A 55,683-nucleotide genomic window follows, 5' to 3' on the forward strand; every position below is an offset into this window, starting at 1 on the left:
CCCCCGCCGCGGGGACCGGAGGAAATCCAGAGCGCTGGTTGAAAGCTAGTTAGCTCCGCTATGTGATTCACCATATTTCACGCGAGGAATTACGAATTGGGAACCTGCGAACCTCGGCCACAGAACAGTACCCCGAATTCGGGAAGTGGAAGTTCGGCGTGCGGAGGTACCGAAGCCGAACGGCCCCTCGGGCCGGGCGGCGGAACCGACCAGGGAGATCAGCCACGCTTGGTGATGTTTGTCCGTCACGGCCGGCACCACCCGAGACGCAGCTCCGCTGATGCCGCCTACGGTCCGCGCCTGGGAGGGAGATCCGCACGCGAAGCCGCCTCAGCCCAAGAGGAGAAGCCCAGGGGCGCAGGAAGCCGACTGGCGGCCCGGAAGGTTGGGTGACCACCGCCGGAGGGTCGGTGGCGAAGAGGCGGGCTGGGAGATGGCTGGGGGCCTTCGCGGGTGCTGTGGCGATATGGACAGGGTGACGGTCGGGGTGGGGTGCACCATGGCGGTGCGCACTGCCGACTGGGAGCGGTTGGTGCCGTCGGTAGCGGGGTGCCCCGACGCGCGCGCGAGGCCCTGGTACGGCCTCGCGCGCGCGTGCGTCTTAGGGAAAAGAGGGCCATCGCAGAAAACAGGCTCTGACCTGGGGCTTTACGAAAGCGTATGTGTTGGCGCTGACACATTGACCTGCAGAAATGTGTTCGTGGTGCCACATCGACACCCGTATTTGCCAACCTTGCTTGTACAAGTGCGCAACTCTGCTGGTGGGCGTGGGTTCTCAGGGAACACGGGCCGAATGCGTTGTGTCGGCGTCGACACCAAAGCGCCACGCCAGCGTGTACAAATCTGCCAACTGAGCTTGAACAACTGGTAGTGTCCGGCACGACCCCCAAGATCGAGGACAGGACCACCGTCGATGCCCCGCCAGCCCAAGCGCCCCACCACCGGCCGCAGCAAGGGCCGGATCACCGCCGTCCCGCCCGGCGGTGACAGCGCCTTCCGCGAGACCCTGTCCTCCAGGCTGGGCAAGGACATCAAGCCGCCGACCCGCAAGCGGCCCGTGCAGCAGATGGACGTAAGCGTCCGGTACACCTACCGCGCGCCCCATGACATGTACGGGCGCTCCGGCTACAGCGTGGTTTCCAACGACTTCCTCGCCGACGTCCTGGCCGTGCTCATTGCCCAGCACGGCATGTCACCGATCCAGTCCGCGGTCCTGCTGTGGTGCATCGGCCGGCAGCGCGAGGGCTGGCTGCGCGCCACGCACAAGAAGATCGCTGAGAAGCTGGGCGTAGAGCGGTCGAACGTGACCCGGGCCATCGGCCGCCTGGAGGACTGGCACATGATCCAGCGCGTGGACACTGGGCTGATCTTCGTGAACCCAATGCTCGGATTCGAGGGCAACGGAGACCGGCAGCGCGAGATCCTGGACGCACTGCGCGACGAGGACGGGAAGCTGCCCGAAGAGGTCTTCCCGGCCCTGAACGCCCCGCGGCCCCCGCGCAGCGTGCAGCTGGAGCTCGGTGTCGAAGACGGGGAAGATGAAGTGGTCAACGAGGAGGGGCGGGCATGCTGATCCAGGCGAGCGCCGGTTTCGGAATGCTGTACCGGCTGGACCTCACCAAAGCCGCTATGGAGCTGCTGAGCGCCCTCATCGAGCGCCAGGAGCCCGGCGGCGAGGTGAACGCCTCCCAGGCCGAGCTGGGGGCCCGCGTGGGCCTGTCGCGGAACTCCGCGAACACCGCGATGTCGTTGCTGGAAAGCCGGCACTTGGTACTGCGGCCCAAGGACCGCAAGTACCGGACCTACTACCTCCACCCCTACATCGCCTCCTACGCCTCTCAAGACGAGCTGGAAGAAGCCATCGAAGACGCTGCCGAGCGCATCGAGTCCGGCGAACTGCCCGACATCACCGCCCCGCTGTACGAGACCGCGCCACCCAAGCGGCAGAGCCAGCCGCTGCGGGCTGTCCGCGCCGCCGGGTAGCACCGCCGTCATCACCCCCAGGTGATGACCACCCGTGAAATGTGCCCCTGCCACACAGGAAAGTGCGGCAGGGGCACATCGGTCTGCCCGACCGGCGAGCAGCAGGCATAGGCAGCCGCTGGGACAGGCCCACGGTCCTTGCGCTGTTCCGGGAGCAACAGGACGTCGGCTACAGGCCGGGGCCGGCCTGCTGCACGAGCAGCACCCGTGTGCCGCCTGGCCCATGCAAATGCTGTGCTGCACCCACGACACCTACCCTGCTGTCCCCGGCAGCCACCACCAGGACCACAAGCAGCAACGGCTACAGGACGGTGCCGTGCAGCGCGCGGCGGTCGCCGGACATCGCGTAGCGGCGGGCCGCGAGGGCCGACTCGAGGTCCTCGCCGATCGCCGCGCACAGCTGCGCCAGGACGACAGCCGCGGCCGTTTCGGATGGGTACGCGGGGGCGGCTTCGGTCAGCAGCTCCCCGATCGCGTGCGCGCTGGCGGCGACTTCGTCGCCGACGCGGCGCAGCGCGGCGATCGCGGGATCCGCCGACGGATCGCCAGGCGGCGGGGGTGGGACGGACGTTGCGGACGCGCTGCCGCCGGTCGGCGCGGCCCCAGACCCAGGACCCAGGTCGATGCCGGAACGCCCCTTCACCTGGGAAAACGGGTATCCCAGGACCCAGAGACCCAGGGCATACCGGACATTGCGCCGGGTCTGGGTCGAACCTGGGTCCGGTCTGGAGCGCGGCACTGAACCAGCAGAACAAACGGCGGGCCCCCGTGCCAGCAGCCGTGGCGAGCCGAGCAGCCGGTAGCACCAGGTGAACCGGGTTGTTCTGGTTCTCCAGAACAACCCGCGGCTCGGTGCAGCGAGTAGCAGCGGCGCCCGCTGCTACTGCGAGGCTGGCCTTGCTGCACGAGCAGCACCCGCGTGCCGACTGGACCGTGCGAATGCTGCGCTGCTTCCGGAGCCACCATGCAGCGGCCGGGCAGCACGACAAGGAGCACCACCAGCAGCAGGAGGGCAGCGGGCTGCTGCTACACCTCGATGAAGGCGACGACGACCACGGTCTTGAGGGCCGTCACCCAGTACACGAGCCGGACCCGTTCGACGTCGTCGACGTACTGGCGCAGCCGCGGGCCGCTGCTGTCGCCGGGGAGCGGTTCGCCGGCCTCGGGGTCGACGGAGATGACGACCAGGGCGCGGTCCAGGGCGTGCAGCTCGGCTTCGCTGGTGATGGCGTCCAGCTGCTTGGCGGCGGAGTCGGAGAACGCGATGCGGGCGCGGCGCGGGCCGTGCGGTGCGGGCATCAGGCGACGGCCGGGCGCTGGGCGGCGAGCCGGGCGAGGTGGGCCTCGCGCAGTTCCTCCCACGGCGTGCAGTCCTCCACCGCGGGCAGGCCGTTGGCGGCGATGTCCTCCAGGACGGCGGCGAGCTGGTCGGCGCTCTCGCGGGTCCGGGCCGCGTACGCGCGCAGTCCGTCGGCGGCGTCGGGCTCCAGCTGCTGCCGGGCGGCGGGGGCCGGCTGTTCGCTCATCGAGGGCCTCCAGGGCGCGAACGGGCGTGTGTCACCACGGTATCGGCCGCACGGCGGCCGTGGGACCGCTCCGCTCACTCGGGCACGGAGGGGGCGGCTGCGGCTCCTTCGACCTTGGCGCACCAGGGTTCGCCGGCGCACTTGCCTCCGAAGCCGGGATCGGCGCAGGTGCATTCCGGCTCGCGCTCCGTGACCTGCGTGATGCGGTAGAGGCCCGGGGTCATCTTGGCGATGCGCAGCTTCTGGACCTGCTCTGTGGCTTCTTGGATCGAGGTGGCGTGGGTGGTGTAGATCAGGGTGGTGGCGCCGGGGTGGGACGGGTCGGTGCACCGTGCCACGACCTGGTAGGTGTGCTTCGTCATCGCTCCTGCCGGGCTTTCAGGCGGGCAGGCCGGGGAGGACCTGGCCGTCGGTGATCTGGGCGCGGGCGGTCAGGGCGTGGCCGTCGCAGACCACGTAGCGGTCGTCGTTGTCGGCCTGGACGGTGTGGGTGGCCGGCTCGGTGCAGGCCGCGTCCAGCCGGTCGTACGGCCAGACGTTGAAGCACGTGAAGTCCGTGCACCAGGAGTCGAAGCCCTCGGTGGCTCGCGCGCGGGACTTGAGGGTGCCGCCGTGCTCGGGGCACACGCCCCACGGCACGGTGCAGCGGCTCGGGTCGACGGCGGTGCTCTGCAGGGCCTGGGCGTAGAGCGCGGCGGTGGTGCTGTCGGTGGTCATCCCGAGGATTCTTCCGCACTCGCCGGCCCGCCCGGGACCGATTCCGGCGGTTACGTTCCGTACGTATCACGCCCATTCGACAGCATGATCAGCACTGTCACGCTCCGCCCTTCGGAGGGCGCCTGGGTAGCCTTCGTAGAATCAAAAGGCGAGCAAACATGGGCATATCGCAGCGAGCGTGACACTTCGTGCGGCGCATGACTGAGGGAACATGACGTTCCGTCAGCGTGACACCGGTTCCGGCCCTGCGGCGGGTCGGCCGGGAGTGGGGCCAGCCTGCTTCTGCCAGGCCGCAAGCCACGTCCTGAGCTCGTCCTCGGTGTAGCGGACCGTCTGTCCGTCCAGCTCGCCCTCGGGGACTGGGACGCCGCGCTCGGGAGAGCGCCTGCGCATGTACGTACGGGCCGTCGGCGCCTTCCACGGCAGGATCTTCTTCTCCCACGCCTCGTCCAGCGAGTAGCGGGGCGACGGCGGATAGCCGAAGGCATCGTTCGCGGACGGCGGCTGACGGATCACCGGCGGCGCGTCCACGGTCCGCTTCGGCAGCGAGGCCGGGCGCCCGGGCGGGACGACGGGGCTCTGCCCGCACACGTGCGGCCGCTCCGGCGCGACCAGCGGTTCCATCGCGGCCAGGATCCGGCGCAGCGGTGGGCCCGGGGCGCCAGCTGCGAGCGCCTGCGCCGCCAGTTCGGCTACATGGGATCCAGCGGTGCGCAGGCTCGCCACCTTGCGGTTCCGCACCGCCACCGCGTCGGCGAGCTCCTTGAGCAGCTGTGTCCATTCCACGCCCGGCACAACGCTGCCCGGCCGTCGGCGGTCACTCCCCGTGAGATTCCTGGGGACGAGGCAGTGCGCCACGCCCCCAGACGCAACGCGCAACACGGGGGCCGTCAGCAGGAATAGTTGCGGTGTTTTCCGAGGTCAGAGCTGCAACGCACGGGGCGTGTTGCAGGGCGTGTTGCACTTCTGGGGGTGGTGCGTTGCGGGTCGTGTTGCACCGGGAGCGTCACTATTGGTCATACCTGCCCCGCTTCCCGCCCGGTGCGCTGCCCTGCCGAGTAGGCGCGGGCGAGCAGCGCGTTGAACGTGAGGGCGGCCTGGGGGTCCGCGTACGGCAGGCGTTCGACCGCGTGCTGTTCGTCCTCGCGCAGTCCCTCCAAGAGGCCGGTGGCGGTGAGCGTGCGCAGCAGGGCGTGGCGGACGGCGTCCGGGGCGAGGGCGGCCCGGCGGGCGTCCTCGCGCTCGTCTTCCTGGCGGCGCTGTTCGGCGGCGAGCTGCTCCTGGCGCTCGCGCTCGGTTTCGGCGGCGAGCTCGTCCTGGACGTACGCGTCGGCGTCCGGGTCGTACACCATCGTGGTGTCGGCGAGCAGCTGCTCGATGCGCGCCCACTCCGCGAGCTCGGCCGGGCCCCGCTCGTCCCCAGCGAGGTCCTCGTGGCGGGAGTCGAGCCGCGCGTCGAAGCGGGCCTCCTCGAGCGCGGCCAGGACCTCGGGGTGCGTCATGCCCCGGGCACGCCGACGGACCGAGCCTCGGCCCACCTTCGCCCGGTCGACCGGCTTCCGGGGAGCAGCACCGGGTGAGGGGACACGGCGCGGTCGCCGGGGCGCGGGGGTGCTCATCTATGCCTCGCATTCACTATTGAAAAAGGGAGTGGCTCGCCGTCAGATTGCTGCACGACGGGCCGCCCCCAGGTTTATAGCAGGCCACGAATTGCGCGTGTTCAGAACGAGAGTATTGATGTGGCCGACGTGAGTGAAAGTCGACTCTCGGGCCATGGCCGAGGCTGTCGAATTCGGTGAAATATGCCTCCTGTCAGAGGAATCAATTCGCCTGAACCCGCGCTGGGACCGGCGCGGGACGGCACTTGCACCCCCGGGATCGCGCCGTTGAACCGTACGGACAGCACCGTAACCGCCGCCACCTACTTCAACTCCTTCTCCTCGCCTGGGGCCAGGGCGGCCCGTGTTGCCCGGGCCAGCGAGCTGAGCTGTTCGACGACGCACACGGCGCCGTCGAACGGATGACCACGGTAAGCACGGCGAGGCGCTGTCCACCCTCACACCGTCGGGCCGCGGAGGCGGTCCGCAGCTCCCGCTCAGTCGTCGTACGGCGTCCGCGGGGGAGGCGTCATGCGTGCGTGCAGCAGCGTGTGACGCGCAATCTCGGCCGGACCGGGCTTCGCCTGCTTCTCGAGCAGGGTGGTCAGGCCGCGCGGGGCCTTCCAGTGCTCGCGGAGATCGACGGCAGCTCCGAGGTCGTCCAGGAGCGTGTTGATGACGGTGGCGGCTTCGCTGGGTTTGTCGCCCCAGCCGTCGCCCCACCACAGGTGCTCGTTCGGGGTGCAGGGGGCGGGGTGGACCTGGCCGTCGCTGGTCTTGACCCACACGGTGCCGTCCAGGACGACCGAGGCGAGCTCGGCGCCGGTTGAGGGCAGGGCCAGCGGCGCGTAGAACCGCAGGCCGGGGGTGTCGCCCGTGGTGGTCCGCAGGACCGGCATGTCGGTCAGGGGGTCGATGAAGAAGGCGTCGACCGGGCGGTCGTCGGCGAGGGCTGCGTGGGCGGCGGTCGGGTCGCACAGCGTGAGCCGGCGGGCCCACTGCTCGGCGATCCTGCCGGGACGCAGGGCGACCTTGGTGAGCACGCCGAAGGGCAGCAGCCGAGGGTCGTACGCGAGGACGAGCTCCAGGGCGGCGACGGCGTCCGGGTGGCTGCTGGCGGCGATCGTCTTCCAGCCGGCCGCGAGGACCGGGCGGTCGTCGATGGTGGGCAGGGGGTGCGTGCTGGTGTCGGGCCGGGCGCCGATGACGATGTGCGTGGAATGCCGGCCGAAGATCTCGATGTCGTGCTCGGCGTCGCGCACGCGGTCGTTGCGGATGTCGTTGGCCATGTCCGTCAGCGCGGCCTGCGCGGTGGCGTCGAAGACGCCGTTCGCCGCGGCCCGGCGCAGGGTTCGCTCCCTGGTGCTGGCCGGGACCTCCGCGACGAGGGCCGGGGCGCCGGGCCGCCACTGGCGGATGAGCTGGGCGGAGCGCAGCAGGCCGGGCCACCAGGGCAGGTCCTGTCCGGCGAGCTCGGCGACGACGCCCCACTGGGCTTCGTACTCGATCGCCGGGTGGGCGGTGTCGGCGGCGACGAGCGCGGGCCCGCTGAAGCCCACGTCCCCGTACAGGGCGCAGACGGTGGTCACGCCGTCCGGGTTGCCGCGCTGCGCCAGGTCGGCGGCGACGGCGGAGGCGGCCTGGTCCTTGCTGGTGTGCACGAGGCGGATCGTCCCCAGGGCCGTCTGCCAGTCCAGCGCCGGTCCCCTCACGGTGTCCTGGTATCCGGCCCATTTGCCCGGCGGGAGGTCGTCCGGGAGCGGGCGCAGCAGCGCCGCGCCGCGGTGCTCGAATTCCGGGGTCTTTGCGGTCCAGCGGTAGACCTCGGTGCCGTCCCAGGTCTCTTCGTCCTTCGCCACGAACGGGCCCGGGTCGCTCTCGGGCGTGGGGAAGTCGTCGTACTTCCTGGTGATCCGCCATAAGCCGAAGGCCGTGACGCCGAGCAGGTTCTGGACCTCCGTCTTGGACAGGTAGGTGGTGGTAACGCTCATTCAGGTGTGCTCCCTTGTATCTCGTGTGATGTGTGCGTGCTCAGTGGGCCCGCGCGGCCAGCAGCTGGGCGCGGGTGTAGGTCGTGGTTTCTTCCGGGGCCGTGCTGACCAGCTCCATCAGCCCCTTGGGCGGTTCGGGGGCGTGGTGGTCGACGGCGGGCGCGGTGATGTCGTCGAGGAGGCGGTCCAGTAGCTGGGCGAGGGTGATGGCTCCGCCGCCGCTGTAGCCGTAGTTGATGCCGTTGTCGGACAGCTGCGGGGCCAGCCACAGGCCGCCGTCTCCGGTCCGCACCCATACGACCTCGCCGCTGAAGGTGACCGACTCCAGCCGTGCGTCGGTGGGGATGCGCTGCGGCACGGAGGTGACGATGTTGTCCGGGTATTCCTCGTCGCCGTCGATGCCCTTGCGGAAGACGGCGGGCAGGTCGGTGGCCGGGTCGTAGAGCAGCTGCGCGTCGTCGTCGGCCTCGTCCAGGAGCCCCTTGTCGAGCACGGTGGGCTGCCGGCCGGACGGCGCCTCGGTGAGCCGGGCCGCCCATTCCGCGGCGGTCGCGCACTGGGCGGGCCGCACTTCCACGAACGCGCCGGTGGGCCAGTCCTCCCCCGAGTCCCACCGCTGGACCAGGTCCGCGACCCGGTAGGCCAGCACATCGCGGCGTTCGGTGATCTCCAGCCATCCGGCCCGGCGCACGACCTCGGGCAGGTCCTCGATGTCGCCGTCCACGTCGGCGCGCGGCCGTGGGACGGCGCCGAGGGTGAGCCAGTGACAGTCGCTGCGCTCGTGGCCGTCAATGTCCTCAGCGATGTGCTCGAGGTAGCGCACCGCCGCGTGGTGGGCCTGCCGGCGGATCGTGCGGGCCAGATGCACGGCGACCTGGGCGACCGGGGAGCCGTCCGGTTCATCGACGGCGAGCAGCGCCAGGTCCGCGGCAGGCAGTTCCACGTCATCGGCCGGGACCAGGGCCGGCGCCGCGCCGGGGCGCCAGGCCACGATGGCGTCGCGGTCGCGCAGCGCGGTGTGGAACCAGGGCGCCTTGGTGCCGAACAGCGCGGCCAGCTGCCGGAAGGTGGGGTGATACGACTTGGAGCGCCCGCCGCCGGGCAGGAAGTCGAGCGCGGTCAGTCGCGGCCCGTTGTCCCAGTACGCCTCGCCGATGACGACGGCCGCCACACGCTGGTCCAGGTCCTTGCCGTACCGCCGGTACAGCTCGCTCGACAGGGACCGTACGTTGCCGTTGCCGCTGGTCAGCGAGTAGCCCAGCAGGACGGTGCCGTACGCGGTGCGCCAGGTGAGGACGGCGTAGTCCCCGATGACCTCGCCGCCGTCGAACTCCGTCCGCTCCCCGCTCCCGCCCGCCGGCCGGGTCAGCAGCGGCTCGTACGCCGGTCCGTCCCCTGCCGCGTCCGCGTCCTTGCGCCGGTTGAATAACGCCACGCTTTCCTCCTCAAGACGAGTCACGCCCCGCCCGGGCACCTTCGGCCCGGACCGTGCCCCGGGCCTGACACTGCCCGGCTCCCCAGTGCATCACGCGGCACTGACATCCGAGGCGCCGTACAGACCTCCAACTCGCCGACTCTGGCGGCGGGTTGCGCCCGAGCTGGCCGCACAGGTTCCGGGCGCGCCCCGACTGCAGGGTGGCGAGAACCCCGCCCACCGCGCCCTTGCCCGCTCCGCATGAGCCCGGAGGGCGCAGCGACGCCGAGCCTGCGTTACGTAGACGGAAAGAGCGTCTACGGTCTGTGCGTCTGCTACCGTCACCCGGTAGAGGTGATCACACCATGACTGACGATCCCGAGCGGGACTACGGGCAGCAGATGCTCGAAGAGCTGCTGAGCGAGGTGCAGCGTGCGCTCAGCGCCACGGACCCGCTCACCCGGGCGCAGATCCTCGCCCAGCAGGTTCAGCCGTACGCGGGCTGGGCCTTGCGCTGGGCGGTCGCCGACGCGCAGAAGAACGGGGCTTCCTGGCCCTCGATCGGGCTGGCCGTCGGCCAGCAGCACACCACGATCTACCGCCAGTTCCAGGGAGGAGGGCCGCTCGTCACGGTCCGCCCGCATCACACGTCCGGGACCCGCAACGACGACTACCAGGACGCGCTCCGCCAGGCCGCGAAGCGCGTGACGGGGGAAGCCTTCCCCACCCAAGAGCTTCAGCGCTCCCCGCTCGGGCAGTTGTACGGACCAATCCAGGCGATGGCCGAGACGTTGCGGGTGGTGGACTCCGCCGAACCGCTGCTGCGGCAGGTCGACCACCTGCTGGGCGCCGTGGCGACGCTGGAGTCAGCCGGCTACCCGTCACGCGATATCGGCACGCAGGAGAAGGCGGTTTGGGCCGCGCTTGTCGACCTGCGCACGGCCTACGAGCGGGACAAGCCGTTCATTGAGGCGGCCGAGGAGGTCGCACGGATGGCCCGGGGCGACGGGTGACGGTGAAGGACCTCCATGCTCGAGGAGCAGCCGTGACCGTCCGGGAGTACCGGTGAGAGAAAGCGGGAACGCACCGGTCGTGCTGTCCGAGGACCAGCACCAGGAGATCCTCACCGCGGCCATCCTGCCCGCCTGGACGCAGGGCGCCGTCTGCCAGGTACGCCCGGTCGCCGTGTTCGTCGCGGGCCAGCCCGGCAGCGGCAAGACGGTGCTGGCTGACCTCCTCCACGCGACCCTCGACCGGCGTGGAGGAGCAGTACGGATCGGCCGCGATCTGTACAAGGCTGCTCACCAGCACTACGCCGGGTTCCTGGCCGAGGACGTAAGGACCGCGGGCGTACGGGTCCGGCCGGACACCCGCCGCTGGCAGCAGGAGGTCGAGGCCCACGCCAGGGCCCACCGCTTCGACGTGGTGGTCGAGACCGCGCTCGCCGACCCGCAGGAGTTCCGCACGGCGGCGGCCGCCTACCGGCAGGCCGGCTCCCGGATCGAGGTCGTGGCCCTGGCCGTCCCGGAGGCGGTCAGTCAGCTCGGCATCCTCGACCGCTACCTGCGCCACGCCGAGGCTGGCACCGCCCGCTTCGTCTCCTGGGAGAACCACGACCAATGCGCCGCCGGCATGCTCCGCACTCTGGCCGCCATCGAGGCCGAGCAGCTGGCCGACCGGGTCGTCGTAGTCCGGCGCGGCGCCGAGGCGCTGTACGACAACGAGCTCGACGCCACCGGGACATGGCGCTTCCCGCCGACGGCGCACAAGGCGGTGGCCGCCGAGCGCTCCCGGCCGTGGAACGCGGCACAGACCGGCCACTTCCGACGAGAGCTTGCCGCGGCCGACCGGCGCGCCCACGACGTACGGCTGCCGACGGACTGGGGGCTGGCGGTACAGCGCGATGCCGAGCGCGCCGCCGCCTGGGCCGAGCCAGTCCGGCGCACCGCCCAGCCGCGCACCGAGTCGCCGGGCCTCGACTACCACCGGCTCGCCGCCCACGAGCACGCCTGGATCTTCGACGAGCTGATCGTTCCCTCGCACCTCGTCGGCATCACCCCCCAGGAGCGCCCGGCCGTCGTGTACGTGATGGGGCAGCCGGGCGTGGAGATGATGGACGCGATCCGCCTCGTCCACCGTGCGCTGCCGGGCCGGACGACGTGGCTCACGCCGGAGACCTTCACCTCCGCCCACCCCGACTACTTCCAGCTGATGGAACAGGAGCCGCGGGCGGCCGAGGAACGGATCCGCGCGGACTGCGGTGCCTGGCAGGTCAAGGCCGAGGCATACGTGCGCCGACGGCGCGGCAACCTGATCGTGGCCGTCACCCCGGGCAGCGCCGAGGAGTTCCTGACCAGTGCGGCCTCCTTCCGCCAGGCCGGCTACCGCATCGAGCTGGTGGCGCTCGCGATGCGGCCCGCGGACAGCCGGCAGGGCAGCGCCGCCGGATACGCCCGGATGATCCGCAGCGGCCCGGCCACCTTCACCAGCGTCGTGCGCCACGACCAGTGCCTCGCCGCGCTCCTGGCCGCCGTCCAGGCCGCAGAGCAGGAACAGGAAGCGGTGCTCGACTCGGTGGTCGTCCTACGGCAGGACCGCAGCGCCGTCTACCGCAACCACCGCGGCAACGACGGCCGTTGGATCCGCCGGGCCGGAGCCGCGCACGCCCTGGTCCTCGAACAGCAGCGGCCCTACACCCTCCCCGAAGCCATGCGGTTCCTGAGCGTGCAGCGGTGGCTGCGGGCGGCCCTGCCGCAGTACCGCGACGAGCTGCTGGAAACCGAGGAGCTCGCGCGTCCCCTGCTGCCGGCGCAGCTGCAGCGGCGCCGGCTCGAGGGCTCGGCGCCGCCGGCCGCGCTGCCGCTCCCGGCACAGCGCAGGGCCGGGAGCGCGGATCACGACGTGGTCAGCTTCTTCAGGCGCGCCTCGTAGTCCGCCGCGATCCGGCCGATCTCCTCCACGTCGGCGTCGGCCAGCCGGTCCAGGTCGGCCACGCACCCTCGACGCGACTCCTGCAGCTGCTGAAGCCGTTCGAGGTCCGGAGACGGCAACCGCTGCTCGGCCAGAATCTGCTGGGCGTACCAGGCGATCACCCGGGTGACCATCTTCATCGCCACGTGCGAGGTGACATCCGGACCGCTGCCGGGAGCCACACCGTCCGGGGAGCCTGCGGAGGAGGCAGGGTCGTGCACGGGAAAACCGCCTTGGGGTTGGAGCAAAGGATCATTGTCGGCGCCGGGGAACCGGTCCGGCAAGACGGACGATAGGCCCCTGCCCACAGGTTCGGGGACGATGCCGGGGTCGTGGCCAAGAACAGGCGCCGACCGCGTCGAACCCGGCTCCGGGCCCTGCCACCGGCGCCGGGGAGAGCGTAGGTTGACGCCCAGGTGATCATTCCTGGGGGGAATTTCATGGCAGGCCGGGACCTTCGCGCGCTGTTCAGCACCAACGACCACACGCTGGCCGCGGCCGAAGCGTTCACCAACCGCCAGCTGCAGTGGCAGACGGTCGGCGCCGCGCTCGCCGAGCACCTCGAGCACATCAGCGACACCGGCTTCGATGTCCAGGACCTGGAGGCGCCGCGCGACAACGTGGTGAACCTGTACGGCATCGGCGGCATCGGCAAGACCACCTTCTCCCGCGTGCTGGAAGCAGCCCTCACCAGCAGCGAGAACCGCCCCGCCCAGTGGGGCGAACTCGCTCTCCCCCACACCCGGCTCCTCCCGGTACGCATCGACCTCGCCCGCTCGGGCGGCACCGACTTCGAACGCATCATCCTCAGCATCCGGCTCGCCCTGGCCGGGCTCGGACGCCCGCTGCCGGCCTTCGACATCGCCCTGCGCCGCTACTGGGACGCCACCCACCCCGGCGAACCGCTGGACGAATACCTGCGCCGGGGACGACTCGCCAAACTCGCCAAGGGCCTGCCGCAGCAGATGCAGTCCGCGCTCGGCGAAGTCGCCGGCGCCCTGGCCCTGCCCGGCCTCGTCGGCGCGGCCGCGGGCCAGGTCACCACCACCCTGGTGAGGGCACTGCGCGAGCGGCGGCAGACGGTCAAGGCCCTGGCCGGCTGCCACCGCCTGGCCGACCTCCTCGAAGCCGACCCCGACATCGACACCCTCTCCTACTACGCGCACCTGCTGGCCTGGGAGCTCTCGCAGCTGCCGAAGAAGAAGCAGGTCGTGCCGGTCATCCTGCTCGACACCTTCGAGGACATCGCCGACCCGCGCCGCGACTTCGAACGCCTCATCCAGCGCCTGGTGTGGCTGATGCCCACCGCCCTCTTCGTCATCACCGGACGCAACCGCCTCCCCTGGGGCGACGCGGCCCTGAACGGCCAGCTCGACTACACCGGCCCCACCAGCTGGCCCGGCCTCGCCGACCATGCCGCCGCGCGTACCGCCACGGGCAGCGGCGGCCGCCGCCAGCTGCTGATCGGCGACTTCTCCCCCGAGGACTGCGGCACCTACCTCGCCCGCCGGCTCACCCGCGACGACGAGCCCCTGATCAGCGAGGACATTCGGGATGTCATCACCCGCAGCTCGCACGGGCTGCCGCTCCACCTCGACCTGGCCGTCATGCGCTTCCTGGAGATCCGCCGCACCCGCACCCCCGAGCCCGGCGACTTCACCCACCCCTTCCCCGCGCTCGTCGCCCGCACCCTCAGCGACCTGCCCTCCGAGGAACGGCACGTCGCCCGCGCGGTGTCCCTGCTCGACGCCTTCGACGAGACCCTGGCCGCCCGCGCCGCCGGCCTCCCCCACCAGGCCCCGGTGCGGCGCCTGCTGGAGCGGCCCTTCGTCCGCGAGGACGCCTTCGCTCTGTGGCCGTTCCACCTGCACGGCGTCATCCGCGCCGCCATCCGCAGCGCCGACGACCAGACCGACGACCGCTGGACGCCCACCGACTGGCAGCAGGCCGCCCAGCGCGCCCTGACCGCCCTGGGCGAACAATGGACCAGCCAGCCCGGCCCCGGCCGGGCCCTGCTCGTCGCCTGCCTGCGCCAGGGCCTGCGCCTCGCCCGGGACCACCACCTCGACCTGGGCTGGCTCACCGAGGCCGCCTGGGCGTACGTCGCCGATTTCGTCTGGGAGCCCGTCGCCCCGCCCGCCGCGGACGAGCCGACCGACGCGGGGATCCAGACGGCAGCCGACGCCCTCGTCGAGCTGCTCAGCGCGCTCGCCCGCCGCCAGCGCGAACACCGCGCCCGCACCGCCGAGCGCCTCACCGCGGTTCTCGAAACCGGCCTGCTGCCCGGCGACCTGACCGAGATGGCCCTGTACTACCGCGCCAAGGCCGACCGCGACCTCGGGCACACGGCCGCCTCCCGCGACGGGATGCAGCGCGTCGCCGAGGCCGGCGGACGCCTCGCCCCCGACGCCCGCCGCGGCCTCGTCCACCTCGCCCGCATGGCCGGCGACTTCCCCACCGCCCTCGATGCCGCCCAGGCTCTGGGCGAGGAAGGGCGTCAGCACCGGGTCCTCGGCGACATCTGGTGGCCCCAGGGCGACCTGCCACGCGCGGCCGCCGCCTACGAAGCCGCCCGCGCCCAAGCCGAGGAGCACTCCCTCGCCGGCGAGCGCGCCATCGCCCAAGCCCAGCGCGCCTTCGTCGCCGCCTTCACCGACCCGGCGCAGGCCGACGACGAAATCACCCTCGCACGCCAGCTCCTGGACGGCCTCGACCTGCGCGCCACCGCCCTCACCATCGAGATCGCCGCCCTCCTGCGCGACGCCGGCACCACCGGCGTGGAAGACCGGGCCCAGGTGCTGCGCACCGAGATCGACATCGCCGGGCTCCCCACGGTCCAGACCACCCTGGAGCTCGCCCTCGCCTTCCACCACGCCGTCCTGGACGCACACGACGACCTGGCCGCCACCCTCTCCCGACTCGGTGACCTGACCCGCAACGGCGATTACGCCTACTACAACGAGCTCATCCACTTCATGGCCGGCCTGCCTTTGCCAGGCCCCGCCGCCACTCGGTGGATCAGCGGCGAGCAGGCTGTTCGCGACCGCTGGCACCGCCTCGTCCATGATCGCCGGAGTCACCTCAGCCGGTAGCTCCCCCACGGCTGTGATGCGCGCCTAGTCACTTCTGGATGACGCGGCCGTTCTTGCCGCGACGGCGGTCGTGCAGCTTGTCCAGGACGTCGGCGAGGACGGACATGGTCTCGGGCTCGGCATGCGCGATCTGGTCCGTGACGGCGAGAGCCTGCAATGTGGGGGCCAGCTGGTTCAGCAGTGTGAGTGCGTCGGGCAGCGAGGCGGCGTAGACGATCTGTGTCTGCCCGGCCCCCTCCAGATCGAACAGGAACGAGGGCTCCTCGGGACGTGCCCACACCGTCAGCGTCAGCGGGACCATGTACACCTCGCCCGCCCCCGTCCATACGGTGTACCCGGCGGCCTTGACTGCTTCGCTGTAGTCGCGGTGCTCGTCCTCTCGCTCCGCGACTGGGTCCTGAGCAAGGCTCCACTGGCCCGCCTTGAGAACCCACGCCTGATCATGCCGCTTGGCCTCGTGTGCCGGGATGTCGCTCACCTATGCCCCCCTCTGATGGTCTGTGTCCCTCAGTTCTAGCGGCACGTCCCCACGGCGTACTGAACAACGGCTGATCTCATATGCGCGACGGACGGCCGGATCAACGGCCCTGACACGCGCGGCGGCCCCCAGCCAAGGCATCTGGTTGGGGGCCGCCGGGCGCTTCAGAGCGAAGCTGGATCGTCCGGCGGGTTAGCCGGCGTCGGGGCGCTGCCCCACGAGCTGGGTGAGCAGCTCGACGATCTGCGCCTGATTACGGTCGATCTTCTCGTTGAGGTCGCGCACCTGGCCAGCGAGCTCGCCGACCTTCTCGTCCAGCTTCTCGTCGAGCTTGCCGAGCTTCTCGTCGAGATTGCTGACCTTCTGGTCGAGGTTGCCCACCTGGAGCCGCACGGCGGTCAGGTCGCTCTTGACGATCCCGAACTCGCGCTCCGTCGTCTCCTGCGCCTGCTCGTAGCGGCGGGTGAGAGCGGCGATCTCGCTTTGGGCGATGGGGTCCTCGGCCACGCGGGGCACTCCTGCCAGATCATGAAAAGCGGTGGTCATCAGGCCCCCACGATATCGCGCCCGGACGGGGCCGTACCTCCGTCCGGGCGACCCGGGCCCGGGCCCGACAGGGCCGACGGCAGCCCGGACCGTCGCCGTCAGGAAGCCGTACACCCCGACGTTGGGGCGTGCGTGCCGGCGCTGTTCGACGACGTCGAGACGGCGGGCGTAGTCCGTGTGCGCGCCGACCACCATCGTGGGCTGCGTGCGGCGTGAGCACCAAGCTCGCACAGGGCGATCGGCCAAGGGGCTAGCTGATCGTTGTTCCGTGGCCCCTGGAACCTACCGGTCGGTGATCTTCGGGTGACCGGTGGCGGCGCGGTCGATCCAGACCGTGCGGCGCTCCAGGTCGAGCAGGTACCAGATGCGCCCGCCGGCGGTGACCTCGATCTGCCAGCGGTCCATGGCCTCGCCGCGGTGCGTGCCCCGGGCGAGCTCACCCTTGAGCCGGTGGTGGCGTCCGGTGCGGGTGGCCGGAGCCGGGTCGGTGCGCATCAGCAGCCAGGCGGCGCGGGTGTTGCCCGGGGCCTGGGTGCCCAGCTGCTCCCACCCTTTTGCGGCGTCGCCGTTGGCGAAGCGGACGTCCCACTCGTCCTCGGCCGGCGGTGGGGCGGCGCGGTCTCCGCGCTTTGGGCTCACGCAGCGGCCCCCGGCTCGGGCACGGGGCCGAGGTCCTCGCCGGAGTCGGTGGTCAGCGCGGCGTACAGCTCGGGGTCGGCGTGCACCTCGGCGGTGTGCCGCCACTCGGTGATCAGCTGGGCGACAGCGGCGGTGTTGTCCAGCTCGACCGCTGCTTGCAGGGCCTCGACCAGCTCGACGGAGAACTCTCGCACATCGTGCGCGGGCAGGTAGCGCACCCACGGGAACGTCGCCGGCAGCACGTCCAGGACCAGAGTGCGGCCCTGGGAGGTGCGCATCATCTCCACGAACAGGCGGCTGGCCGCGCCCATGACCTCCTGGTCCTGCTCGGCGCGCGCGGCCGTGGTCAGCACCAGGTCCTCGTCGTCCCGCCGCCGGAGCAGTATCCGCCGCGTGCCGCGCAGGGCGGCCAGTGTCACCTTGGGCTTGTTGAGCAGCTCCGACAGGTTCATTTCCAGCACGCTCATGACTTGAAGTTTAGTTGACAAGTCTGGTCCGTGCAGGCGATCACCGGCAGGACCAGACCCGTCCGTCCGGGTGAATCACGCGCAGCCCGTCGAAGCGGCGTCGGGCTTACGCGGCCTGGGCCGTACCCCGTTCGGACGGCCTCGGCCCACGGACAGAAGGGCCGGGTACGGTCGCGGCGCCGCACCCGGCCGGACACCGTCGGCCTACCGCAGCTCGTTGTCCTCCAGATACGCGCACCCCTCGGGCCGTCCTGCCAGCGCTCCGAGGGCGGCCGTGATGAGAACCGAGGGCTCGTGCTGGCCGTCGGCCATCACGTGGTCCGGTGCCCACCACCGGATGTCCAGGACCTCGTCCTCCTGTCGGCGAATACCGCGGAACTGGTCGGCAGGGACGTTCATGGCGAACACGAAGTGCAGCGAGTCCCGCGTGCGCTGCAGCGGTCCGAACCAGGTGCCCGGACGACTTCCCCGACTCCCGGGGCTCGGCGCGGGCGGGGTCGTACGAGCCCCGGGACAGCCTTGGAGCCAGGGCCGGCCGAGTCTCCTGCGTGCCGTCGCGACGCACGATGGCGACGTCCGAGGCCGGTGGCCGGTCGTACGACGCGAGCTCCGGCGCGGCAACGTACGACTGTCCCTTGGGGCCCGGCCACTGGCGATGCTTCGACATACCCGGCAGCGTAACCACCGGCCCGGACGGGCGGCAGGGCACAAACTTCCCATGCCTCCAGCGTGGTTGATCAGGGCACCGGCTCACGCCACCTCTCCCGTCACCTGTCGAGAGCCAGGTGCCGAGGGCGCGGTCGCCCCAGCTCGTTCGGCGCGGGCACGGCGCAGCGCGGCAGCCTCGGTCGCCGCGGCCTGGCGGCGGCGCTGAAGGCGAACCTGCTCGATCGGGGCCGGCGCGTCGTCCGCGACGACGTCGGGCTCGGGGAAAGCCCAGCGGGACAGCTCCCGCATCGCGGCGGTCTGCCGCTCCACCGCGTCCGCGATGGCCGGGTCCACCCGGGAGGTCCGGGCCGCCTGGCGGTGCGCCTCGATCGCGCGGCGGTATCCCTCCGGCGGGGGACGGCGCTCCACCGGCGCGTCGGGCGCGGTCGACTGCGGGGCCGAGTCGGCGGCCGCCGTAGTGGGGCCAGCCTTCATGGGCGCGGGCGCCAGGACGTGCAGGGCGCGGACGTTCGCCTCCGGCACCGTCTCGTTGGCCGCCGCGATCAGCTTCGGCGCGCTCCAGCGCAGCTTCGTGCCGACGGCCGGAGCCTCGGGGACGACGTCCAGGCGTCCGGTGTCCGCGTCGAACTTCACGGCCTGGACGCGGCCGGCGAGCTCGGGCACGGCCGCGGCGAGGAAGGTGTCGAACCGGGCGAGGACGCTGCCGCCGGCGGCCGGGGCGACCATGCCGCGCTCGGTCATCATCAGGCCGATCGCCGCGCCGAGCCCGAGCGGCTCACGCCCGTCGCGCCGTACGACCGTGCCAGTGCGCCGCTTTGCCCTCTCCTTCCGGCCGGCACTGTTCTTCCTCGCCGCCTCCCGGGCCGCGACCAGGGCCTGGCGCGCCAGGTCGACGCCTGATACCTCACCGCCGCTCACGCCCGCCCCCAGGTGGAGTCGCCGAGGTCCAGGTGCCCGAGCCGGGAGCGGTGGTGCGCCTGGTCAACCAGCTGGTTGCTGAACAGGCGCCTGGCCGACGGCTCGCCGTAGCGGTCGATGTGGTCGAACACCACCTGGTGGTCCTTGAGCGCCCGTACCCGCCAGTTGCGGACCTGCTCGGGGGTGAGGTCCTCGAGGACGAGCTCCTGGTCGTCGACGTCGGCAGGCTCCGGCTGCGGAACGGGGACGATGGCGGCCAGGCGTGGCGTAGGCAGCACGACGGGAGCCGTCGGCGCGGCCGGGACGTCGTCGGCCGGCTGGGCAGCTGCGGCTTCGGCGCGATGGGCCCTGGCGGCGGCCTGCTGCTGGCGGACCTGTGCCCACCGGTGCTCGCGGATCCACGCCTGAGTGGTCACCGTCTCGTGCAGCTGCCGGTCGGCAGCCGCCCGGCGCTCTGCCTCGGAGGCGCCGGGCATTGCGGCGTCGACGGCGGCCGCGATCGTGTGGCGCTGGGCGCGGCGGTCAGCCTGCCGGTCCTCGCAGCGCGGGCAGTCCTGGCCGGAGTCGAGCAGGATCCGGTCATCGCACCGAGCGTCGCCGCACTGCTGGCGCTGGGGCAGAGCCCGGGCCAGCAGCCATCCCACCGGGTCGGTGATCGGGCCACGAGCGCGCAGCTGCTCGTCCAGGCGCCGCACGAGTCGGTCCGCGAGGGCCTGCGGGGCGTCCGTACGGCCCGCAAAGCCCTCCACCCGCTTGAGCTCGCTGCGGGCGGCGACCTCCACCAGGCGGCGGGCGGCCGGACGCTCCAGCCGCGCCCACACCAGGTCGACCGGGGCCAGAGCGACCCGCAGCTCCTCCGGCGGCAGAGGCACCCTCCCCCGCTGCTGCCTGCCCTGACCCGCGTCGTCCACGACCCGCACCGGAGCACCGGCCACCGGTCCGCGGCCGCCGTTCTTGCCTTCGCCGATCGGGGACTTCTCCCGCTGTTCCCCGCGAAGCGGGCCGTCCTCGCGCACGTACGCGCGGTCCGGCAGATCACCAGACTCACCACGGCCTTCGCCGGAAAAGCCACTAGAGAGCTGCAGGGGAACGACGGAAGTAGCCAGGTGAGGGTGGTCAGTGTGAAGGGCTGCCGCAACGTCGGGCTCTGCAACAGCAGCCTCATCCGTCACCGGCAGGCCGTTGACCTGGGGTTCCGTCTCCGTCTCCGGCGTCTCAACAGGCCCTGCCGCAACGTCGGGGTCTGAAAACTCGGGCTCCAGGGCCTCCGCGCGGTCCTCCTGGACGTCGTCGGCGACCGTACGGCCGTGTGCGGCGGCGACCGCCGGCACCATCAGCCGCGACCGGGCCGCCAGCCCCGAGCCCGTCCGCAGACGCACCCGGAGCACCAGCTCTCGGTCCTCCAGGCGCTCCAGCACCCGCTCCCCTGCGGACGCCGTGCAGCCCAGCAGCCGGGCCACCGTCGCCGCGGCCCGGCCGCGCTTGGTGTCCACCGTGCCGCCGCACTGCCGCACCCGTCCGGTCTCCCGCGCCTCCAGCACCAGTAGCAGCAGCGCCAGCCGGTCCGTCGCCGCGCCGCGACCGGTACGCATACCGATCAGTCCGGCCGGGGTGACCGAGCCGTCCCGGTGCGTCCAGCCCGGCGCCATCACGGCCTGCATCAGCCGCCACAAGGTGGCGTACTCCTTCTTCGCGAGGTTCAGCGGGTGCCCGGCCACGTCCTGCGCCGCCCACAGAGGCAGCACCTTGCACTTGAGGCCGTCGTCCTGGCCGTAGTCGCCCTCTGCCGTCTCCACGGAGACCACGCCCGAGCGACGCAGCACCGGCACCACGTTGGAGGCCGTGTACGACGCGGACAGCCCGAGCCACCGGCCCAGCTCGGAGGTACGGATCTCCACCACACCGGTCTCCGACGGCGTCCGCGACGCCAGCACCAGCACCGCCAGCCGCACCGCGTCCGGTGCACCATCCAGGCCGTCCAGGTCCAGCAGCGTGCGCACCGCGCCTCCCAGACGGGCGCGGGCGTCCCGACCGAGCGACAGCGGATGGCCCGCCGCCCGCTCCGGGACCGGCCCGGCCGGGACGAACGACTCCGTACGGGGGCGCGTGAACGCGGCGGGCGGTGTCGTCATGGTGCTCATCGGCCCACCGTTCCGACAGGAGCGGTGGGCACCATCAGAGCCGAAGCCGTCTGCATCGTCATCGGGCCGGTGTACACGCCAAAGCGGACGCCACCCTGAGCAGCGGGAACACGCGATTCGTCATCCACCAGCCGACCCTGCACCGGGCGGCCTGTGGACAGAGAACGGTCAGCCGCGATCACCCTCTGCGCTCCCGCACGGCGGGCAAAAATCCTCGATCCCGTCCCGCCCAGCGGGACGGAGCGCCGGATCGTCACGGTGGTCGGCGCTGCCAGGAGGACATAGGTCTCCCGTTTTGGAAGGGGGCTGCCGACCAGGGTGCGTGTGGCACTCCACCCCAAGGAATCTTCGCGACTAATGCCCTGAACAGGGCAAACGGGGCCCACGAATCCCGTCCCGCGGGAAGCGCCGGAGGCCCGAACCGACCCGAAACGGACATCGCCAAGCTGACAGAAGACACTGATCTCGTGCACTATGGCGGGGACACCAACTCTCATATACGAGCCGGACCGCCCCGCGAAAGCGGGACAGCCGACGAGTGAATGGGAGACACCGATGCCGCCCGGCGCCGCCCCCTCCGTGAGGAGCGGGCAGACCCCGATCGGCAGGGGGGAGATTTCTCCTCTCTTCTCGGTGGAGCTGAATCGCAGAGCCCCTGTGGTGGGGGCACCGCGGTGAAGCGCGCGCAGCCGGTACTGCTGCGGCTGTGGTGGCCGTGGTTAGTGGCCGGGTGTAGCGAATGCGATAGATGGCTCGATGAGCCGGAGCTCAGGACCGGGGCGAACCGGGACTGAGCAACCGACCTGGATGGTTAGTCCGGTCGGAACGAAGGGCCGCGCGAGGCCGAAGCGGGTGGTTAATCCGCTTGATGGCGCGCGCGGCCGGTGGCGGTTACGTCACCCCGACCCCCTCGAAATCGAAGGCGGAGTCGGCGTACCTGAATGCCTGTCTGACAGCGTGATCGCGATGGTGAAACGGCGTCGTGCCGCGTGAAGTTCCGCGCGGGCAGGTAGCCTTCATCCCGCGATCACCTCCCATCAGGTGTCGCCCGGACGGGGCGTTCCCCGCCCGAGAGCCCTCGTGGACCCGCCCGGTCCTGGGGGCTTTCGTCTTTGTCGATCACATCACGCACAGCCTAGCCCCAGAACCGGACAAGGCGGTGACTCAAAGCAACCTGACGGGCCGTCGTCAGGCTCGGGCGCGATGCTCGGCTTCGTCCATAAGCTCTTCGGCCAGCGCCGGGCGCGACGCGCCGGCCGACTTCGGAATGGCCGCGGCGGGCTTGGGGGACCAGCGCCAGCCCATGCGGTAGAGCTCTTCGGCGCGTTCGATGGCGGCCTGCACCCGGGCGTTGCGCTCGTCCCGGTTCTTGTAGCCGGCCTTCTTGGTGGACTGCCCCTCGTGCTTGCGGTACAGCTCCCCGACCTCGTCCTGCATCCAGCCGTCGGAGACCGCTTCGGCGGCTAGGAGCAGCGCGGCGTCCTCGTAGCCGGGCAGGGCCGGCCAGCCGCCCAGGGCCCGCACGATGACGGTGCGGATCGTCGAGGTGGTGCCCATGACGGGCAGGCCCTCGCCGATGGCACCGTCCAGCAGGTGACGCTGCGGCAGACGCCCGGGGGTGGGATCGTTCGGGCCGGCCAGCAGAGTGCCGTCGGGCATCAGGTCGAGGCAGCGCGCGGTGACCCAGCCCAGTTCGGGGTGCTCGGTCAGGACACGGATGTCACGGGCCAGCACCTTCGGGTCGGGCAGCAGGTCGTCCGCGTCCACGGTGCGGATCAGCTCGCCCTCCGCGCGCAGCAGGCCCATGGTGCGGGCGCGCGCGGCGCCGCCGGGACGGCCGCAGCCCGTGGAGATCCACGGCTGGGACAGCAGCTCCTGGTGACGCGCCAGGGCGCGGCCCTCCTCGCCGTCCTCCTGGATGACCCACTGCAGGCTCCAGCCCGCGGGCAGTATCTGCGCCTTGATCGACTCGTAGGTCTCGGGCAGGTAGGCGTCACCGCCGTCGTGCACCGGGGTGATCACCGTGATGATCGGCATGTCAGCTGCTCCAGGGGGCGAGAGGGATGCGGTAGGTCAGGCGCGTACGGGCCGCGGGCAGCAGGACGACGGAGTAGTCCACGACCCGGCGGCGGCCTCCGTCGGACTCCAGGCCCACGGTGGTCTTTTCGATGACCATCACGGTGGACCGCTCCGGCAGTCCGAGTTCCTCGGCCTCGTCCGGATCGGCGTCGCGGGCGGCGATGTCCTCGGTGACCTCGACGACCTCGACGCCCACCGTCGAGAGCTGGTGCTGCGTCCCGCCCGGCCACGGCTCCCGACTACTGTCGAACAGTTCGGGGTTACGGCTGGGGATGTCGTAGGGCAGGAACGACGTGGTCAGGCCCTGCGGGATGGACGAGCCGCCCGCGTAGGAGCGGAAGTCTCTGCGCAGCAGCCGCGCGCCGACGTCGATGCCGAAGATCTCGGCCAGCTTCTCGTCCGCCAGCACATTGGAGAACTCGGCCTCGAACCGGAACGCATCGGTCGGAAGCTTGGTCGTCGCCTCCGCCGCGCCCCAGGTGGAACGCTCCTGGTCGGTGAGATGGACGCGGTCCTTCTCCGTCTGATGGCGGTCGCTGTGCCGGTGGATGGCCGGCGGCCTGGGTGCGACGAACATGCCCGCGCCCCGCCGGCCGACGATGTCACCGGTCTCTTTCAGCAGGTCGTAGGCGCGTTCGACCGTTTTTGCCGTCACTTCGTACTCGGCGGCCAGGGCCTTCGAGGTCGGCAGTTTGTCCTCGGGCTTGTAGACCCCGGCACGGACCTTCTCGCGCACGTCATCGGCGATGCGCCGCATGACGCTGCTGCCGGTGGTGGGTTTCATGACCCGAACTCTAGCGGTTCCGACACCACCCCCGAAAGGTTGTGTCGGAACTTCTTGAGAACGTGTCGAAACCTCTTGACTGTGTGTCGGAACTCCTGGCATCTTCATGGTCATCGCCCAGCAACACCGAGGGGACAGGCGGTAACTGACGCCCCGTCTGCCCGGGTTTCTGTGCGAATGGCCCTCGGGGGAACCGGGGGAAGCCGGGCCGCGGGCGTTGGAGCCCCGGCCGCGCACAGCCCAACTCAAAAGTGGACGAGGCCGACGCGACGGGCCTCACTGACGGTCTGCCAGGCATGGCAGCCCCGCGTAATGCCTCCCATACAGGGTGGAAAGCGGCGTAATCCCCTCGGCGGGTGCGAGACGCGGTCAGAGAACGCGACACGAGAAAGCGAACTCAAGGTCACCCAGTAAGGCCCCGAACGTGCCCGAAACCCGAAGAAGGGACCTGATGACCACGACCCCGATCCCCAGGACGGCGAAGACCGCCGCGGCCTGGCTCGCCGAGGCCGACGACCTCTACGCCAGGGCCCGCGACATCCTCTTCGTCGCCGGTGACACCAAGCTCCTGCTCCACCGTCAGAGCGCCGAGGCCGCCGGGGCACTTGCCCAGCTCGCCGGGTACGCCCGCTCCCGTTCCCTCGACCTCACCACCGCCGAGTGCCACATCTGCGAGGGCACCGGCCAGATCGGCACCTCCACCGGCGTCGCGCCCTGCTACAACCGCGCCGCCCACCGCTAGACCCGCTCCGGCCCCGGCGCTCCGCCGGCGGCCGGTTCGGGCGGCGCCCGGTACGCGCCCGGCCTCACACACTCCCCGAGGCCGGGACGGGGTTCGACTCCCCGGCCGCCCACGCACCACCACGAAGAAGGGCCCCCGGGGGTGCGTCCCCGGAGGCCCGTACGGACCGTCTCCACCACCTACGACGAAGGAGTCCGCGTGGTCACCATCATGCCCGAGACCGCCCTGCCGGTCCGCGCCGAGGACGCTATCGGCGAGATCGAGGACGCTCTCGCCGGAGCCCTGGAGCTCGTCTCCGCCGTGGGGTCGCTGCACCCCGGCATCGGAGTCAGCTTCAGCGTCGAGGCCGGCTGCCTGGCCGCCGACATCCGCCTCACCGCCGACACCCGCCACCTTCTCCCTCGCCTCGCCCGGCACTTCTCCTCGCCCGGCTGGTGCATGCCCGCCCCCGGCGTCGCTCGGGCGGTGAGCACCATGGCGGGCGGCAGGGTGTCCGTCACCGTGACCGGCCCCGTCCCCGACCCCGAGACGACGGCCGCGATGAAGGCCGCCAAGGCCACTGCCGACGCCGCGGTGTGGCTCGACCCCGAGCTGCGCGCCGCCTTCGACGCCAACCGCGCCGCCGAGATCACCGGGGGGCGGGCCGCATGAAGTTCCTCAGCCGCAGGCGCTACCGCCAGCTCCTCGACGCCGAGGCCGCCGTGCTGAAGTTGACGCGCAGCGCGGAGAACACGCGCGTGATCCTCAAGGTCGGTGACCGCCTGCTCGCCGAGAAGAACGAGACCATCGCCGCGCAGGACCGCACGATCGCCTCGACCGAGCAGGCCCTGAAGCAGGCCGAGGAAGACGCGACCGAGTGGTCCACCGCCTACAAGGACCAGGCCGACGTCCTGCGCCAGACCCGCGAGGCCCTCACCGCCGCCTCCGCCGACGCCGCCGTCGCCCTCCACGGCGAACTCAAGGTCCACGTCCTGCAGCGCGGCAAGGACATCGTCGGCGTCCGGCGCACCAAGGAGGCGAACGTCGCCCTCGCCCACCAGATCGACAACAAGGTCACCGCTGACCCCGACCGCTGGACCTGGACGCACAAGCCGCCCGGCCCTCTTGCTGACGACCAGTTCCGCAGCACCGCGTGCACCATCCCGGCCAGCAAGGAGGCGTCATGACCAGCCGCAGCCGCCGCTCCCGCATCGCCCAGGGGGCGCACTACTTCGTCGGCCTGGTTGTCCCCGCCGCCCTGGCTGCCGGCTTCATCGACCTCTCCCTCCGTGTCCCCGACCGCGTGCTGCGCCCCGTCCACCTGGGCGGCCAGGACCACCACGCCCTCGTTGCCGTGGTCACCGTGGCCGTGCTGTTCGGCTGGTGGGAGTTGGCCGCGCCGCCGCTGGACCGGGCGATCGAGCGCCGCTACTTGGCCGGTCTCCCGGTCCGCGAGTGGCTGGACCACCTGGGTCTGACCCGCGCGTGGCAGCGCCCGGCCCCGACTCCCGCCGACTTCCAGCGGGTCCACGGTGAGTCCTCGACGTGGTCGGCGATCGAGTTCGAGCAGCACCAGAACCTCGCCCTCGGCCAGGCCCACCCGTACCAGCAGCCCGCCGTCGGCCCGGTCCCCCAGCGCCTCGCGCTCGCCCCGGCCCCGCAGTACCAGAACCAGGAGCACCACGCCGGATGAACACCACGGGTGTCATCGACCTCGCAACCCTCCGCCCCCTCCCGCCCCCGGAACCCACCCCGTTCGAGCTGCTGGCCGTGGCCGAGCAGCACGCCGAGGCGGACCGGATCATCACCACCGCGCAGGCCCGTGCCGAGGACACCATCGCCGCCGCCCGTGCCGCCGAGGAGGCGGCCGGGCGGCGGCTGGACGCGGCCCGCGCCGAGCAGGACGAGGCGGCCAAAGCGCTCGACCACACCCGCAAGCGCGCCACCGAGATCCTGGCCACGAACCGGGAGATCACCGACGGCATCCGACGGCAGTTCGATGCCCTCCTGGCCGACGCGGCAGCGGTCGCCGGTCAGCTCACCACCCGGGCGCACCAGCTCCGCGAGGAGGCCGCCGACACCAACGCCAAGGCCGCCGCCGCCCTTGAGGCGGCCACGGCCGAGGCCGAGCACCTGGTGCGCGAAGGCCGGACCGAGGCCCACCGCCTGGTCGAGCAGGCCCGGATGGAGGCCGCCACCGTCGCCCACACCGAGGCCCTGGCCCGGCAGCGGGAGAAGACCGAAGCGGAATCCGATCTGGAGGAAAAGCGGAAGGCCGCCCTCACCGAGGCCGAGGAACTGCGCGCCGCCGCGACCGCCGAGGCGGCCGCGGTGCGCAAGGCGGCCAAGGAGGAGGCCGCGGACGTCACGGCCAGGGCCCGCACCCTGCTGGAGCAGGCCCACGAAGGCCACGACAAACGCATGAAGGCCGCCGAGTCCGAGGCCGAGAAGATCCTCAACGATGCCCGGCACAAGGCCGAGGCGGCCCTCACCGACGCCCGGCGCAAGACCGACGCCGCCACCACGGCGGCGCAGACCACCAGGGACGAAGCCGTCCGGACGGCCGAGCAGGTCCTCGCCGGCGCCCAGGCGCAGGCGCAGGAAATCCGGGCCGCCGCCGACGACCTGATGGCCCGGGCCGAGAAGCACTCCAAGTGGTGGGCCGGCGTCGCCCGCAAGGCCCGGGCCATCAGGGGCTGGGCCGACCGTACCTTCGGCAAGCTCCTCAAGACCCTGGCCAAGATCTGCGGCCTGGGCATCGCCGCCGTCGGCGAGTACCGGCTCGCGATGCTCGCAGGCTTCGGGCCCTACCTCTCCGTCCTCATCCCCGCCGCGCTCGACCTGTACGTGATCTCCACGTACCGCAACGCGAAGAAGGACGCGCGCGGGTTCCAGGAGAAGCACGTGGCGGTCCTGCTCGCGCTGTTCTTCAACGGCATCGACCGGCTCGCCGAGCAGGGCGTGATCGCTCTCGGCGCGGACGGGCACGCCCCCTGGTGGCTGCTGCTGGCCGTCTCCTCGATCGGCCCGCTCGTCGTCTGGCGCGTGCACGAACTGGAGAGGGACCGGCACCGGACCCAGGCCGACGCCGCCGCGCGGCCGCCCGTGCTCTCCGCCGACGAGGAGCCGACTACCGGCACACCGGCCGGTGGGAGCACCGGTGAAGCACCGGGCGGCGCCACCGGTACTACCGCCTCCACCGGCACCGGTAATACCGCCTTCGCCAGCGGCGGTACTACCGCTTCTACCGGTACCGGTGATCCGGCTTCTACCGGTGGCGGTAGCGCGAGCGGTAATCCACGTTCTACCGGTACCGGTAAACCGGGCTCCACCGGCGGCGGTAACCGCACCGGTAACGGTGGCCGCCACCGCAGCAGCACGGCCGGTAAGGCCACCGGTAGCAGGCGGGCCACCGCTCAGCAGCGCGAAGCCGTACGGGCCCGCGTCGCCGAGATCATCGCGGCGGGCGGAACCCCGTCACCCACCGCTCTCGCCGCCGAACTCGGCGGCGAGGTGGACCCCGAGTGGGTCCGCAATCAGATCCGCGCCGTACGCGCTGCCTGAGCGCGCACGGCGAGCAAGCCGCGGGCCGGGCCCGCCTTCTGCCCCCGCACGACGGCGGGCCCCTTTCCTCGAGAGGAGATCACCACCGTGACCGAGATCGAGCACGTCGCCGAGGAGACCTTGAACCGTGTCCCCGCGGAGTTCCGGCCGCTGCTCAACCTGGACCACCTGACCACCTTCACGCTGGACCGCCAGCGCGAGCACAACAACGACGTCTCCGGCTACGAGGCCGGGTACGTCGTCTTCCAGATCGCCCTGCGCTCGCAGCACATCGACGGCGACCACCGCTTCGCCGCCCGCCTGCGGGCCCGCAAGGTCGAAAAGCACTGGAGGGCCCTGGTGAAGGCGTCGCGGGACGCCGCGCAGGCGATGGAGTCGCTGCGCCTGGCCTACGCCGACCACGTGCGCGTGGTGCAGGCCCTGCCCGGCGAGCGCGCGCAGAAGAAGGCCGACCGGGAGCAGAAGAAGGCCAGCCGCCGCACGTCGGTGAACGCGCTGGCGGCGAAGTCGCTGCACAAGACGGCCGCGTCGATGGCGCCCCGCCCGCCGGAGGGCGAGGTCACGGACGGTGAAACCGGAGCGCACGCATCCGACCCGGCGGCCGGTGCCCGGGTGGTCCGCGGCGTGAACGACCTCTTCGACCGCAAGGGGGCCTGACGGTGTCCCAGATGCCCACAGCCGGCGAAGCGCGAGCCGCCCGGCGCAACGCGCACTGGCAGGACCGCCAGCGCCGGCAGATGGAGCAGCGCGGCGACGCGGGCCTGGCGGAAGCCTGGTACGACCGGGTCCGCACGATCTGCAAGGACCGGGCCGAGGCGGGCGATCCGGAAGCCTGGCGCGACCTCGCGCGGACCCTGGAGAACTGGGTGGAGCGCCAGACCAGCCGTCACGGCACGTAGCGATCATCACCATCATCATCACCCCGGGGCGGACCGGGTCCGGGGGGTCAAGGCGGGCGCGCGGGCGCATGGGCGCGCGGGCGCGCGAGGATCCCCCACCTGGTCACTCCCTGTCAACCCTCTGGAGAAGCCCGTGGCTGACGACAACCGGAGCGCGGACGGCGGTGGAACCGTCGTCTCGTTCCGCCCCCGGACAGGCGCCTCACCGGGGCTCCCCCCGCTCCCGGGCGCACCTCCCCCGGCGCCGCCCACCGCCCCGCCGCCGCCCCCGGACGACACCGAGCCGGACGGCGACGGGACGGTCGTACCTCCGGCGCCCCGCCGCCGGCGCTCGGTGGCCGACTCCCTGACCGCCCTCACGCCCTCCCTCCCTCCCGCCCCCGGCGCCGCCGCCCCAGCCGTCACGCTCCGTACGGAGGGCCTGGACCCCGACGACGAGGACGGCGACGAGGAAGCCGACGGTCCCGGCCTCGGGGCGCTCGGCCTCGCGGCCGCCCTGGCCGTCGCGCTGGGAGCCCTGCGGGGCACCGCCACCGCCCTGCAGGACCGGCGGCAGCGCCGCCTGGAGAAGGAGGCGGAGACGGCGCCGCTGCGCGAAGCCCGCCTCAAGAACCAGCTCGCCGGCGAGACGGCGGCCGCCAAGCACGGCCTGGCCATGCAGGGCCTGCACGACAAGGCCGCCCAGCGGCGCGCCAAGGCCCTGCCCTCCAGCCACGACTACGGCCGCAAGGCCCTGGGCGGCGGCCGCGGTTCACTCACGGGCGGCGGCGGGCGCGGCAGCGGTGGCAGTGGTGGCGGTGGTCGCCACGGCTCCGGCGGCGCGGGCCGTCCGGCGAAGCTCGGCTCGACCGGCGCGGGCAGCGGCGGCTCGAAGCCGAGGACCGCACCCGGCGCCCCGAAAGCCCCCTCGGGCAGGACGACCTCACCCAGCACCGGCGGCGGTGGCCGCGGCGCCGCGTCGAAGGGCTCCGGGGCAGCGGGGCGGACGGCCCCGAAGAGCCCCGGGAAGGGCATCGTGGCGCCCTCGAACGGCCGCTCGCAGGGCGGGAAGCACAGTCCGTCCCTGGAGCGGGCCAGGGGCCGCAACGAGCGGCGTGCGGCCGCCCAGACCGCCCGCCAGCAGCGGCGCGGCGCCCGGCATGCCGCCGGCCTCGAAGAACGGGCGCAGGTACGGGGTGTGGCCCGCCAGCGCAAACAGGCCGCTCAGGAGGCCCGCCGCGCGGCGAAAGAAACCAAGCGGAACGACAAGCGGAACGAGAAGAAGGCCGCCGACGCCGGTCGCGTCACGCTCGGCGAGGCCACGGTCAAGGAGATGCGGCGGCGGCTGAAGAAGCGCCGCAAGCACCTCGACCCGCCCGTGCTGAGCAAGGTCAAGCGCAAGAAGAAGGACAGTAAGGGCAAGGACGGCGGGAAGCCGGCGGCGGCCAAGGTCGATCTGACCAAGAAGCCGAAGCCGGGCTCCGGCCCGGCCCCGAAAGTCGACCTCACCAAGAAGCCCAAGCCCTCCGGCCCGGGCGCGGGCAGCACCGCTCCCAAGGTCGACCTGACGAAGAAGAAGGCGAAGAAGCCCGGCCCGGGCACGGGCGGTACGGCAGCCCCGAAGGTCGACCTGACCAAGAAGCCCAAGACCCCCAAGGGCCCCGGGGCGGGCCCGGGGAGTCCGCCTCCCAAGGTCAATCTGAAGAAGCCGGGCAGGCCCAAGGGGCCCACCCCGGGCCGCGGCAAGGGCCGGGGCACGGGAGGCGGCAAACCGGCCAGCGGCGGCGGCCCGTTCGCCCGGCACAAGCAGCGCCGCAAGGACCGGACCCACCGCGCGGGCCAGCGGGCCAAGGCCAAGGCGGGCCAGACCGGGAGTGCCACCGGAGCAACCGGCCCCGGGGCGTGGACCGGCGGGGCGCGGCGCAGCGCCTACGACTCCATGCGCGCCACCGACCCGTTCGGACAGACGGTGATCACGGTGGAGAGCCTGCACGTCCCCGGCTCCCAGGCCCGCCGCTGGGAGCCCGCCGCCGTGACCACCGGGGCCCGGGCACTTCCCGCCGGCACCGGCAACACCAGCACCCCGATCACGAAGGAGGCATCCGTGGGCACCGCGCCCGCTGTCACCACCCCCATGCAGGCCGGGATGAACGCCGAGCACGCCACCGAAGTCACGCTCGACGACGTCGTCGACTTCCTGGACACGGTGGTCTCCCAGGCGTTCGCCACGCACGACGAGTGCGTCCTCCTCGCGGGCAAGGCGAAGGAGATCCGGTACGAGCTCGACGAGCTGGCGGCCGTCCTGGCCGCCAAGCACAACATCATCGGCACCGTCACCGGCCGCGCGATGCACAAGCTCGCCGAGTCGATGGAACTGCTCTCCCGCAAGGCCGAGGAGATGCAGACCGAATCCCTCAACGCCGCCGAGACCTGCGAAGTGGCCAAGACCGAGATGGACGACGCCTACCGCCCGTACACCCAGGCCACCGCCGACGCGGGCCTGCGCACCCCGTCCGCGCGCATCCACAACGAGCACTAGGAGGCCGATCGTGTCCGGCGACATCGTTCCCCACGGCGGGGCGCTCCCGGCGGTCCCCGCCGACGGCGAAGGGCTGGGCTTCCTCGCCCTCGGCGCCCGCGTCACCGCCCTGACCGCGCAGGCCCTGCTGCTGAAGGAGAAGGTGTGGGCCCTGCAGCGGCGGATGAACAGCAACGCCGACAAGGCCAGCCACATGTCGGAGATGTGTGACGCGGCCGAGGTCGACCCGCAGCACACCGCGCTGATCCTGGAAGGCTCCGCCGCCTTGCGGAGGGTGGCCGACGCCTCCGGCGACCTGGCGAACGCGGCCGACGTCATGCAGACCGACGCGCAGGGCTTCAACGACGCCCACCAGGGCGAGTACGGCGGCATCCACGAGGTGTCGCAGTCCTCGCGCTTCAAGCAGCCCAAGCCCGGCTTCAACGAAGTCAAGTAGAAGCCGTGGGAGAACCGCTACCCGTACCTGCACTTCGGGGGACTGAGGGAGATTCATGTTAAGCACCGTCATCGCCGTGCTCGGTACCCTGCTCGGCGCCGTCGTCGCCGGGCTCCTTCAGCATCGCGCAGCGCGTACTGCCCGTGACGACGCCCGCATCGACCACCGTCGCGACCAGGAGCTGACGGCGGTGACCGACTTCGCGTCGGCCATCGCCAGCCACCGCCGCGCGATGACCGTCCGCGAGGAACTGCGGCTCACCGGCGCCGACCCGGACCGCCTCACGGAGGCCCGCGCCGAGTCGCACAACACCCGCTCGGCCATCGAGGCCCCCAAGGTCCTGGTCGCGATCCTCGCGCCCTCGCTCGCCCCGGCCGCGCAAGAGGCCGCCCAGGCGTCCTACGCGATCCGCAACGCCGCGGACCTGGAGACGCTCACCGCGCTCCGGGAGGACGCCATCAAGGCCGCCGACCGCTTCGTGGCCGCCGCCGCCCGCCGCTTCGCCTGACGCACCGGGCCGCTGTCCGGCCGCCTACGAATCGCAGGTGCTCACCCGAACACCTCGCCCGCCGCCGATCGCGGAGCGGGCACGCAGCCCCGGGAGGGGGCCCGGTCCACGGCCGGGTCCCCTCCCCTCTTTTTGCCCCGGGAGGGGACATGACGACCGAGATCGTGAAGGCCGGGCCCGTCGCCGAGGAGCGGGGGCTGACACGCAAGACCGCCCGCCGCCTCGCCCGGGCGGAACGACTTGTCTACGGCGCGGCCGGCACCTGGGCCGCGATCGGCCCGACCCTGGAACTGCCCTGGTGGGCCCACGGCGCGGCGATTGTCACCGGAGCCGTCTCCGGATGGCGGCTGTGGCGGCGCATGGAGGGTGACGACTGGACCGGCCAGCTGTCCGCCGCGATGCGGACGCTGCCGGTGCTGGGCTGGTCCGCCACCTACACCGCCGGCCTGCTCGCCCCCGTCTTCCACTACCCCAACGGCTGGCCGATGCTCGGCGCGGCGGCCTGGACGGCCGTGATGGTGCCGATGGCCCCCTTCACGCGCTCCAAGGGGCTGCGCCAGGCCGCGGAGAAGCTGCCCGTCCTCCAGGAGCCGCAGCCCGTCGGGGAGCCCGAGCCGGTCACCTTCCAGGACCACGTACGGGTGCTGTGGGCCCGGGCCCAGGTCACCGGCGAGACCGAACTGCACGGCATCCGCCAGTACCAGGCGGGCGAGCCCGACTTCGAGGCCGTCATCCTGGCCCCCGCAGGGCAGGCCATGCCGCCCGCCCTGAACAAGCGGGCCATCGCCGCCGTCTTCGACGTCCCCGAGGACGCCGTCGACACCAGGGAACTCCCCGGATACGGCCCCGGCCGCCTCGCCGTCCAGGTCGCCCCCCGCCTCGCCGAGGCCCGCCACCACGCCCAGCTCCACGCGGCGCTCGAGGAGACCCCCGGGCAGGCGCTGGAACGCATGTGGGCCGAGCACGTCGACATCACCGGCGGCGCCGCCCCCGGCGTCGACCTCGTCCAGCATGACATCGGCGAGGACCAGATCAGGCTGTGGATCTCCTCCGCACGCGGCCAGACGCTCAGCGTCAACCACGCCAAACTGTGCAGTGCGCTGGAGATCGACGACACCTCCCGTCTGGTCATGGAGGGCGCGGGCCCGCGCGAAGCGGTCGTCTACATCTACCGCGCCAACCCGCTGCTCGAGGTCCGCGCCCCCACGCGCGAGGACCTGACGATGGATGAACGCGGCCGGATCAGCATCGGCGTCGCCCACGACGGCTCGCTCGCCCGTATCCAGCTGTTCAACTTCGACACCGGCCGCGCCCAGCACGGCATCGCCGCCGGGACCACCGGCGCGGGCAAGTCCGGCCTGATGCGCCTGCTCGGCGCCGCCCAGCGCATCTCCGGCGTCATCTCCTGGATGGCTGACGTCCAGGGCGGCATGTCGATGCCGGAGATGGAAGGCCGCATCGACTACTTCGCCAAGGGCCCCGTCGAGACGATGAAGCAGCTGCGCGCCCTGCACGCCGTCAAGGTCTACCGCGAGAACCACAGTTCGGGCCGCGGTGACTTCGACTTCCACGGCCCTTGGCGGCTCATCCAGTGGACCGGTGACGAGATCAACCGCCTCCTCTCCTCCCTGGACCAGGACATCCGGCGGGAAGCCGCGTGGATGATCGGCGACTTGCAGAAGACCGGTCAAAAAGTGGGCATCGGCGTCGACTTGGCGGTCCAGTCCCTCCACCTCAAGGAGCTCGGCGACAACCACGAGATCCGCGAGAAGGGCAAGGAAGGCCACGTCGTCATGCTGCGCACCGCCTCCTCCTCCACCCAGGGCATGGGCCTGGACGGCATCTCCCCGGAGGGCGCGCACATCTCCCCCATCCCGGAACGGATCTACCAGGGCGCGGGAGCGAAGGAGCTCTTCGAGGGCACCGCAGCCACCGAGGGCGTGCCGACTCCCGGCATGGGCTGGCTGATCACCGAGGGCAAGGCGGTTCTCTTCCGCACCTTCGTCCTCAAGAAGGTCAACGGCCGCTACCCGCAGCTTGAAGAACTGATGGACAGCTGTCCCATGCCGACTCTCACCCCCGGCGAAGCCCGCGCGGCCGGCGCCGCCTACGCCCGCCGGGGCACCCCCGCAACGGCCGCCGAAGCGCCGTCCGCTGGCACCACGTCAGCTCCGATCACCACGGGCCGTCCCGACCAGACGAAGGAAGAGGCCGCACCCGCCCCGGAGACCGCGGACGAGGAGACCCCCTCTCCGTTCGCCGCCGCGGCGAAGACCCCCACGATCCGCCAGCGCATCCTCGCCGCCCTGGCCGACAAGCCCGAGGGCCTGGCCCTCAAGGACATCCGCGCGGCTGTCGGCTGCGGAACTGCGGCCGGCCCTGCCACCCGCAGCGTGAACAACGAAGTCAGCACGCTGACCACCGAGGGCGCCCTGATCAACCTCGGCAAGTCCGTCTACCGCCTGCCCTAACCCACGCACACCCCGGGACCGGCCGGCCGAGCCGCCGGTCCCGCCCCCGGCAACCACCATGAAGGAGACCGTTTCCGTGGCCGTCAGCGTCAGCGCCGTCGTCATCCTGCTCGTCATCGTGATCATGCTCATGCGGTTCGGATACGTACGCGGCGGCAGCGCCTTCGTCTGCATCCTGCTGGGCTTCTTCCTCGCCTCCACCGGGCTCGCCCCCGCGATCAACCAGAGCGCCCAGGCCCTCGGCCACGCCCTCGGCGCCATCCGCCTCTGACCGACGACCGCACAAGCCGCGGGGACCGGCCTCCCGTCACAGAACGCCGGCCCCCGCAGTGCTCGCTACAAGGAGCCCACCCATCATGGCCGACCCCATCCCCTACGTCAGCACCCCGCACCAGACCGCCTACCCCGTCCCCGCACCGCGCGGAGAAGTCGAGCTCTACGGCGTGCGCATCCCGGCCGCAGTGGAGATCACCATGCCGGACGGCCGGGTGATGTGGGCCCACGAAGTCACCCCCCGCCTCGAGGCCGCCCCCGCCCACCAGCCCGGCGCCGCCCAGCCGATGCCCGGATGGGCGAAGGGCGTATGCCTGGCCGCCGTCGCCCTCTCCACAACGGCGCTGGCCGTCTCCCTCGCGCTGCGCATCGCTGCCCCCGCCGTGACGGAGGTCTCGACCGCCATGACCGCGCTCTCCACCCTCACCCCGCTCGTCGTACTCATCGCCGCCGTCGTCGGCTGGATCGTCATCCGCCTGCGCACCGCCACCGCGGCGAAGGCCGGTACCGAGCAGCAGCCCGAGCCGGCCCCGGTGTTCATCCACGGCCAGGGCGGCACCGGCGGCCGCCTGCTGTCCCCCGGCGGCACCGGAGTGCGCATCAAAAACCTCCACATCAACCGCTGAGCGGAGCACACAACCGTCGCGGCCCCGGCCCTTCCCGGCCGGGGCCGCCCCATGTTCATGAAGGGAACAGATGTACCCGCTGAACCTCGAACCCGGCACCGTCTGCGTCCTCATCGGCCCGCCCGGGTGCGGCAAGTCCACCTTCGCCTCCCGCTACCCGGCCAGCTGGCGCGTCTGCCTGGACGCCTACCGCAAGCTCGCCACCGACGACGAAGCCGACCAGTCGGCCACACCGGTCGCAGCCCAGATCCAGAACCTCCTCCTCGACGCCCGCCTCTCCCGACGGCTCACCACCGTGGTCGACTCCACCAACGTCTACACCCACGTCCGCGCCGGCCTGCTCGCCCGCGCCCGCTACTGGCAACGCCCCACCGCAGCAGTTCTGTTCGACATACCGCTGGTCGTCGTCGAAGCCCAGAACGCCGCCCGCAACCGCGTGGTGCCCACCCACGTACTGCACGACCTCCACGCGCAACTCCCCACCCGCGACCAACTGCACCACGAGGGCTTCGGCACCGTCCGGCTGGCCTCCGAACTCACCGCGGCCGCGGGGGTCCTGCGGTGACCGGATCGTTCATGGAGAGCTTCTTCGACCGAGTCGAGTCGCGCAGAAACCCCTGGCCGGCGGGCCGGGCCGACCTGCACTGGCACCTGCTGCCCGACCAGGCAGTCGTCCGCGAAGCCCTGGTGGAGCCGTACCGCGCGATCACCCACCGCCCCGGGCTCGCGCCGGTCCCGGCACCGTGGGTGCACTGCACCCTCCTGCACGCCGGCCCCGTCGACCAGTACCGCGACGAAGAGATCGACGCGATCATCGAGCGGGTTGCCAAGGAGTGCCAGACCATCGCCCCGTTCGACCTCGTCTTCGACCGGCCCACCGTCGGCACGGTGGCCGTGGAATGCGCGGCACGCCCCGGCGAGCCCGCCCGACAGCTGTGGGAGCTGACCGCCCGCGCCGACGCTGAGATCACCGGCGGCCGCTTCCCGCTGATCCCCGCCGTCTACTACCCGCACATCTCGCTCGCCTACGGAAACCGCGGGGAGTTGCAGCAGACGGGCGCGCGTGCCAGCACCATCCGGCCCGATCGCCGCGAGCTGAAAGCCGCTCTTGCCGACCTCCCGGGCGAGCCCGTCGTCCTGCGCGCCGACCGCCTCTGCCTGGTCGCCCAGCAGCACGACCGCCAGCACATCACCTGGACCCCCATCGCCGAGGTGCCCCTTCAAGCCCCTGCCCGATGACCTCGCCCGCTGATGAGAGGCCGCACGTGACCCACACCGACCACCTAGCCCAGATCAAGGAGAAGACAGCCATGGCATCCAGCCCGTTCACCCACCGCCCCGCCACGCCGGACCCGGAAACCTGGACCCCGGAAGGCACGATCGTCGTCCAGCGCTACCGGGCCCTGGAGGGCGCCACCGTCCTCGTCTACACCGCGAGCGGCGAGCGCGGCACCTCCTTCTACGCCGCCGCGTGCCTCGGCTGCACCTTCCGCGCCGCGAAGACCACCGCGCACAACCCGATGTCCGAGCAGGACGCCGCCGCGGCCGCCAACGCGCACGCGGCCGGATGCCGGGCAATGCCCCGGGGCGTCCCGGCCGCGCCCGACGGCGATCAGGCCGCCACGATCGTGCGCTCCCGGCTGTGGAGCAAGCGCACCTACAGCGACCAGCCGCACATCGTGAACCTCAGCGACTTCCACCAGGACCGCGTCGACCTCCGACGCCCGGCCGACTTCATCAAGCGAACGATGCTCCAGCTGGTGGACGACGAACCGGACTTCCTCACCACCGAGCCCTGCTCCAGCGGCACGGGCACTCGCTTCCTGGTCCAGCCGCACCCGTCCCGGAGCTGACCGGTGCGTGCCCGAACCGCTCTGCTGCTGGCCTCCGCTGTCCCCGCCGTCCTCACGGCGGCCGCTGCCGCGCTCGAGGCCGGCTGCTGGGAACTGGCCGTCTCCCGTCACGAGATCCGGCTCTCCCCCAGGCCCCGACCGGGCTGCCCCGACTGCAAAGGCGAGGGCGGCTGGTGGTCCGAGGGCCCGTACCCGGGCGGCGAGATCTGCTGGTGCTGGGACCGCCCGACACACAGGCTCAGGCTCCTACCAGTCCGCGACCCCTGGCCCGACGAACCGCCCTTCTGAACCGCAGACTCATCGCCCCGGCCACACCGGCCGGGGCGACAGCGGGTGACGGAGGCAGAGCGGCCGGCCCTTCGACAGCGCCTGGCGCCATGGCTGGGAGAGTCTCGCCGCGCTGATCGCCACCACGAAGGCGAGCACCTGGTGACCGACCGCGCCCGCATCGAGCGCATCAAGAACCTCGACATCAACTACCAACCGCTGAGAGGACCCCGCCCCATGTCGTACGACTACGAGCTCGATGAAGCCCTCGGCCTCATCGACGAGCTCGACGAATCCCCCACGCGCGAGGAGTACGTCTCCCGCTGCCTCGGCCCCCAGCAGATCGGAGGCCGCTACCGCTGCGGCTACTGGGGCCAGGACTACCGGGTCGTCGCCATCGACCGCGGTGACGACGAACGCTGGTGGTCCATCACCGTCCAGTGGGACGACGGCCGCACCACGAACCACTGCACCGCCTGGGACGAGACCAACGACCGCGTCATCAGCCAGCCCGAGTAGCGGCGCCCGCCACATCCGGACCGTTCCCCCACGCCCAGCCCGCACACCTGATCAGTACGCTCCCCGCACAACTCACCAGGAGGATTCCATGGCCACCGTCCACAACCACATCGGCCCCGGCGCCCGCATATCCGGCCCCGTCATCCAAGGGACCGACTTCACCGAGATCACCTTCGTCCAGGGTCGCCGGGTCACCGCGGCCCCCGCCCCTGCCAACCCCGCTGCCGGTGCTGTCCGCGCGCCGGACGGCACCGTCGTTCTCCCCGAGCGCAACGCCCTCACCGTCGCCGACCTCCTGCGGGACCTGGCCGCCCTTGATCCCGCCAAGGCCGAGCAGGCCACCGCCTACGCCAAGGCCATGACCGGCACACAGAACTGACCGAAGGCCCGGTTCCCGCACCACATCGCGGGAGCCGGGCCTTTTTCTGTTTCTGGGCAATCCCTCATCGTCTCGAGGTGGCGGCGCCGGTGTTTCCCAAATTTGGGAAACCGGGGGCGCTACGCTCCTCCCGTGCGCTTGAGCCAGCACGACGTCCCAACCTGCGGCGATTTGCCGAAATGGTGTCTGTGCGGCGAAGATCCAGCGCGGAACTGATCGTACAGGTGGAGGTTGGCGTGCAGAGGGTCGCGAACTACTCGGAGAAGGGAGGCGTCGGCAAGACGAGCAATTCCGCAGGCATGGTGGCGGAAGCCGCCGAACGCGGGCTCAACGTGCTCGCCGTCGACCTTGATCCCCGGGCCACGCTCACCGAAGAGCTCGGCGTGAAGGAACCACGCTTCACGATCAACGACCTCCTCTACATCGACCCCGAGGCCGACACCCCGCCGGGAGACCCCGCCGACCTCATCCACGACGCGATCAGCCGCGCTGGGGCGTCATGGCCGTCCAACGTCTGGGTACTCCCCGCAGAGCGCCCTCTCGGCCGCCGTGAGACCGACGCCACCATGTTCGAGACCCGACTTCGCCGAGCCCTGGAGGGCCTGAACGGTGAGATCGACCTGGCCGTCATGGACGTCCCCCCAAGGGCTGGCGGCAAGCTCGCCACCTGCGCACTTATCGCTGCCAAGAAGGTGTTCATCCCGGCAACCCTGACCACGGACGGCCAGCTCGGAGCCGAGCAAGCACTGCGCACTATCCGGTTCGTCAGTGCGCCCGGCAGCGGAATGAACGAGGACCTCGAGATCGCCGGACTGGTACGCAGCATCCTTCCCAAGAAGAACGACATGCGTGCCGTCAACCACTTCGTCAACGAGCGCATCGTCGAGACCTTTGGCGACATGGTGCTCGATGACCTAGACGCCGACGAAGGCCACTACTCCGGGATCGTCAGCTACTCCGTGCGCGAAGAGTGCCGATTGGCCTGCGCGCCGATCACTGCCGCTCCCGGCCGCGAGGCCAAGAGGCTCCGACGGTGGTACGGACAGCTCCTGGATCACGCACTCGTACAGAAAGGCGCCTGATGGCATCCAAGCTGCTCCAGAAGGCCGCAGCGGCGGCATCCCCTGCCGGAGCGGGCAAGGCCGGCCTCACGAAGGCGGCTGACCGTGCCGACCCAGCGGACACGCCGACAGGGCTCGTGCCGCTCCCGCGTGCCGCTCGCGAAGGGACGGCGGCCGAGCGCCTTGCAGTCCTAGAAGAGATCATCGGCAAAGCACAGGACAACGCTGAGCTCACCGTCCGGCAGGCGCGGGAACGCTTCAACCGTGAGGCAGGCCCCGCCCTCGCGCTCATCCATGACGATGAGCTCTGGAGCCCGACGTACAAGAACTTCGTGGACTACGTGGAACGTCGCTGGGGTTACTCATCCACCCATGGCTACCTCCTCGTGGCCACGGCCAAGGTGCAGACGGCGCTCCCGGAGGGGGCGAATGCCAACACCGGCCACGTCCAGGTCCTCGCACCCGTCCTTCGGCACAACGGGTTGGGAGCCGTCACAGAAGCCTGGACGAAGTCGGAGAAAAAGAACGGCCAGCCCACCGCTGCGACCCTCAAGACGGCGGTGGAGACGCTCGGGTACGGCAAGTCGAAGAAGGCCATCCAGGGCGAAGTGCTCAGCCGCACAGACCAGCCGCCGACCACCCCGAGCTCCCTCGGGCAACTGGAGAACGCCGTAGCGCTCGCGAAGCGGCACGTCACCCGAAACCTCGTGAAGAAGGCTCTCGAAGAGAACGCGGAGGAAGCCCGCCGCGTCGCCCAAGACTTCGCCTCATGGGCAGCCTTGGTCACCCAAGCCGCTATGAAGTAGGCGGTCAGGGCGCTGGAGGGGTGGTTTCCCAAATTTGGGAAACCACCCCTCTTGCTACGCAGCCTGCTTGCTTCGCTTCGCGCTGGCCGCCTCCCCACAGGTGGTCGGAGCACACGTCGGGAGGTACCTCAGTCGTTCTGCGGTCGGGCCGGGTGCATGATCATGGGGCGGATCATGGCGGCCATGACCGGGGCGTCGTCGAATGGCTGCGTTGTGCCGACGCTCGTGTACCCCCAGGACTCGTACAGAGCTTGGACCTTGGGGTGCTCGATGTCGACGAGGAGGGTGGCGCGCTCTTCCGGGCGTCCGTCGAGGAGAGCGGTGTGGAGCTGGTCGGACAGTCCGGTCTTGCGCCAGCGCGGGCGGACCATGACCTCGGAGACGGCGAAGGTGCGCGTGCTGGTCTCGCGGGTGAACTTCTCATCGAGGCCGGCGACCTTCGACCACCAGGGGGAGCCGGGGCCGAGCGGCGCGCCGTAGGCGAAGCCGGTGGCCTCCTCGCCGTCGTAGCCGATGACGCAGGACCAGCCGGGCATCGCGGACCAGTGGTCGACGAACCAGGCGAACCGCTCGCGGCGGTCGAAGGCTCCGCGGTTCTCCGAGGCCGCGTAGCAGTCGCCGTGCACGTCGAGGAGGAGTTCGCGCAGTTCGGCCGCGTGCGTGTGGTCGTAGGAGCGCAGGAGCACGGTCAAAACGGGTCCCTTCAGGCGGTGAGGGTGCGGGGGCGGTCGGCCCAGAGCCGGGCCGCATGGGAGCCGGGCGCGGCCGATTCCAGGGCGGTGGTGAACCGGTTCATGAGGTAGCGGGTGCGGCCGACGCCGGCCGTGGGCAGCGTGATGACGTCCAGCGCCGTGTCCACCGCTGCCCTGGCCTCACCCTGGGCCAGCTGCTCGGTGGCGATGTGCCCGAGGTACAGGGCCCGGTTGCGGTGCTGGTCGGGGCGTAGCGCGGCCACGCACTTGTAGAACAGTGCTTCGGCCTTCTCGTGGTGGCCGGCGTTGGCCAGGGTGACGGCCGTGAGTCCGTCGAGTTCCCCCTGGCCGTAGAAGGCGATCCACGTCGGCCGGGGGATGTCGGGGGCTTTGGCCAGGGCGGCCTCGGCGTAGCCGGTGCTGCGCTCGGCGGCTTGGTGCTCGCCGAGGCGGGCGTGGCCGAGGGCGATCCGGGCGTGCGCGAGGGAGGCGAGGAGGGGATCGCGGCGGGCGGCGCCGGTGGCCAGGGACGCCTGCGCGGCGGCGAGTTCGTTGATGTACTCGCCGCGCTGGTCCGCCAGCATGGACATGAACCCCCACACTCGGAACTGGGTGCGGCTGTCGCGGGCCAGGCCGGCCAGGGTCATGGCGCGTTCGAGGTGCTGCTGGGCGCGCTCGGGGGCGCGGGCGTCGATGCAGGACCAGGCCGCGGATGCGACGCAGCCAGCGGCGAGCGAGTACAGGCGGGCCCGGGTGCGCTCGCTGGCCGTCTTGTCCTGGAGCGCGAGCGCCTTGCGTGCCGCATCCAGGGCGCGGGACTCGACGGCCTCATGCCCGCCGTGCTGGTCGTCGAGCGCGGTGAGCCGGGCGGCGTGTTCCTGGAGGCGGTGCACGTCGGTGGCGCCGACGGACGGCCGGGCGGCGAGCATGGGGACGACGGCCGCTGCGGTGGCGGTGGTGGACGAGGTGACGAAGGTGCGGCGGAGCACGGCATCCTCCTCGGCGGAGCGTGCGGACGGGTTGACGAACCCCAGGTCCGTGACGGGCCGTCCGCTGACCCGGGTGAGGGCCACACGCTGAACGGTCCGGGGACACCGTGTCTCTCCCGAACGCCATTTGCGAATGGTCCCGTCGGTGAGTGTTCCCACCGTGCCGGTGAGTGCACCGATCTCCGCGTTCAGCAGCCGTGCCAGGGCCGGGGAACTTAAGCCCTGGTCGTCCATCCACGCGATCAACTGGGTGTTGCGCCTGCGCTGAGTGCCCACGGGCCCCCACGGTAGGCCCGTGCACCTGCCAGGGCCGGTAAAGGGGAAGTCAACTTGACAGGGGGTATGCGGGCAGAAACCCGCGTTCCGATAGGGGCGCCCCGGCCGGGGCCGCAGTTACGTGTCCGTACAACTCCCCTGCGGCGGGCCGCTGGTGGGAACGAGCGCCCGGCGGCCCGCTGCCCAACCTTCGGAGTGCCGGGCATGACGACCACCCCCTCCCGTACCACCGCAGGCGCGCACCGTGCGGTCGAAGCCGACGAGACCGAGCGCGGGGCGCCCGTCGATGTCGAGCGGATCAAGCTGACGATCGCCGACGCGCTGCGCCCGGTCGTCGAGGGCACCAGCATGGAGCCCGAGCAGGCTGCCGCCACCATGCAGCTGCTCGTGGGCCACGTCCAGCTGCTGCTCCCCGTCGCCCAGGCCCGCTACTGGGCACTGCGCCCGCACGGCGGGCTGTGGCAGGGCATGAGCGTGGTGGACTTCGATGCGCTGGAGCGGCGGCTCGACTACGTGCGGCCGTGCCCGCGCACCCACCCGCTGAATACGGCCGTGTGGATGGGGGACATGGCCCGGGCCTGTCGGCAGCTGCTCGCGCTGGCCACGGACACCGAGGCGGACCGGTGAACGCCCGGCACGCCCACGCCCGGCACAAGATCGATACCGGCCACCCCTTACGGGCCGCGCTCGCCCTGGCCGCGCTCGTGACAGCGACCGGCACGGGCGTCCTGCACGACCGTATCGGCACGCTAACTGACGACAGCGGTGCCGATCCGGCGCCGGTGGCCCTGCCGGACTCTGCGCCGGCGGACTGACCCCGCCCTCTCCCCTGTCCGCTCGTGAAGAGGTAAGCATGTCTGTGATGCCTGAACCACCGGCGACTGGTGAGCGGCTGGGGCCGCTGATCCGCACGCTGCGCCTGCGCGCAGGGTGGACGGAGGACGACCTCGCCCGTGCCCTCGTCACCGACTCCGGCCGCAACACGATCACCCGTACCGAGGTGTGGCGGTGGGAGGTGGAGTACAAGAGCCGCACGGCCGGGCCCTTCTGGCTCCCGCACCTCGCCCACGTTCTGAACGTGCCGGTCTGCCGCCTCCAGGCCGCGCGGGCGGCGTCGAAAGCTGCCCGCAGGATCGGCCACATCGCCACCGCCACCCCCGCCGAGGTCCTGGCCTCCCTCCTCCCACCCGGCGAACCCCTCGCCCCGTGCGGCACCCAGGCCGGGCGCAGGGTCGGCATGGACGACGCGGAGGCGCTGCTGCGCCGGGTGCACGGCCTGCGCCTGGCCGACGACGTCCTCGCCGGGGGCGACCTGGTCGAGACGTGCGTGCGCGAGCTACGCAAGGCCGTGAACCTGTTCAACCAGACTTCCCACACCGAACTGGTGGGGCGGCGCCTATTGGTCGCTGTCGCCGAGATGGCGCAGCTCGCGGGCTGGGTGGCAACAGACACCGGCGGCCGCGTCGATGCCGAACCGCTCTTCCGCCTCGGCGCCTCGGCGGCCCGCCAGGCCGGAGACGGGGCCTTGGCCGCCCATCTCCTCGGCTCGTGGGGCTACTGGGCGGCGAACTCCGGTGACGCACGGCGGGGCGTGGAGCTCGTGCGGGCCGCCGAGGCCGCGGCCGGGACCGGTGTCCCGCTGGTGGCGCGGTCGCTGACGTCTGCTCGGTTGGCGTGGACGAGCGTGCTGGCCGGGGACGACCGGACGGCGCTGCGGGCGATGGGGGAGGCGATGCAGCAGATCACTGATGCCGACCCGCGCGAGGCCGACGGCCAACTGTGGCTGTACTGGGTCGACGCCGCGGAGCAGGAGGTCATGGAGGCCCGGGTCGCCACCCAGCTCCACCGCCCGCTGCGGGCCGTCCCGCTGCTGCGCGGTGTGCTGGCCGGCTACGACCCGACCCACGTCCGTGAGTACGCCCTGTACACCTCCTGGCTGGTTACGGCGCTCCTGGACGCGAACGAGATGGAGGAGGCGGCTGCCATGGCGAACCGCATGTTCGCCATGGCAGCCTCGGTGCCGTCGACGCGCGCGGCCGAACGCGGCGACGTGGTCCTTGCAGCCCTGCGGCATCATCGCCGCGTGCCGGAAGTCGCCGAAGTCCTCGCCATGTGGGACGCCCCACCCGCGTGAGATCTGCCGTTTTGGCAGACGGTTTGGCACACACCCCGGCACTGCCCCAGACGCGTTGACATCGGTTCACTCGATACAAGCCCGAGGCAGCCCTGCTGACCAGCATCGACGGTGTGCCCCACACGCAGCGTAGTCCCGGCACGGGAGGTCATGACGCCTCCTCGTCCCCGAGGGCGCGTCCACGGTAGTCACCATCCGCGTTCCGCGGCAGGGCTCGTACGGAGAACTTGGAGATCACCACGTCGATTTTGACGCTGCCTGGTCCTGTGACGGCGTCAACGCCCAAGTCATCAAGGACAAGGCCAACCGACAGGAGAGGCTGAATGGATCTCGGTCAGCACATCGGTTACGTGGACCTGGTCTCGCTGGTGGGTGAGACCAACCGCTGTCCTGGCGGGAAGCGCGCCATATCCCGCCTCGCCCAGACCCTGCACGTCGGGCCGCACCACCGGGTGCTCGAAGTCGGGTCGAACACCGGCTTCACCTCCATCGAACTCGCCGCCATCACCGGCTGCCGCACGGACGGCGTGGAGATCAACGCGGCGGCCGTCGAGGAAGCCCGACGCAGCGCCGCGGCGCTCCCCGCACGGATCGCTGAACGGGTCTCGTTCCACGTTGGCGACGTGCGGAAGCTGCCGTGGGACGAGGAGACGTTCGACGTCGTGGTCTGTGGGGGAGCGCTCGGGTTCGTCGAAGGCAGGGAGCCGGCGTTCAGCGAGATCCGGCGGGTGCTGCGCCCGCTGGGCATGGTCTCGATCACGCACCTGTACTACCGGAGTACTCCGCCGGCGTCCCTGCCGAACCGGCTGGCGGACGTGCTGGGGTTCCGTGTCCCCGTCTACGGGTGGAAGGAGTGGCTGGAGGAACTCGCCCCTGCCGGGTGGGAGCTGTACGACTTCACCCGGCGTCCCCTGGCGGCCCGGCCGACGGAGGTCGTTGACGCCTACGCCGAGCACCTCACCAGCAGCGCCCGCATCCAGGCCCTCCCCCCGGAGCAGCGCGACCGGGTCCGCGAGCAGTGGCGGCACGCCTGCCATGTGTTCAACGACAACCATCGCCACCTCGGGGTGATGGACCTGGTCCTGCGCCGCCCGCTCGCCACCGGTGTCCCCGAACAGCCGGAGCTGTTCCTCGAACCCGGCGTGTACGACCGGTACTTCACCCACGAGTTCGTGCCCTTGGCCGGAACGGAGAACCGCTGATGCCCGCCACCGCCGTAGGCAAGCCCCCGCTGTGGTCCGCGCCTACCCGCTACCTGGACCTGATCGGCTCCCCGTGGGGCCGCACCCTGGTGACGCTGCAGGACGCCGTCTCATACGCGACGGCCGCGTTCTGGGCGGGCCGCCGGGTGCCGACCTTGCATCTGCCGGTGACGACCGGCGCGGTTTCCTCCCCGATGGGGCTGGGCTCCGACTCCGAGCCGGTCGAGGTCGAGATGTTCGGCAAGAACGTCTACCTGGCCGACTCCATGCAGTTCGCGCTGGAGTACGGTTGCCGGCTGGCCGGGCGCGGCTGCTACTACCTGATGCCGTCCTTCCGCGGGGAGGACCCGGACGAGTCCCACCTGTGCCAGTTCTTCCACAGCGAGGCCGAACTTCCCGGATCCCTCGACACGGTCATGGCCACCGTGGAGGACTACCTGCGTCACCTCGCCCAGCACCTCCTGGTCACGTGCGCCGACACCGTGCGCACCGTGGCGGGGACGGTCGTCCACCTGGAGGATGTCGCCGCGGGCGCGGGTCCGTTCGAGCGGATGCCGTTCACTGAGGCGGACCGGCTGCTGAAGTCGGATCCGGAGCTGATCCGGACGGGGACCGGGGCCGGCGGGCGCACGTGGCGGACGCTGACCCGCGCGGCGGAGCAGCGCCTGCTGGCCCTGTGCGGGCGGCCGGTGTGGGTCACCCACTACGACCACCTGGCCGTGCCCTTCTACCAGGCGTACGCCGACGACGACCATCTCACCGCGTTGAACGCCGATCTCCTGCTGGGGGTCGGGGAGGTTGTCGGCGCGGGGGAGCGCCATGCCACCGCCGAGGAGGTGCGCGGTGCCCTGGCCGACCATCAGGTCGGCCAGGAGCCGTACGGCTGGTACATCGAGATGCGCGAGCGCCGGCCGCTTCGGACGTCGGGGTTCGGCATGGGGGTGGAGCGGCTGCTGCTGTGGGTGCTGGACCACGACGACATCCGGGATCTTCAGATCCTGGTGCGGCGCAACGGCCTGGACTGCACCCCCTGACCTAGACGGCGGAGGTGCGGCCGAGGGCGGCCGCCGCGCGCTGCACGCCCTGGAGCGTCCACGCCGGGCAGCTCTCGTCATCTTCGAGGGAGGGCAGGGTCTCCCACCGGAGCCCTGCCACTTCCTCGGGCGAGGCGATGCGCGGCTCGGCGCCGACGGGGAGCTCGGCCGCCAGCACGACGTTGACGACCGGGCTGCCGGTGTCGGTCACGAAGAACACGCTCTCGGCGTAGGCGAGCGGAACGCCGCTCAGATCGATGCCGATCTCTTCGAGGACTTCCCGGCGCGCGGTCTCCAGAAGGACATCGCCCCCGCCGGGGGCGTCGGTGTCCACCGTGCCGCCGACCAGGGACAGGCGGCCGGCCGCGTGCTCCTCGTTCAGCCCTCTCACGATCAGCAGCCACTTGTCCCCGCGCTTCAAGGCGACATCCACATTGATCGCGTACTTCAAGTCGACTCCTCCATCGGGCGGTTCGAGCGTCCGATGGTAGCGCCGAGTCCGGGAGGTGCACCCAGCGTGCCGATTCTCCGCAAACCACAGCAGTACGGATTCTTCTCGTTCGATGGCGGGCTGCTCCACCAGCTCTCGGACGCCTACGGGCTCGGCCCCCTGACCGGGTTCCGGCCGATCCTCCTGGACGGCGACCACTGCACGCTCATCGATGTCCGGTCGCAGACCAGCCGGAAGATGGTCGTCGAAGGCAGCGACGGGACCAGGCTGTTCCTCAAGCAGATCCCCTGGTACTGCGAGCGGGACGCCCTGGTCCTGGCCACCCGCTGGCAGACCCAGGCCCGCGACGCCGGTGCGCCGGTGCCCCGTCTGCTTCACACACGCACCGGCCGGCCCTGGTTCGAGATCGCCGGTTCCTACTTCACCCTCACCGAGTACGTCCCCGGTCGCCGTTACTCGAGCACCCCTGCCGACCGGGCCCAGGCCGGCGAAGCGATCGCCCGTCTCCACGCGGCCGCCGTGGAGGTACCGGACGAGCCGGCGGAGAACACGTTCGCCGTGGCCGTCGAGCACGTCGCGCTCGCCCGGGAGAGCACTGCCGTCCCCACCGCCGTACTCGACGTCATGGAGCTCGCCGTACGGTCCTGGAGGGAGCAGGCCGAAGCCGCCGGGTGGGACGGACTCACCGGCCAGCTCACCCACGGCGACACCAACCCGTGGAACCTCATCTACGGCGAGCGCGCCATGCTGATCGACTTCGACAACGCCCACCGCGGCCCCTGCCTGCGCGACATCGCCGAGGCCCTGCTGTCGTTCTGCTCCGTGCACTACCAGCAGGACTCGACCAACTTCGCCCCCACCCTGCCCGGCCCCATCAACCACCCGGCCGCAGCCGACATCCTCACCGCCTACACCCGAGTGCGCCACCTTGAGGCGGCCGAGATCGCGTGCATCCCGCCCGCCAGCGGCGCCGTCGCCGTGGGCCTGGTATGCCTCGGGCTCCTGCGCGGCGACTTCCCCACGACCATGGCGGCCGCACTCGCCGCCTGGGCAACCACCATCCCCGCCGACATCGCCGACCTCGTCCACGAGCGCCGGCGGTGACGCCGCCACCGCGCCTCGCCCCGGCGCTCCAGCACGGCGACACCCTCGCCGTCCTCACCCTCTCCTCACCCGGCCCCGCCCAGTACCCCGACACCTTCACCCGCGGCATCCGCAACCTGAAGGCCGCCGGATACAACACGGTCACCGCCCCCACGACCCTCGGCCGCTCCGGCTGGACCAGCGGCACCCCCGAGCAGCGCGCGGCAGACCTGAACGCGGCCTTCGCCGACCGGTCGGTCCACGGGATCATCACCACCATCGGCGGCAACCACACCGCCCAGCTCCTGCCCCACCTGGACTGGGACACGATCACCGCGAACCCCAAGGTGCTGTGCGGCTACTCGGACACCACCGTCCTGCACCACGCCATCCACCAGACCACCGGCCTGGTCACGTTCTACGGCCCGGCGCTCATCCCCCAGTGGGGCGAGCACGGCCAGCCGTTCCCCTACACCGCCGGCCACTTCCGCACCGTCACCTCCGCCACCACCGCGCCCGGCCCCATCCCGCCATCCGGCTACCTCGTACACGAGGAACACACGAGTGCCCAGGCCGACCGGCGGCCCCGCCTCGTCCGCCCCGCCCCGCCGCGCCGCGCCTTGCGCGAGGGCCAGGGGAGCGGGCCCCTGGCCCCGTTCTGCCTCCCCTCCCTGCGCCACCTGGCCGGGACACCCTGGCAGCCGGACCTCACCGGCCACGTCCTGCTGATCGACATCCCGGACCACGCCTACCGCCCCGAGGACGCCGACGCCGACCTCACCCACCTGAGGCACGCCGGGATCACCACCGACCCCGCCGCGGTCGTTCTCCTGCGCACCCCCAACCACCTGCCCGCCGAGGAGTTCGAGAACGTCCTCGCCGCGCACACCCGAGGCGGCCACTACCCCGTGACCACCGGGATGGAGGGCGGGCACGTCGACCCGCTGCCCACCTACCCCCTCGGCGTGATGGCCACCGTGGACGGAACCCACCTCGCCCTCGACACCGCCCCCACCCACAAGAAGGAGCCCCGCCGTGCCTGAAGAACAGAGCCCGAAGGCGGTGTACGTCTGCAGCGGCAAAGGCGGCGTCGGCAAGAGCACCGTGGCCAAGGCCACCAGCCGGGGCCTCAAAGCCCGCGGCCTCAACGTCGGCCACTTCGACGCCGACCTCACCGGCCCCAGCGCCCCCACCCTCTTCGGAGCCGACACCCGCCTGCGCATCCTCAACCAGCGCATCCAGCCCGCCATCAGCGGTGGCATCCCCGTCGTCTCCACCGGCCTCCTCGCCGACGCCGACCACCCCTACATCTGGCACGGCCCCCTGCTGCGCGGCGCACTCCACCAGCTCTTCCACGACACCGACTGGGGCCCCCTCGACCTGCTCGTCATCGACATGCCCCCGGGCACCGGGGAAACCCAGCTCGCCGTCCTCGACGAGTTCCACTGCATCGCCGCGGTCATCGTCACCACCCCGCACGAACTCGCGCTCGTCGACGTGCGCCGCTCCCTGCGCATGCTGCAAGAGGCCGACATCCCCGTCGCCGCGATCGTCGAGAACATGGCCGCCGCCACCTGCCCCCGGTGCTCCCACAGCTGGCAGCCCTTCCCCGGAACAGCCGGAGACCAGCTCCAACAGCTCCTCCCCGACAGCCGCCTCATCAAAGTTCCCGTCGACAGCGGGGCCTCCGCCATCGACGGCCAGGGCAACGGGGACGCCGCACTCGTCCAGTACCTGGACGACGGCGGCCTCTTCACCGACCTGTGCACCCTCCACACCAACACCCTCCAGGCCACCTGACCCCGCGAAGAGGAGAGGAAGCCCGATGCCCGAGATGGACCCGCGCGTCATCGCCCACTACGAGACCCACGACCAGACCGACCGACTACTCACCCCGGCCGCTGGCCGCCTCGAACTGCTCCGCACCCAGGAACTGCTGCGCCGCCACCTCCCCGCGGCCCCGGCCCAGATCATCGACGTGGGCGGCGGCCCCGGCACACACGCCCGATGGCTCGCTGCCGACGGCCACACCGTCCACCTGGTCGACCCGGTCGCCCGGCACCTGGCCCAGGCCGCCGAGTACGCCGCATGCACCACCGAACTCGGCGACGCACGGCTCCTGACCGCCGAAGACGACACCTACGACTGCGCCCTCCTCCTCGGCCCGCTCTACCACCTCCCCAACCGGGAAGACCGCATCACCGCCCTGCATGAAGCTGGCCGCATCGTACGGCCCGGCGGCCTCATCGCCGTCGCCGTGATCAGCCGCTGGGCCCTCCTCCTCGACTACGGAACCGTCAGCAGCCTCACCGACGCCGGAATCCGCAACCGCCTCGGCGACCGGCTGCGCACCGGCTACGTTCCCGAACCGGACAACGACCCCACCGGCCTGTTCACCGCCGCCTACTTCCACACCAGCACCGAACTGCGCGCCGAGGTCGCGGACGCCGGTCTCCCCCTCACCACCGTGTACGGAATCGAGGGACCCAGCTGGCCCGTGATCAAAAGCATCGAGCGGCACACCGGCCAGTCCGTCGCGGACACGACCCTGTTCGATGCCGCCGTCGAAGCAGCCCGACTGTCTGACGCTTACTCAGGCCAAATCGACACGTCGGCGCACATACTGGCCATCATCGAGACCTGACCAACGACGAGCCCCAAGGAACCTCTGGAACGCGGTGAAGGCCCGGCAGACAAGCTGCCGGCGCCGCGACGGCGTTCCCTCCTGGCGCCCGGCCCTTGAACAAGCCCGGCGCTGGGCGTACACCCCGCCGATCTGACCCACGCCGCCCATCCCGAGCCGATACTGTCCCCTCGTGCATGCACCGAGGGGACAGACGGACCACCCGCAGACAGCCGGCACCGGACCGAAGCACAAACCGCCCTTGGTGCTCTTCGACCTCGACAACACCCTCGTGGACCGTACGGCGGGCCTGCGGCAGTGGACCGAAGAGTTCACCCGCGAACGGGGACTGGGCACGGCAGCCGTCGAGTGGATCGTCGAGACCGACGACAACGGCCTCAAGCCCCGGGACCACTTCTTCGCCGAGATCCGGGACCGGTTCGCGATCGGCGACAGCGCCGAAGACCTGCACCACGCCTACCAGCAGCGGTACCCGCTCTTCCTCCGCTGCCCCCAGAACGTCCTCGACCAGATCGCACAGCTCCGCGAATCCGGGTGGAGAGTCGGCGTCGTCACCAACGGCCTGACCCTCACCCAGGGCGCCGTGCTGGAACACACCGGACTCGCCCGGCACCTCGACGGATGGTGCATCTCCGAGGAAGCAGGCGTCCGTAAGCCCGATCCCGGGATCTTCGCCCTGGCCGCCGAGCGCTGCGGCAGCGACCTGACCTCCGGCTGGGTCTGCGGGGACTCCCCCGAGGCCGACGTCGTCGGCGCGCAGCTCGCCGGACTGAACACCATCTGGATCCGGCACGGACGCACCTGGTCTGACGCCCTGCCAGCACCCGACCGCACCGCCGACAACATCTCGGAAGCACTCCAGGCCCTGCGCCAGATCGGCTCGCCCGTCAGCCCCCGATAGAGGGCACGGTGGCGGAGGTGAGGAAGTAGGTCACCGAATACAGGAACTGGCCGCTCTCGATCGCCTCGCCGAGCAGCGTGTTGAAGCGGCGTGCTTCGGTGCGGTCGAGGTAGCCGCGGTCGGCGAAGACGTCGGCCCAGTCGCGGACGCCCATCGTGTCGTCGATGGTGCGCTTGTCGCGGACGACGAGCGTATGCGGCTCGACCTCGACGTCGAGCAGGCCGCGGGCGGTGAGGATGCCGGGGACGCGGCGGGCGAAGGTGCCGTGCCGGATGCCGGCCGTCTGGCGCAGGCCCAGAATCCTGGCGGCCAGGCGGTGGTCCTCGATGTTGAGAGCCTGGGTCGCGGTGTCCGGGTCGCAGACGACGATCCGGCCGCCGGGACGGACGACCCGCAGCATCTCCTCCAGGACCCGGTCGGGATCCTCGACGTGCTGCAGGACGCGGTCCGCCCAGGCCCCGTCGAACGCCGCGCCCTTGAACGGCAGGCGGTGGCTGTCGGCCACGGCCACCTGCCGCAGGCCGGTGTGCTTCATCGTTTCGCACATGATCCGGGACAGGTCGCAGGCGACGACCTGGGCGCCGGACTCCTCGGCGAGTTCGCGGGCGGCATCCCCTGTGCCGGCTCCGACGTCGAGGAACCGCTGGCCGGGCTGGGCCTGGAGCAGGTGGCGCAAGCGCTGTTTGTAGGAGACGAAGAACGCCTCGGTCCGCAGACGGAACAGCGCGTTGACCAGCCGGACCGGGTGGGGGTGCGCGTCGATGTTGGAGAAGGCATGCGGCACGTAGAAGTCGCCCATGGCCGGACCCTACGGCCCACAGGTCGGCTGCGCGGGCCAAACCGTCACAGTTACGCCTCGGCCCCGACATCCGTGGCGCACCGAGCCGGAACGTGTTGGGGACCGTCCGGGTTCACCGGGTGGCTGGTCGGTCGTTCAGCTTGGGCGGGTGGGTGTGGTGGCGCATTTGTGGCCACAGCGGATGTCGGGTGAGCTCGTCCATGACGATTGCGGCGACGGCGGGATCGGCTACGCGCCGACGGGTGGATTCCTTGACGATGAGCGGCCCGTCGACGCAGAACTCCCGGGCGGCACGGTTCAGACGCCGGGTGATCTGGGTCATCTCCGATATCGCCTGCTTGCCGGTCATGCCGCAGGTGATGTACTCGGCGAGGACCGGGGTGTGCACGCCGGGCGGGCCGGGCTCGGCGCAGACGCGCCACACGTAGTTGAGGCAGTCGACGTCCCGAAGCGACACCGTCCAGGCACGCAGCATCGGTTCCGTCCACGACGCGTACCGATCCCAGCCGGGTGCTTCCCACACCACCGGCTCGAACTCTCCTGACGGGCCCTGCAGGACGGCTGGTAACGCCTCACCGCGCCGGTGATACGCCGCCTGCACGGTACGGATCGCCTTCTCATAGGCGTCGGTCTCGGTGTCGATCGTGAACTTCAACGCCCCTCCCGGCCTCGCGGTTTCACGGAGGCTACCGCCGTAGAGCTGACCGCGACACGGGTCGGGATGCGCGGTGCCCGGCGGTGCCCCGGAGGCGCTCGGCTACTGGCCGCCGAGCAGACGGCGCAGCACGCCGCGCAGTCCGCGCGGGCGTTGCTCCGGGAGCGGGGCGGGCGGTGTGGCTGGCGGGTACGGCGGAGGCACCGGCACGGTCGGCGGTGGGGGCGCGGTCGGAGGGGCGGCTGGTGGTGCGCTGGGCAGCGGGCTCGGAGGAGTGGGCGGGAGCGAGGGCGGCTCGGGCGTCGGAGCGGACACCGTACGGTCCGGGGGAGCGGGAGACGCCGCAGGGGAGTCGGACTGGTCGCTGGGCTCGTTCGGCACCTGAAGACCTGTCTGGTCGGGCGCCGCGGGCGGCTCCGGGACGGCGCCCTGCTGCTCTGGCAGTGCCGGGGGTATGAGCTGTCCGGCGTCGGCGGCCTCCGCGACGGCGGCCGGGGTGGCGGGTGCGTTGCGCGCGGCGTAGAGCTCCCGGGCATGCTTCCTGCGCCAGTGGTACCGGCCCTCCTGACCGGCGTAGAGCTCGTCCATGACCTGGTGCGCCTGGGCGGGGTGGAAGACGGCCCGGGTCCTGGTCATCGACGTCAGCGGTATCGGCACCAGGCCCCAGTAGTCGGCGTTCGGTGAAGGGACGGGCTTGCTGATCCGCCAGTCGTCCTGCGGGTCGCGCCATCGGGGCCAGTTGGTCCAGTCCTCCCCGGCTCTGACGGAGTGCCGGAAGCGGTGGATGCCGTAGGGGACGAGGACGAGCTTGCCGTCGAGCCAGTACACGTGGCCGCCGGCGGCGATGATGGCCTGCTGCTGTTCGTTGGGCGCCAGGGTGTCGTGGACGGTGTCCTTGCCGCCGAGCCGCACGGTGTGGGTGCCGAACTGGCCGAACTGGTCGCGGTCTTTCTTCAGGAACCACACGTGCCGTTCGACGCCATGATGTTCGCGGGCAGCGCGGACACGGCGGCGCACTGCGTCGGGGCCGGGCAGGTGGTCCCCTGGGCGTTCGATGGCGACGGTGGTGTCCCCGCAGTGCGCTATGACGACCGGCGGCAGTCCCGACGGCCCGCCCTTCGCCTCACCGACGATCTCGACCGTGCCGGTGAACCCCGGGATCGCGCGGACCCAGTCACGGAGCTGGATGACCACCTTCATCTCCGCATCGGCCTGCCGCTCCCGCTCAAGGTCGGCACAGTCAGCGCCGTTCTGGTGGCGGAAGTACGGCGAGATCATCGCGTCCGGCTTGTATCCACTGAGCATCACGGACTCCCAGCAGGCCAGACAGGCATAGCGCCCGTCCGCGAGGCCGCCCGGCAGCCCCGCCACCCCGTCCTCGACCCATATCAGCCGGTCCGCGACGACATCCCAAGCACACTTCCCCATAACGGTGATCATGCCGGTACGCCGCGTATCCGAACAGCCCCTTTCCCTGTCGGGCAGCCGGTCGTCCTTAGCCGGTGAGCCCCTTGTAGCCCGGGCCGAGGCCGCGGCGGCGTCCGGTGCGCGCGCTGATGGACGGGCGGTTGCCCAGCGCGGCGACGACGTTCTGCGCCGCGCGGGGCGTCAGTCCCGCGCTGACCTGTCCGGAGGCGAGGACGCGCGCGTAGGCGCCGGCCCCGTGGACGGCGAGGGCCTCGGCGAGCGCGGCGGCCGCGGTACCGGCGGGCCCTTCGCCCCACCCCTCATCGGCGTGCCGTGCCTGCTGGACGGGGGTTTCGCTGCGCTGTGCGAGGAGCACGGCCAGGGCCTGCGCGTCGGCTGGGTCCAGGGTCACGGTGACCAGCGCGGCCCCGAGCTGATGGACGCGGTGCCGGGTGATGCCGTGCGTGGTCAGCGCCTGCCGAAGCGCCGTGCTCGTCCCGACG

General features: G+C 71.5%; 62 protein-coding genes (1 of these 62 only partly in view). 36 read left to right on the top strand and 26 right to left on the bottom strand.

Annotation, left to right across the window (positions count from 1 at the left end):
* Positions 1-913 precede the first annotated feature (913 nt).
* Both ACMATS_RS37760 and ACMATS_RS37765 read left to right on the top strand, forming a co-directional pair.
* Positions 914-1,573, top strand: a complete 660-nt coding sequence (locus ACMATS_RS37760) for a MarR family transcriptional regulator (protein ID WP_414170879.1) — start codon at positions 914-916, stop codon at positions 1,571-1,573.
* Positions 1,567-1,983 (top strand): hypothetical protein, encoded by a 417-nt coding sequence (locus ACMATS_RS37765; protein ID WP_414170880.1) that lies wholly within the window; start codon positions 1,567-1,569, stop codon positions 1,981-1,983. Before ACMATS_RS37760 ends, ACMATS_RS37765 begins: the two co-directional genes overlap by 7 nt.
* Before the next feature lie 301 nt (positions 1,984-2,284).
* Here the strand turns inward: ACMATS_RS37765 and ACMATS_RS37770 are convergent, their stop codons facing one another.
* The 9 genes from ACMATS_RS37770 to ACMATS_RS37810 form a co-directional block, all read right to left on the bottom strand.
* Positions 2,285-2,626 carry a hypothetical protein gene (locus tag ACMATS_RS37770; protein ID WP_414170881.1) on the bottom strand — a complete coding sequence of 114 codons (342 nt, stop codon included), beginning with the start codon at positions 2,624-2,626 and terminating at the stop codon, positions 2,285-2,287.
* Positions 2,627-3,009: 383 nt separating this feature from the next.
* Positions 3,010-3,282 (bottom strand): hypothetical protein, encoded by a 273-nt coding sequence (locus ACMATS_RS37775; RefSeq protein WP_071365645.1) that lies wholly within the window; start codon positions 3,280-3,282, stop codon positions 3,010-3,012.
* Positions 3,282-3,509, bottom strand: a complete 228-nt coding sequence (locus ACMATS_RS37780; protein ID WP_414170882.1) for a hypothetical protein — start codon at positions 3,507-3,509, stop codon at positions 3,282-3,284. Before ACMATS_RS37780 ends, ACMATS_RS37775 begins: the two co-directional genes overlap by 1 nt.
* Positions 3,510-3,583: 74 nt before the next feature.
* On the bottom strand, positions 3,584-3,871 hold the full coding sequence (locus tag ACMATS_RS37785; protein WP_414170883.1) for a hypothetical protein: 288 nt from the start codon (positions 3,869-3,871) through the stop codon (positions 3,584-3,586).
* Positions 3,872-3,887: 16 nt separating this feature from the next.
* On the bottom strand, positions 3,888-4,226 hold the full coding sequence (locus ACMATS_RS37790; protein WP_414170884.1) for a hypothetical protein: 339 nt from the start codon (positions 4,224-4,226) through the stop codon (positions 3,888-3,890).
* A 222-nt stretch (positions 4,227-4,448) separates the two neighbouring features.
* Entirely contained in the window at positions 4,449-5,012 is a 564-nt protein-coding gene (locus ACMATS_RS37795; RefSeq protein WP_414170885.1) for a hypothetical protein, read from the bottom strand.
* 230 nt (positions 5,013-5,242) lie between these two features.
* Entirely contained in the window at positions 5,243-5,728 is a 486-nt protein-coding gene (locus tag ACMATS_RS37800; RefSeq protein WP_414170886.1) for a hypothetical protein, read from the bottom strand.
* A 593-nt stretch (positions 5,729-6,321) separates the two neighbouring features.
* Positions 6,322-7,815 carry a hypothetical protein gene (locus tag ACMATS_RS37805; protein ID WP_414170887.1) on the bottom strand — a complete coding sequence of 498 codons (1,494 nt, stop codon included), beginning with the start codon at positions 7,813-7,815 and terminating at the stop codon, positions 6,322-6,324.
* A gap of 40 nt (positions 7,816-7,855) precedes the next feature.
* Positions 7,856-9,250: a hypothetical protein gene (locus ACMATS_RS37810; protein WP_414170888.1), complete on the bottom strand. Its 1,395-nt coding sequence runs from the start codon at positions 9,248-9,250 to the stop codon at positions 7,856-7,858.
* A 344-nt stretch (positions 9,251-9,594) separates the two neighbouring features.
* Here ACMATS_RS37810 and ACMATS_RS37815 point away from each other — a divergent pair, with 344 nt between their 5' ends.
* The gene (locus tag ACMATS_RS37815; RefSeq protein ID WP_414170889.1) at positions 9,595-10,242 is read left to right on the top strand and encodes a hypothetical protein; all 648 of its coding nucleotides are present in this window, start codon (positions 9,595-9,597) and stop codon (positions 10,240-10,242) included.
* Between the two features lie 52 nt (positions 10,243-10,294).
* A complete protein-coding gene (locus ACMATS_RS37820) occupies positions 10,295-12,160 on the top strand; it encodes a zeta toxin family protein (protein WP_414170890.1) in 1,866 nt (621 codons plus the stop codon).
* On the opposite strand, the gene ACMATS_RS37825 is transcribed toward ACMATS_RS37820, so the two are convergent.
* Positions 12,124-12,420, bottom strand: a complete 297-nt coding sequence (locus ACMATS_RS37825) for a hypothetical protein (RefSeq protein WP_414170891.1) — start codon at positions 12,418-12,420, stop codon at positions 12,124-12,126. The two genes, ACMATS_RS37820 and ACMATS_RS37825, sit on opposite strands and share 37 nt — an antisense overlap.
* Before the next feature lie 219 nt (positions 12,421-12,639).
* Between ACMATS_RS37825 and ACMATS_RS37830 the strand changes: the two genes are divergently transcribed.
* Complete coding sequence (locus ACMATS_RS37830) at positions 12,640-15,291, top strand: ATP/GTP-binding protein (RefSeq protein WP_414170892.1); 2,652 nt, start codon at positions 12,640-12,642, stop codon at positions 15,289-15,291.
* Positions 15,292-15,319: 28 nt separating this feature from the next.
* Here ACMATS_RS37830 and ACMATS_RS37835 read toward each other — a convergent pair whose 3' ends face one another.
* From ACMATS_RS37835 to ACMATS_RS37875, 9 genes are all read right to left on the bottom strand, one after another.
* Positions 15,320-15,769: a hypothetical protein gene (locus tag ACMATS_RS37835; protein WP_414170893.1), complete on the bottom strand. Its 450-nt coding sequence runs from the start codon at positions 15,767-15,769 to the stop codon at positions 15,320-15,322.
* Between the two features lie 192 nt (positions 15,770-15,961).
* Positions 15,962-16,276 carry a hypothetical protein gene (locus ACMATS_RS37840; RefSeq protein WP_414170894.1) on the bottom strand — a complete coding sequence of 105 codons (315 nt, stop codon included), beginning with the start codon at positions 16,274-16,276 and terminating at the stop codon, positions 15,962-15,964.
* Between the two features lie 321 nt (positions 16,277-16,597).
* Complete coding sequence (locus ACMATS_RS37845) at positions 16,598-16,954, bottom strand: hypothetical protein (RefSeq protein ID WP_414170895.1); 357 nt, start codon at positions 16,952-16,954, stop codon at positions 16,598-16,600.
* Positions 16,951-17,421: a DUF6247 family protein gene (locus ACMATS_RS37850; protein ID WP_414170896.1), complete on the bottom strand. Its 471-nt coding sequence runs from the start codon at positions 17,419-17,421 to the stop codon at positions 16,951-16,953. The genes ACMATS_RS37845 and ACMATS_RS37850 overlap by 4 nt, the downstream gene beginning before the upstream one ends.
* Before the next feature lie 204 nt (positions 17,422-17,625).
* Complete coding sequence (locus tag ACMATS_RS37855) at positions 17,626-17,820, bottom strand: hypothetical protein (RefSeq protein ID WP_414170897.1); 195 nt, start codon at positions 17,818-17,820, stop codon at positions 17,626-17,628.
* Between the two features lie 351 nt (positions 17,821-18,171).
* Positions 18,172-19,008, bottom strand: a complete 837-nt coding sequence (locus tag ACMATS_RS37860; RefSeq protein ID WP_414170898.1) for a DUF721 domain-containing protein — start codon at positions 19,006-19,008, stop codon at positions 18,172-18,174.
* Positions 19,005-21,149 carry a hypothetical protein gene (locus ACMATS_RS37865; protein ID WP_414170899.1) on the bottom strand — a complete coding sequence of 715 codons (2,145 nt, stop codon included), beginning with the start codon at positions 21,147-21,149 and terminating at the stop codon, positions 19,005-19,007. Before ACMATS_RS37865 ends, ACMATS_RS37860 begins: the two co-directional genes overlap by 4 nt.
* Positions 21,150-22,337: 1,188 nt before the next feature.
* Positions 22,338-23,186, bottom strand: coding sequence for a glycosyltransferase (locus ACMATS_RS37870; protein WP_414170900.1), 849 nt, complete (start codon positions 23,184-23,186; stop codon positions 22,338-22,340).
* A gap of 1 nt (position 23,187) precedes the next feature.
* Positions 23,188-24,012 (bottom strand): GntR family transcriptional regulator, encoded by an 825-nt coding sequence (locus ACMATS_RS37875; protein ID WP_414170901.1) that lies wholly within the window; start codon positions 24,010-24,012, stop codon positions 23,188-23,190.
* A gap of 451 nt (positions 24,013-24,463) precedes the next feature.
* On the opposite strand from ACMATS_RS37875, the gene ACMATS_RS37880 reads away from it, so the two are divergent.
* From ACMATS_RS37880 to ACMATS_RS37980, 21 genes are all read left to right on the top strand, one after another.
* On the top strand, positions 24,464-24,754 hold the full coding sequence (locus tag ACMATS_RS37880; RefSeq protein ID WP_414170902.1) for a hypothetical protein: 291 nt from the start codon (positions 24,464-24,466) through the stop codon (positions 24,752-24,754).
* Between the two features lie 141 nt (positions 24,755-24,895).
* A complete protein-coding gene (locus ACMATS_RS37885; RefSeq protein WP_414170903.1) occupies positions 24,896-25,405 on the top strand; it encodes a hypothetical protein in 510 nt (169 codons plus the stop codon).
* Complete coding sequence (locus ACMATS_RS37890) at positions 25,402-25,920, top strand: hypothetical protein (RefSeq protein WP_414170904.1); 519 nt, start codon at positions 25,402-25,404, stop codon at positions 25,918-25,920. The genes ACMATS_RS37885 and ACMATS_RS37890 overlap by 4 nt, the downstream gene beginning before the upstream one ends.
* Entirely contained in the window at positions 25,917-26,426 is a 510-nt protein-coding gene (locus ACMATS_RS37895; RefSeq protein ID WP_414170905.1) for a hypothetical protein, read from the top strand. Before ACMATS_RS37890 ends, ACMATS_RS37895 begins: the two co-directional genes overlap by 4 nt.
* Positions 26,423-28,297, top strand: a complete 1,875-nt coding sequence (locus tag ACMATS_RS37900; RefSeq protein ID WP_414170906.1) for a hypothetical protein — start codon at positions 26,423-26,425, stop codon at positions 28,295-28,297. Before ACMATS_RS37895 ends, ACMATS_RS37900 begins: the two co-directional genes overlap by 4 nt.
* A gap of 87 nt (positions 28,298-28,384) precedes the next feature.
* Positions 28,385-28,954, top strand: a complete 570-nt coding sequence (locus ACMATS_RS37905) for a hypothetical protein (RefSeq protein ID WP_414170907.1) — start codon at positions 28,385-28,387, stop codon at positions 28,952-28,954.
* Positions 28,955-28,965: 11 nt separating this feature from the next.
* The gene (locus tag ACMATS_RS37910) at positions 28,966-29,196 is read left to right on the top strand and encodes a hypothetical protein (RefSeq protein WP_414170908.1); all 231 of its coding nucleotides are present in this window, start codon (positions 28,966-28,968) and stop codon (positions 29,194-29,196) included.
* A 133-nt stretch (positions 29,197-29,329) separates the two neighbouring features.
* Positions 29,330-31,714, top strand: a complete 2,385-nt coding sequence (locus ACMATS_RS37915; protein WP_414170909.1) for a hypothetical protein — start codon at positions 29,330-29,332, stop codon at positions 31,712-31,714.
* Between the two features lie 10 nt (positions 31,715-31,724).
* Positions 31,725-32,150: a conjugal transfer protein TraB gene (locus tag ACMATS_RS37920; RefSeq protein WP_414170910.1), complete on the top strand. Its 426-nt coding sequence runs from the start codon at positions 31,725-31,727 to the stop codon at positions 32,148-32,150.
* A 55-nt stretch (positions 32,151-32,205) separates the two neighbouring features.
* The gene (locus ACMATS_RS37925) at positions 32,206-32,658 is read left to right on the top strand and encodes a protein kilB (RefSeq protein ID WP_414170911.1); all 453 of its coding nucleotides are present in this window, start codon (positions 32,206-32,208) and stop codon (positions 32,656-32,658) included.
* Between the two features lie 149 nt (positions 32,659-32,807).
* Positions 32,808-35,129 (top strand): hypothetical protein, encoded by a 2,322-nt coding sequence (locus ACMATS_RS37930; RefSeq protein ID WP_414170912.1) that lies wholly within the window; start codon positions 32,808-32,810, stop codon positions 35,127-35,129.
* Positions 35,130-35,205: 76 nt separating this feature from the next.
* Complete coding sequence (locus tag ACMATS_RS37935) at positions 35,206-35,400, top strand: hypothetical protein (protein ID WP_414170913.1); 195 nt, start codon at positions 35,206-35,208, stop codon at positions 35,398-35,400.
* Positions 35,401-35,485: 85 nt separating this feature from the next.
* Positions 35,486-36,028: a hypothetical protein gene (locus ACMATS_RS37940; RefSeq protein ID WP_414170914.1), complete on the top strand. Its 543-nt coding sequence runs from the start codon at positions 35,486-35,488 to the stop codon at positions 36,026-36,028.
* 70 nt (positions 36,029-36,098) lie between these two features.
* Positions 36,099-36,593, top strand: a complete 495-nt coding sequence (locus ACMATS_RS37945) for an AAA family ATPase (protein ID WP_414170915.1) — start codon at positions 36,099-36,101, stop codon at positions 36,591-36,593.
* Positions 36,590-37,267, top strand: a complete 678-nt coding sequence (locus tag ACMATS_RS37950) for a 2'-5' RNA ligase family protein (protein ID WP_414170916.1) — start codon at positions 36,590-36,592, stop codon at positions 37,265-37,267. Before ACMATS_RS37945 ends, ACMATS_RS37950 begins: the two co-directional genes overlap by 4 nt.
* Positions 37,268-37,338: 71 nt before the next feature.
* Complete coding sequence (locus tag ACMATS_RS37955; RefSeq protein ID WP_414170917.1) at positions 37,339-37,881, top strand: hypothetical protein; 543 nt, start codon at positions 37,339-37,341, stop codon at positions 37,879-37,881.
* Between the two features lie 3 nt (positions 37,882-37,884).
* Positions 37,885-38,169: a hypothetical protein gene (locus ACMATS_RS37960; RefSeq protein ID WP_414170918.1), complete on the top strand. Its 285-nt coding sequence runs from the start codon at positions 37,885-37,887 to the stop codon at positions 38,167-38,169.
* A 141-nt stretch (positions 38,170-38,310) separates the two neighbouring features.
* Positions 38,311-38,667 (top strand): hypothetical protein, encoded by a 357-nt coding sequence (locus ACMATS_RS37965; RefSeq protein WP_414170919.1) that lies wholly within the window; start codon positions 38,311-38,313, stop codon positions 38,665-38,667.
* A gap of 88 nt (positions 38,668-38,755) precedes the next feature.
* Entirely contained in the window at positions 38,756-39,046 is a 291-nt protein-coding gene (locus ACMATS_RS37970) for a hypothetical protein (RefSeq protein ID WP_414170920.1), read from the top strand.
* Positions 39,047-39,123: 77 nt separating this feature from the next.
* The gene (locus ACMATS_RS37975; protein ID WP_414170921.1) at positions 39,124-40,128 is read left to right on the top strand and encodes a ParA family protein; all 1,005 of its coding nucleotides are present in this window, start codon (positions 39,124-39,126) and stop codon (positions 40,126-40,128) included.
* On the top strand, positions 40,128-40,913 hold the full coding sequence (locus tag ACMATS_RS37980; protein ID WP_414170922.1) for a hypothetical protein: 786 nt from the start codon (positions 40,128-40,130) through the stop codon (positions 40,911-40,913). The genes ACMATS_RS37975 and ACMATS_RS37980 overlap by 1 nt, the downstream gene beginning before the upstream one ends.
* A gap of 128 nt (positions 40,914-41,041) precedes the next feature.
* On the opposite strand, the gene ACMATS_RS37985 is transcribed toward ACMATS_RS37980, so the two are convergent.
* Positions 41,042-41,599, bottom strand: a complete 558-nt coding sequence (locus ACMATS_RS37985; RefSeq protein WP_414170955.1) for a GNAT family N-acetyltransferase — start codon at positions 41,597-41,599, stop codon at positions 41,042-41,044.
* Positions 41,600-41,616: 17 nt separating this feature from the next.
* Positions 41,617-42,678, bottom strand: coding sequence for a hypothetical protein (locus tag ACMATS_RS37990; RefSeq protein ID WP_414170923.1), 1,062 nt, complete (start codon positions 42,676-42,678; stop codon positions 41,617-41,619).
* 396 nt (positions 42,679-43,074) lie between these two features.
* Between ACMATS_RS37990 and ACMATS_RS37995 the strand changes: the two genes are divergently transcribed.
* From ACMATS_RS37995 to ACMATS_RS38015, 5 genes are all read left to right on the top strand, one after another.
* On the top strand, positions 43,075-43,497 hold the full coding sequence (locus ACMATS_RS37995) for a DUF6415 family natural product biosynthesis protein (RefSeq protein WP_414170924.1): 423 nt from the start codon (positions 43,075-43,077) through the stop codon (positions 43,495-43,497).
* Positions 43,494-43,685: a hypothetical protein gene (locus ACMATS_RS38000; protein WP_414170925.1), complete on the top strand. Its 192-nt coding sequence runs from the start codon at positions 43,494-43,496 to the stop codon at positions 43,683-43,685. The genes ACMATS_RS37995 and ACMATS_RS38000 overlap by 4 nt, the downstream gene beginning before the upstream one ends.
* 47 nt (positions 43,686-43,732) lie before the next feature.
* Positions 43,733-45,004: a transcriptional regulator gene (locus tag ACMATS_RS38005; protein ID WP_414170926.1), complete on the top strand. Its 1,272-nt coding sequence runs from the start codon at positions 43,733-43,735 to the stop codon at positions 45,002-45,004.
* Between the two features lie 323 nt (positions 45,005-45,327).
* Positions 45,328-46,206, top strand: a complete 879-nt coding sequence (locus ACMATS_RS38010; RefSeq protein WP_414170927.1) for a class I SAM-dependent methyltransferase — start codon at positions 45,328-45,330, stop codon at positions 46,204-46,206.
* On the top strand, positions 46,206-47,240 hold the full coding sequence (locus tag ACMATS_RS38015) for an amino acid--tRNA ligase-related protein (protein ID WP_414170928.1): 1,035 nt from the start codon (positions 46,206-46,208) through the stop codon (positions 47,238-47,240). Before ACMATS_RS38010 ends, ACMATS_RS38015 begins: the two co-directional genes overlap by 1 nt.
* Position 47,241: 1 nt before the next feature.
* Here the strand turns inward: ACMATS_RS38015 and ACMATS_RS38020 are convergent, their stop codons facing one another.
* On the bottom strand, positions 47,242-47,691 hold the full coding sequence (locus ACMATS_RS38020) for an NUDIX hydrolase (protein WP_414170929.1): 450 nt from the start codon (positions 47,689-47,691) through the stop codon (positions 47,242-47,244).
* A gap of 66 nt (positions 47,692-47,757) precedes the next feature.
* Here ACMATS_RS38020 and ACMATS_RS38025 point away from each other — a divergent pair, with 66 nt between their 5' ends.
* The 5 genes from ACMATS_RS38025 to ACMATS_RS38045 all read left to right on the top strand — a co-directional run bounded on the left by ACMATS_RS38025 (position 47,758) and on the right by ACMATS_RS38045 (position 52,319).
* Positions 47,758-48,795, top strand: coding sequence for a phosphotransferase enzyme family protein (locus ACMATS_RS38025; protein ID WP_414170930.1), 1,038 nt, complete (start codon positions 47,758-47,760; stop codon positions 48,793-48,795).
* Positions 48,792-49,817: a S66 peptidase family protein gene (locus ACMATS_RS38030; protein ID WP_414170931.1), complete on the top strand. Its 1,026-nt coding sequence runs from the start codon at positions 48,792-48,794 to the stop codon at positions 49,815-49,817. Before ACMATS_RS38025 ends, ACMATS_RS38030 begins: the two co-directional genes overlap by 4 nt.
* Positions 49,810-50,574, top strand: a complete 765-nt coding sequence (locus ACMATS_RS38035) for an Mrp/NBP35 family ATP-binding protein (protein ID WP_414170932.1) — start codon at positions 49,810-49,812, stop codon at positions 50,572-50,574. The genes ACMATS_RS38030 and ACMATS_RS38035 overlap by 8 nt, the downstream gene beginning before the upstream one ends.
* A 25-nt stretch (positions 50,575-50,599) precedes the next feature.
* Complete coding sequence (locus tag ACMATS_RS38040; RefSeq protein WP_414170933.1) at positions 50,600-51,418, top strand: class I SAM-dependent methyltransferase; 819 nt, start codon at positions 50,600-50,602, stop codon at positions 51,416-51,418.
* Positions 51,419-51,590: 172 nt separating this feature from the next.
* Positions 51,591-52,319 (top strand): HAD family hydrolase, encoded by a 729-nt coding sequence (locus ACMATS_RS38045; protein ID WP_414170934.1) that lies wholly within the window; start codon positions 51,591-51,593, stop codon positions 52,317-52,319.
* Here ACMATS_RS38045 and ACMATS_RS38050 read toward each other — a convergent pair.
* The 4 genes from ACMATS_RS38050 to ACMATS_RS38065 all read right to left on the bottom strand — a co-directional run.
* Complete coding sequence (locus ACMATS_RS38050) at positions 52,306-53,118, bottom strand: methyltransferase domain-containing protein (protein WP_414170935.1); 813 nt, start codon at positions 53,116-53,118, stop codon at positions 52,306-52,308. The two genes, ACMATS_RS38045 and ACMATS_RS38050, sit on opposite strands and share 14 nt — an antisense overlap.
* A 112-nt stretch (positions 53,119-53,230) precedes the next feature.
* On the bottom strand, positions 53,231-53,773 hold the full coding sequence (locus ACMATS_RS38055; RefSeq protein WP_414170936.1) for a hypothetical protein: 543 nt from the start codon (positions 53,771-53,773) through the stop codon (positions 53,231-53,233).
* 102 nt (positions 53,774-53,875) lie between these two features.
* Positions 53,876-55,201 (bottom strand): hypothetical protein, encoded by a 1,326-nt coding sequence (locus tag ACMATS_RS38060; protein WP_414170937.1) that lies wholly within the window; start codon positions 55,199-55,201, stop codon positions 53,876-53,878.
* Positions 55,202-55,268: 67 nt separating this feature from the next.
* Positions 55,269-55,683, bottom strand: partial view of a hypothetical protein gene (locus ACMATS_RS38065; protein WP_414170938.1) — the 3' portion only. Its footprint extends 284 nt past the window's final position; 415 of the gene's 699 nt are visible here — the last part of the coding sequence; the start codon falls outside the window, past its right edge — the gene reads right to left on this strand; the stop codon is at positions 55,269-55,271.

Source organism: Streptoverticillium reticulum (assembly GCF_047456005.1).
Lineage (GTDB): Bacteria > Actinomycetota > Actinomycetes > Streptomycetales > Streptomycetaceae > Streptomyces > Streptomyces reticulum.

What these genes read in the sequence shown, in the direction of transcription:
- ACMATS_RS37760 (WP_414170879.1), top strand. Translation starts at nt 914, where the DNA reads ATGCCCCGCCAGCCCAAGCGCCCCACCACCGGCCGCAGCAAGGGCCGG.
- ACMATS_RS37765 (WP_414170880.1), top strand. Translation starts at nt 1,567, where the DNA reads ATGCTGATCCAGGCGAGCGCCGGTTTCGGAATGCTGTACCGGCTGGAC.
- ACMATS_RS37775 (WP_071365645.1), bottom strand. Translation starts at nt 3,282, where the DNA reads ATGCCCGCACCGCACGGCCCGCGCCGCGCCCGCATCGCGTTCTCCGAC.
- ACMATS_RS37780 (WP_414170882.1), bottom strand. Translation starts at nt 3,509, where the DNA reads ATGAGCGAACAGCCGGCCCCCGCCGCCCGGCAGCAGCTGGAGCCCGAC.
- ACMATS_RS37785 (WP_414170883.1), bottom strand. Translation starts at nt 3,871, where the DNA reads ATGACGAAGCACACCTACCAGGTCGTGGCACGGTGCACCGACCCGTCC.
- ACMATS_RS37790 (WP_414170884.1), bottom strand. Translation starts at nt 4,226, where the DNA reads ATGACCACCGACAGCACCACCGCCGCGCTCTACGCCCAGGCCCTGCAG.
- ACMATS_RS37800 (WP_414170886.1), bottom strand. Translation starts at nt 5,728, where the DNA reads ATGACGCACCCCGAGGTCCTGGCCGCGCTCGAGGAGGCCCGCTTCGAC.
- ACMATS_RS37805 (WP_414170887.1), bottom strand. Translation starts at nt 7,815, where the DNA reads ATGAGCGTTACCACCACCTACCTGTCCAAGACGGAGGTCCAGAACCTG.
- ACMATS_RS37815 (WP_414170889.1), top strand. Translation starts at nt 9,595, where the DNA reads ATGACTGACGATCCCGAGCGGGACTACGGGCAGCAGATGCTCGAAGAG.
- ACMATS_RS37830 (WP_414170892.1), top strand. Translation starts at nt 12,640, where the DNA reads ATGGCAGGCCGGGACCTTCGCGCGCTGTTCAGCACCAACGACCACACG.
- ACMATS_RS37850 (WP_414170896.1), bottom strand. Translation starts at nt 17,421, where the DNA reads ATGAGCGTGCTGGAAATGAACCTGTCGGAGCTGCTCAACAAGCCCAAG.
- ACMATS_RS37855 (WP_414170897.1), bottom strand. Translation starts at nt 17,820, where the DNA reads ATGAACGTCCCTGCCGACCAGTTCCGCGGTATTCGCCGACAGGAGGAC.
- ACMATS_RS37865 (WP_414170899.1), bottom strand. Translation starts at nt 21,149, where the DNA reads ATGAGCACCATGACGACACCGCCCGCCGCGTTCACGCGCCCCCGTACG.
- ACMATS_RS37870 (WP_414170900.1), bottom strand. Translation starts at nt 23,186, where the DNA reads ATGCCGATCATCACGGTGATCACCCCGGTGCACGACGGCGGTGACGCC.
- ACMATS_RS37875 (WP_414170901.1), bottom strand. Translation starts at nt 24,012, where the DNA reads ATGAAACCCACCACCGGCAGCAGCGTCATGCGGCGCATCGCCGATGAC.
- ACMATS_RS37880 (WP_414170902.1), top strand. Translation starts at nt 24,464, where the DNA reads ATGACCACGACCCCGATCCCCAGGACGGCGAAGACCGCCGCGGCCTGG.
- ACMATS_RS37890 (WP_414170904.1), top strand. Translation starts at nt 25,402, where the DNA reads ATGAAGTTCCTCAGCCGCAGGCGCTACCGCCAGCTCCTCGACGCCGAG.
- ACMATS_RS37895 (WP_414170905.1), top strand. Translation starts at nt 25,917, where the DNA reads ATGACCAGCCGCAGCCGCCGCTCCCGCATCGCCCAGGGGGCGCACTAC.
- ACMATS_RS37900 (WP_414170906.1), top strand. Translation starts at nt 26,423, where the DNA reads ATGAACACCACGGGTGTCATCGACCTCGCAACCCTCCGCCCCCTCCCG.
- ACMATS_RS37910 (WP_414170908.1), top strand. Translation starts at nt 28,966, where the DNA reads ATGCCCACAGCCGGCGAAGCGCGAGCCGCCCGGCGCAACGCGCACTGG.
- ACMATS_RS37925 (WP_414170911.1), top strand. Translation starts at nt 32,206, where the DNA reads ATGTTAAGCACCGTCATCGCCGTGCTCGGTACCCTGCTCGGCGCCGTC.
- ACMATS_RS37930 (WP_414170912.1), top strand. Translation starts at nt 32,808, where the DNA reads ATGACGACCGAGATCGTGAAGGCCGGGCCCGTCGCCGAGGAGCGGGGG.
- ACMATS_RS37940 (WP_414170914.1), top strand. Translation starts at nt 35,486, where the DNA reads ATGGCCGACCCCATCCCCTACGTCAGCACCCCGCACCAGACCGCCTAC.
- ACMATS_RS37945 (WP_414170915.1), top strand. Translation starts at nt 36,099, where the DNA reads ATGTACCCGCTGAACCTCGAACCCGGCACCGTCTGCGTCCTCATCGGC.
- ACMATS_RS37955 (WP_414170917.1), top strand. Translation starts at nt 37,339, where the DNA reads ATGGCATCCAGCCCGTTCACCCACCGCCCCGCCACGCCGGACCCGGAA.
- ACMATS_RS37970 (WP_414170920.1), top strand. Translation starts at nt 38,756, where the DNA reads ATGGCCACCGTCCACAACCACATCGGCCCCGGCGCCCGCATATCCGGC.
- ACMATS_RS37980 (WP_414170922.1), top strand. Translation starts at nt 40,128, where the DNA reads ATGGCATCCAAGCTGCTCCAGAAGGCCGCAGCGGCGGCATCCCCTGCC.
- ACMATS_RS37995 (WP_414170924.1), top strand. Translation starts at nt 43,075, where the DNA reads ATGACGACCACCCCCTCCCGTACCACCGCAGGCGCGCACCGTGCGGTC.
- ACMATS_RS38005 (WP_414170926.1), top strand. Translation starts at nt 43,733, where the DNA reads ATGCCTGAACCACCGGCGACTGGTGAGCGGCTGGGGCCGCTGATCCGC.
- ACMATS_RS38010 (WP_414170927.1), top strand. Translation starts at nt 45,328, where the DNA reads ATGGATCTCGGTCAGCACATCGGTTACGTGGACCTGGTCTCGCTGGTG.
- ACMATS_RS38015 (WP_414170928.1), top strand. Translation starts at nt 46,206, where the DNA reads ATGCCCGCCACCGCCGTAGGCAAGCCCCCGCTGTGGTCCGCGCCTACC.
- ACMATS_RS38040 (WP_414170933.1), top strand. Translation starts at nt 50,600, where the DNA reads ATGCCCGAGATGGACCCGCGCGTCATCGCCCACTACGAGACCCACGAC.
- ACMATS_RS38050 (WP_414170935.1), bottom strand. Translation starts at nt 53,118, where the DNA reads ATGGGCGACTTCTACGTGCCGCATGCCTTCTCCAACATCGACGCGCAC.
- ACMATS_RS38060 (WP_414170937.1), bottom strand. Translation starts at nt 55,201, where the DNA reads ATGGGGAAGTGTGCTTGGGATGTCGTCGCGGACCGGCTGATATGGGTC.